The sequence below is a fragment of the Pseudoalteromonas sp. SR44-2 genome (genome assembly GCF_014163745.1).
In the GTDB taxonomy this organism is placed as follows: Bacteria; Pseudomonadota; Gammaproteobacteria; order Enterobacterales; family Alteromonadaceae; genus Pseudoalteromonas; species Pseudoalteromonas distincta.
On the sequence record NZ_JACJDW010000024.1, the window covers coordinates 1 to 57,671 of the forward strand.

The 57,671-nt window shown below is 37.6% G+C and carries 49 protein-coding genes; 19 read left to right on the forward strand and 30 right to left on the reverse strand.

What is annotated here, in order from left to right; all coding sequences use genetic code 11:
• Positions 1-584: 584 nt before the first annotated feature.
• Positions 585-1,016 (forward strand): hypothetical protein, encoded by a 432-nt coding sequence (locus tag H5115_RS14295; protein ID WP_002961558.1) that lies wholly within the window; start codon positions 585-587, stop codon positions 1,014-1,016.
• A gap of 12 nt (positions 1,017-1,028) precedes the next feature.
• Here H5115_RS14295 and icd read toward each other — a convergent pair whose 3' ends face one another.
• Positions 1,029-2,297 carry an NADP-dependent isocitrate dehydrogenase gene (icd, locus tag H5115_RS14300; protein WP_182755938.1) on the reverse strand — a complete coding sequence of 423 codons (1,269 nt, stop codon included), beginning with the start codon at positions 2,295-2,297 and terminating at the stop codon, positions 1,029-1,031.
• Positions 2,298-2,485: 188 nt separating this feature from the next.
• On the opposite strand from icd, the gene H5115_RS14305 reads away from it, so the two are divergent.
• Complete coding sequence (locus H5115_RS14305; protein ID WP_182755940.1) at positions 2,486-3,289, forward strand: hypothetical protein; 804 nt, start codon at positions 2,486-2,488, stop codon at positions 3,287-3,289.
• On the opposite strand, the gene H5115_RS14310 is transcribed toward H5115_RS14305, so the two are convergent.
• Complete coding sequence (locus tag H5115_RS14310; protein ID WP_182755942.1) at positions 3,286-3,837, reverse strand: hypothetical protein; 552 nt, start codon at positions 3,835-3,837, stop codon at positions 3,286-3,288. The two genes, H5115_RS14305 and H5115_RS14310, sit on opposite strands and share 4 nt — an antisense overlap.
• A 371-nt stretch (positions 3,838-4,208) precedes the next feature.
• On the opposite strand from H5115_RS14310, the gene H5115_RS14315 reads away from it, so the two are divergent.
• Both H5115_RS14315 and H5115_RS14320 read left to right on the forward strand, forming a co-directional pair.
• A complete protein-coding gene (locus H5115_RS14315; RefSeq protein ID WP_002961566.1) occupies positions 4,209-4,376 on the forward strand; it encodes a hypothetical protein in 168 nt (55 codons plus the stop codon).
• Between the two features lie 139 nt (positions 4,377-4,515).
• Positions 4,516-5,358, forward strand: coding sequence for a TIGR02285 family protein (locus H5115_RS14320; protein ID WP_182755944.1), 843 nt, complete (start codon positions 4,516-4,518; stop codon positions 5,356-5,358).
• Between the two features lie 84 nt (positions 5,359-5,442).
• Here H5115_RS14320 and H5115_RS14325 read toward each other — a convergent pair whose 3' ends face one another.
• The 5 genes from H5115_RS14325 to H5115_RS14345 form a co-directional block, all read right to left on the reverse strand.
• Entirely contained in the window at positions 5,443-6,024 is a 582-nt protein-coding gene (locus H5115_RS14325; protein ID WP_182755946.1) for a YceI family protein, read from the reverse strand.
• A gap of 1 nt (position 6,025) precedes the next feature.
• Positions 6,026-6,577, reverse strand: coding sequence for a cytochrome b (locus H5115_RS14330; protein WP_182755948.1), 552 nt, complete (start codon positions 6,575-6,577; stop codon positions 6,026-6,028).
• 145 nt (positions 6,578-6,722) lie between these two features.
• Positions 6,723-7,559 (reverse strand): ScpA family protein, encoded by an 837-nt coding sequence (locus H5115_RS14335; RefSeq protein ID WP_182755950.1) that lies wholly within the window; start codon positions 7,557-7,559, stop codon positions 6,723-6,725.
• A 6-nt stretch (positions 7,560-7,565) separates the two neighbouring features.
• Positions 7,566-8,186, reverse strand: a complete 621-nt coding sequence (locus H5115_RS14340) for an L-threonylcarbamoyladenylate synthase (RefSeq protein ID WP_002961576.1) — start codon at positions 8,184-8,186, stop codon at positions 7,566-7,568.
• Positions 8,183-9,037, reverse strand: coding sequence for an RNase RNM (locus tag H5115_RS14345; RefSeq protein ID WP_002961577.1), 855 nt, complete (start codon positions 9,035-9,037; stop codon positions 8,183-8,185). Before H5115_RS14345 ends, H5115_RS14340 begins: the two co-directional genes overlap by 4 nt.
• A 464-nt stretch (positions 9,038-9,501) precedes the next feature.
• On the opposite strand from H5115_RS14345, the gene H5115_RS14350 reads away from it, so the two are divergent.
• The 6 genes from H5115_RS14350 to trpA are packed head-to-tail and all read left to right on the forward strand — an operon-like array spanning position 9,502 to position 16,090.
• Positions 9,502-11,070, forward strand: coding sequence for an anthranilate synthase component 1 (locus H5115_RS14350; RefSeq protein ID WP_182755952.1), 1,569 nt, complete (start codon positions 9,502-9,504; stop codon positions 11,068-11,070).
• Position 11,071: 1 nt separating this feature from the next.
• Positions 11,072-11,674, forward strand: a complete 603-nt coding sequence (locus H5115_RS14355) for an aminodeoxychorismate/anthranilate synthase component II (RefSeq protein WP_008138352.1) — start codon at positions 11,072-11,074, stop codon at positions 11,672-11,674.
• Between the two features lie 11 nt (positions 11,675-11,685).
• A complete protein-coding gene (trpD, locus tag H5115_RS14360; RefSeq protein ID WP_182755954.1) occupies positions 11,686-12,723 on the forward strand; it encodes an anthranilate phosphoribosyltransferase in 1,038 nt (345 codons plus the stop codon).
• The gene (trpCF, locus tag H5115_RS14365; protein WP_182755956.1) at positions 12,716-14,080 is read left to right on the forward strand and encodes a bifunctional indole-3-glycerol-phosphate synthase TrpC/phosphoribosylanthranilate isomerase TrpF; all 1,365 of its coding nucleotides are present in this window, start codon (positions 12,716-12,718) and stop codon (positions 14,078-14,080) included. Before trpD ends, trpCF begins: the two co-directional genes overlap by 8 nt.
• Positions 14,081-14,087: 7 nt before the next feature.
• The gene (trpB, locus tag H5115_RS14370; RefSeq protein WP_002961582.1) at positions 14,088-15,272 is read left to right on the forward strand and encodes a tryptophan synthase subunit beta; all 1,185 of its coding nucleotides are present in this window, start codon (positions 14,088-14,090) and stop codon (positions 15,270-15,272) included.
• Positions 15,269-16,090 carry a tryptophan synthase subunit alpha gene (gene trpA, locus H5115_RS14375; protein WP_182755958.1) on the forward strand — a complete coding sequence of 274 codons (822 nt, stop codon included), beginning with the start codon at positions 15,269-15,271 and terminating at the stop codon, positions 16,088-16,090. The genes trpB and trpA overlap by 4 nt, the downstream gene beginning before the upstream one ends.
• A gap of 66 nt (positions 16,091-16,156) precedes the next feature.
• Here trpA and H5115_RS14380 read toward each other — a convergent pair whose 3' ends face one another.
• The gene (locus tag H5115_RS14380) at positions 16,157-16,735 is read right to left on the reverse strand and encodes a type 1 glutamine amidotransferase domain-containing protein (RefSeq protein ID WP_007582489.1); all 579 of its coding nucleotides are present in this window, start codon (positions 16,733-16,735) and stop codon (positions 16,157-16,159) included.
• A gap of 493 nt (positions 16,736-17,228) precedes the next feature.
• Positions 17,229-17,498, reverse strand: coding sequence for an HU family DNA-binding protein (locus tag H5115_RS14385; RefSeq protein ID WP_182681412.1), 270 nt, complete (start codon positions 17,496-17,498; stop codon positions 17,229-17,231).
• A gap of 191 nt (positions 17,499-17,689) precedes the next feature.
• Here H5115_RS14385 and H5115_RS14390 point away from each other — a divergent pair, with 191 nt between their 5' ends.
• Together H5115_RS14390 and H5115_RS14395 are read left to right on the forward strand one after the other, a co-directional pair.
• Positions 17,690-18,265, forward strand: coding sequence for an inner membrane-spanning protein YciB (locus H5115_RS14390; RefSeq protein ID WP_182755960.1), 576 nt, complete (start codon positions 17,690-17,692; stop codon positions 18,263-18,265).
• A gap of 65 nt (positions 18,266-18,330) precedes the next feature.
• Positions 18,331-18,972, forward strand: a complete 642-nt coding sequence (locus H5115_RS14395) for a CPBP family intramembrane glutamic endopeptidase (RefSeq protein ID WP_182674247.1) — start codon at positions 18,331-18,333, stop codon at positions 18,970-18,972.
• 133 nt (positions 18,973-19,105) lie between these two features.
• Here the strand turns inward: H5115_RS14395 and H5115_RS14400 are convergent, their stop codons facing one another.
• The 8 genes from H5115_RS14400 to H5115_RS14435 form a co-directional block, all read right to left on the reverse strand.
• Positions 19,106-20,986 carry a hypothetical protein gene (locus H5115_RS14400; protein WP_182755962.1) on the reverse strand — a complete coding sequence of 627 codons (1,881 nt, stop codon included), beginning with the start codon at positions 20,984-20,986 and terminating at the stop codon, positions 19,106-19,108.
• 9 nt (positions 20,987-20,995) lie between these two features.
• On the reverse strand, positions 20,996-22,087 hold the full coding sequence (locus H5115_RS14405) for a hypothetical protein (RefSeq protein ID WP_039489982.1): 1,092 nt from the start codon (positions 22,085-22,087) through the stop codon (positions 20,996-20,998).
• 62 nt (positions 22,088-22,149) lie between these two features.
• Positions 22,150-25,188 (reverse strand): hypothetical protein, encoded by a 3,039-nt coding sequence (locus tag H5115_RS14410; RefSeq protein ID WP_182755964.1) that lies wholly within the window; start codon positions 25,186-25,188, stop codon positions 22,150-22,152.
• A 501-nt stretch (positions 25,189-25,689) separates the two neighbouring features.
• Entirely contained in the window at positions 25,690-26,856 is a 1,167-nt protein-coding gene (gene prpF / locus H5115_RS14415; protein ID WP_182755966.1) for a 2-methylaconitate cis-trans isomerase PrpF, read from the reverse strand.
• 11 nt (positions 26,857-26,867) lie between these two features.
• Positions 26,868-29,477, reverse strand: coding sequence for a Fe/S-dependent 2-methylisocitrate dehydratase AcnD (gene acnD, locus H5115_RS14420; RefSeq protein WP_182755968.1), 2,610 nt, complete (start codon positions 29,475-29,477; stop codon positions 26,868-26,870).
• A 130-nt stretch (positions 29,478-29,607) separates the two neighbouring features.
• Positions 29,608-30,732 (reverse strand): 2-methylcitrate synthase, encoded by a 1,125-nt coding sequence (prpC, locus tag H5115_RS14425; RefSeq protein WP_182755970.1) that lies wholly within the window; start codon positions 30,730-30,732, stop codon positions 29,608-29,610.
• Between the two features lie 42 nt (positions 30,733-30,774).
• Positions 30,775-31,653 (reverse strand): methylisocitrate lyase, encoded by an 879-nt coding sequence (prpB, locus tag H5115_RS14430; RefSeq protein WP_138488929.1) that lies wholly within the window; start codon positions 31,651-31,653, stop codon positions 30,775-30,777.
• Positions 31,654-31,735: 82 nt separating this feature from the next.
• A complete protein-coding gene (locus H5115_RS14435; RefSeq protein ID WP_024590401.1) occupies positions 31,736-32,425 on the reverse strand; it encodes a GntR family transcriptional regulator in 690 nt (229 codons plus the stop codon).
• A 265-nt stretch (positions 32,426-32,690) separates the two neighbouring features.
• Here H5115_RS14435 and rsmF point away from each other — a divergent pair, with 265 nt between their 5' ends.
• Together rsmF and H5115_RS14445 are read left to right on the forward strand one after the other, a co-directional pair.
• Positions 32,691-34,142 (forward strand): 16S rRNA (cytosine(1407)-C(5))-methyltransferase RsmF, encoded by a 1,452-nt coding sequence (rsmF, locus tag H5115_RS14440; RefSeq protein ID WP_182755972.1) that lies wholly within the window; start codon positions 32,691-32,693, stop codon positions 34,140-34,142.
• A gap of 158 nt (positions 34,143-34,300) precedes the next feature.
• Complete coding sequence (locus tag H5115_RS14445) at positions 34,301-36,184, forward strand: acyltransferase family protein (RefSeq protein WP_182755974.1); 1,884 nt, start codon at positions 34,301-34,303, stop codon at positions 36,182-36,184.
• A 558-nt stretch (positions 36,185-36,742) separates the two neighbouring features.
• On the opposite strand, the gene H5115_RS14450 is transcribed toward H5115_RS14445, so the two are convergent.
• The 7 genes from H5115_RS14450 to H5115_RS14480 form a co-directional block, all read right to left on the reverse strand.
• A complete protein-coding gene (locus H5115_RS14450) occupies positions 36,743-37,720 on the reverse strand; it encodes an acyltransferase family protein (protein ID WP_182755976.1) in 978 nt (325 codons plus the stop codon).
• Between the two features lie 209 nt (positions 37,721-37,929).
• Entirely contained in the window at positions 37,930-38,631 is a 702-nt protein-coding gene (locus H5115_RS14455) for a VpsP family polysaccharide biosynthesis protein (RefSeq protein ID WP_182755977.1), read from the reverse strand.
• Positions 38,624-39,352, reverse strand: a complete 729-nt coding sequence (locus H5115_RS14460) for a tyrosine-protein phosphatase (RefSeq protein ID WP_182755979.1) — start codon at positions 39,350-39,352, stop codon at positions 38,624-38,626. Before H5115_RS14460 ends, H5115_RS14455 begins: the two co-directional genes overlap by 8 nt.
• 14 nt (positions 39,353-39,366) lie before the next feature.
• A complete protein-coding gene (locus H5115_RS14465; RefSeq protein WP_182755982.1) occupies positions 39,367-41,574 on the reverse strand; it encodes a polysaccharide biosynthesis tyrosine autokinase in 2,208 nt (735 codons plus the stop codon).
• Between the two features lie 22 nt (positions 41,575-41,596).
• Complete coding sequence (locus H5115_RS14470) at positions 41,597-42,115, reverse strand: polysaccharide biosynthesis/export family protein (RefSeq protein ID WP_182755983.1); 519 nt, start codon at positions 42,113-42,115, stop codon at positions 41,597-41,599.
• Positions 42,115-43,329, reverse strand: a complete 1,215-nt coding sequence (locus H5115_RS14475; protein ID WP_182755985.1) for an outer membrane beta-barrel protein — start codon at positions 43,327-43,329, stop codon at positions 42,115-42,117. Before H5115_RS14475 ends, H5115_RS14470 begins: the two co-directional genes overlap by 1 nt.
• Positions 43,313-44,716, reverse strand: a complete 1,404-nt coding sequence (locus H5115_RS14480; RefSeq protein WP_182755986.1) for an undecaprenyl-phosphate glucose phosphotransferase — start codon at positions 44,714-44,716, stop codon at positions 43,313-43,315. The genes H5115_RS14475 and H5115_RS14480 overlap by 17 nt, the downstream gene beginning before the upstream one ends.
• 221 nt (positions 44,717-44,937) lie before the next feature.
• Here H5115_RS14480 and H5115_RS14485 point away from each other — a divergent pair, with 221 nt between their 5' ends.
• Positions 44,938-45,993: an acyltransferase family protein gene (locus H5115_RS14485; RefSeq protein ID WP_182755988.1), complete on the forward strand. Its 1,056-nt coding sequence runs from the start codon at positions 44,938-44,940 to the stop codon at positions 45,991-45,993.
• Between the two features lie 330 nt (positions 45,994-46,323).
• Here the strand turns inward: H5115_RS14485 and H5115_RS14490 are convergent, their stop codons facing one another.
• The 6 genes from H5115_RS14490 to galU are packed head-to-tail and all read right to left on the reverse strand — an operon-like array spanning position 46,324 to position 52,275.
• Entirely contained in the window at positions 46,324-47,043 is a 720-nt protein-coding gene (locus tag H5115_RS14490) for a WecB/TagA/CpsF family glycosyltransferase (RefSeq protein WP_182755990.1), read from the reverse strand.
• A 7-nt stretch (positions 47,044-47,050) separates the two neighbouring features.
• Positions 47,051-47,854: a glycosyltransferase family 2 protein gene (locus tag H5115_RS14495; protein WP_182755992.1), complete on the reverse strand. Its 804-nt coding sequence runs from the start codon at positions 47,852-47,854 to the stop codon at positions 47,051-47,053.
• Between the two features lie 22 nt (positions 47,855-47,876).
• Positions 47,877-49,091, reverse strand: a complete 1,215-nt coding sequence (locus H5115_RS14500) for an EpsG family protein (protein ID WP_182755993.1) — start codon at positions 49,089-49,091, stop codon at positions 47,877-47,879.
• A 12-nt stretch (positions 49,092-49,103) separates the two neighbouring features.
• Positions 49,104-50,018, reverse strand: a complete 915-nt coding sequence (locus tag H5115_RS14505) for a glycosyltransferase family 2 protein (RefSeq protein ID WP_182755996.1) — start codon at positions 50,016-50,018, stop codon at positions 49,104-49,106.
• Positions 50,019-50,064: 46 nt separating this feature from the next.
• A complete protein-coding gene (locus H5115_RS14510; protein WP_182755998.1) occupies positions 50,065-51,342 on the reverse strand; it encodes a flippase in 1,278 nt (425 codons plus the stop codon).
• A 42-nt stretch (positions 51,343-51,384) separates the two neighbouring features.
• The gene (gene galU, locus H5115_RS14515; protein WP_182756000.1) at positions 51,385-52,275 is read right to left on the reverse strand and encodes a UTP--glucose-1-phosphate uridylyltransferase GalU; all 891 of its coding nucleotides are present in this window, start codon (positions 52,273-52,275) and stop codon (positions 51,385-51,387) included.
• A gap of 295 nt (positions 52,276-52,570) precedes the next feature.
• On the opposite strand from galU, the gene H5115_RS14520 reads away from it, so the two are divergent.
• The 4 genes from H5115_RS14520 to H5115_RS14535 all read left to right on the forward strand — a co-directional run bounded on the left by H5115_RS14520 (position 52,571) and on the right by H5115_RS14535 (position 57,204).
• Positions 52,571-53,269 carry a transglutaminase-like cysteine peptidase gene (locus tag H5115_RS14520; RefSeq protein ID WP_182756002.1) on the forward strand — a complete coding sequence of 233 codons (699 nt, stop codon included), beginning with the start codon at positions 52,571-52,573 and terminating at the stop codon, positions 53,267-53,269.
• A complete protein-coding gene (locus H5115_RS14525; RefSeq protein WP_182756004.1) occupies positions 53,253-55,256 on the forward strand; it encodes an EAL domain-containing protein in 2,004 nt (667 codons plus the stop codon). The genes H5115_RS14520 and H5115_RS14525 overlap by 17 nt, the downstream gene beginning before the upstream one ends.
• Positions 55,257-55,277: 21 nt before the next feature.
• Complete coding sequence (locus H5115_RS14530; RefSeq protein WP_182756007.1) at positions 55,278-55,787, forward strand: hypothetical protein; 510 nt, start codon at positions 55,278-55,280, stop codon at positions 55,785-55,787.
• A gap of 100 nt (positions 55,788-55,887) precedes the next feature.
• Positions 55,888-57,204: an O-antigen ligase gene (locus H5115_RS14535; RefSeq protein WP_182756008.1), complete on the forward strand. Its 1,317-nt coding sequence runs from the start codon at positions 55,888-55,890 to the stop codon at positions 57,202-57,204.
• Positions 57,205-57,671: the final 467 nt, after the last annotated feature.

Sequence of the window (57,671 nt, forward strand, 5' to 3'; positions counted from 1 at the left end):
AGTATGTTCGTTAATCATAATGTGCCCTCAAACAAGATTTGAAGATCTGATCATGAAATTGAGATTTAGTTCAAAAAAATCCCCGCTAATTTCTTAGCAGGGATTTGTGTATAAGAGACAGCTATCTTAGTGGCTATTCCCTACTTTATTAAAATTTAACATTACTATTGTTATTGCTACTGTAACGACTAAATAAAATAAATGCTCAAAATAAAAAAGCGCCGTGGTATTCAACTTTGGGAAAATACCATGGCGCTTTTGGAAATCGTCGATATAGGAGTCTACCTACAGTGTATGATTAGCAAGCTTAGTACCAACTTCATAAAACAATTAAAATTGAATAAAAACAATAAACTAAGCATCCACCTTAACTCATCAACTAATCCCCTTGTTCTAGTTTTGTGCACGTTTTTACCGCTCTGCACCAAATTAATTAGTATAATTTAGGTATGTTTTCTATTTTTTTATTTAGTTTTAGAACTTACTATTGATGAAATCAATGTCAGTTATTGAAAACAACAATTTCATTAATAATATACTTAGCGCTAGAGTGAAGTTAAGCCAACAAACTAAGAGTAATAATTATGACAACATCAAGCTTCACACAACAAGACGGGTTATTTATTGATGCTAACTTACATCAGTTTATTGAAGAGCAGTTATGCGCAAAAACTAACACCACTGAAACTTACCAAGCATTAGCTACTTTAGTTGATGAGTTTGGTTGTAAATGCCGTAAAACAAAGCACCAACCAAATGATGTATTAGAAGTGGATACATTGCTAAACGCATACCAACTTAAAAACCACCCACTTTGCCATGTTGATGCACAAACGACAGAAGCCGTTTTAGACGAATATTGCTGCCAGGTTCCTGCAATTATTGTTGTTGCGTTAATGGATACGCTCAGTGGTACGCAGTGCGATGAACCTCAAGCACATGAGATTTACCATCGTGCAGCGCAGTTAACCAACCGCCCTTGCATGCACAGAGTAAAAACTGCCTCAGCAGCTTAATAATGAATGTGTTTAAAAGTGCTCGATAACCTTCTTTGCAAAGCCAGTACAAGTTAAGGTTGTCGAGTTATGAATACTTGAGTTATCGCTCTGCTCTTGCGCTAAATCAAAGGTTACTTCACCACTTTTAAATGTTTGCTCTAACGCATTTTCTATCAGTAATGCGGCCTCGTCCCATCCCATAAATTTAAGCATTAATACCGCACTTAAAATACTACTGCTGGGGTTTGCTTTATTTTGCCCTGCTATACGTTCAAACGTGCCGTGTGTAGGCTCAAAAAATGCGACATCGTTATTTAAATTTGCAGCAGGCATTATGCCAACACCGCCAACTTGTGCGCTCAGCATATCCGCTAAAAAGTCACCATTTTGATTAGTCGTCACCACTACATCAAATTGCTCTGGGTGCATTAAACATTGCTGCAGCATGTTGTCGGCTATAACTTCTTTAATAATTAGAGGTGCTTGATTTACTCGCTCTATTTGCAGCCAACGCCCATTTTCATGTGCAGTGGCATTAAATTCGCTTTGTGCAAGTGCATACCCCCAACGCTTAAATGCCCCATCGGTAAATTTAAGTACATTGCCTTTATGCACTAGCGTTAATGATTCACTATCGTTTTTAAGTGCATAGTTAATGGCAAAGCGCATTAGTCGCTCAGAGCCTTCTTTAGATATATTTTTAATACCAATACCGCATTCTTGTGAAAACCTTAAGCGGGTTACGCCCATTTCCTCACATAAAAAATCGAGCATTTTTTCGCTTTCTACACTCCCTGCTTGCCACTCAATACCTGAGTACACGTCTTCGCTGCTATCACGAAGCACTGTTATGTTTGTTAAAAAAGGATTTTTTAAAGGAGAAGGAAGTGCACTAAAGCCTTTTATAGTGCGCATATTTACAAACAAATCCATTTCTTGCCTGAGTGCAACATTAAGCGATCTAAAGCCACCACCCAGTGGTGTGGTTAACGGCCCTTTTATGGCAATTTTGCAGGCACGTACCGCGTTAATTGTTTCTTGCGGGAACCAGTCACCGTCATAAAGCTTTGCGGCCTGCTCGCCATTATAAACTTGCATCCAATGAATTTTCCGCGCGTTTTTATAACAATGCTCAATTGCACTATCAACAACGTGGCGCATCACCGGCATAACATCCTGCCCCACGCCATCGCCATCAATAAAAGCAATGATAGGTTCTAACGGTATTTGCCAATGTCCTTGTGTATCAATAGTGATATTTTGGCCGTGCTCAGGAACTTGAATATGCTGATACGTCATGGCTAAAACCTAACTTAAAATAACGATTAATTGATTAAACCATGCTTAGCTAGAAGTGTCTGTATTTGTACTTTTATAGTTACTATCATTTTAAAAAATAAAGAATTAGGCGTTATTATTTATTCATTTAGTTGGTCTTGTATATTAAGCCTGGCGTATCAGTTATTAAATTACAGTGGAGCATTTTAATGAAATTCTTGTTTGTACTGCTACTATCAATCGGCTCTTTTAACTTATTAGCCGTTGAAGTAGTCATACACAACGTTAGCTCGCTCTCAAGTAATGCTCAAAACACAGTGTCTACATGGGTTAATCAAAGTGTTGAAAAAACACAAAATACACTGGGGCCTTTAAAACAAACCACATTGCCTATTTATTTAAAACCTCAATACTTTGCTTTTGAGCCTGTACCTTGGGCTACAGTTAAACGCAATAACCCCGATGGGATTGAACTACATATAGACCGCTACGCCAGTTTAAATGCATTCACTAAAGATTGGACGCTATACCATGAACTTTCGCATTTATATTTGCCGCTACTTCCCTACTCCGGTTTTTGGCTAAGCGAGGGTTTTGCCAGTTATATGCAAAACGTAATAATGCGTGACAGCGGTATAATCACCCAGCCACAGTTTGTACAACGTTTAAATGCAGGATTTGATCGTGCCCGCCTGCAAACCAAAACTAAAACACAGCCACTTAATAAGCTCTCTGCCGATATGTGGAAACAACGCGCCCAGCAACGTGTTTATTGGACGGGTGCGGCTTTTTTTGCACAGGCCGACCTTAAGCTACAAAAACAAGGTTTATCTGTCGCGGGTATAATAAAACAGTATCAAACATGCTGTAGACCCGCTCGTTCTAGTGCTAAAACCTTTATAAAAGAGTTAGATAAGTTATCCAGCAGCAGCATTTTTACAACGCTGTATGCAAAATATAATACCCGTACTGATTTTCCTGATATTAATAAAAAGCAGCTAAACACGCTTTAACGGCTGCTCTGTTTTATATAGCTACTATATTCAACCAGCCCTTGCGCATTAAAATTGGTTGAGTACTCGTTCATAAAACCATGCAAAAAATTGGTGTTATAGCACTTAACACTCGCTTTGGTGCTTAAAGCTTTAATAACTTCATCAACATTAAAGTGACTCTCACTTTCTGGGAATATGAATTCACAGGGTACATTTGCATCTAACGCTAAATAATTACGAATTTGCGACGGATAAAAGCCAATTAACTTTTTAAGGTGTGTATTGCCTGTTAATAACTGTGCCCGCCATGCTGCACTTGCCCCTGCGCTGAACGCAATACATGTGGTCGGCACTTTTAAACTCTCAAAGCATTCTAGAAGTTTGTCCGTGTATTTGTCATGGCCACACTGCTGTATAAAATTATTATAACTATCTTGTTCACTTTCAATAGCTTGAATCTTGTTATTGTATGGGTCAACAATCACTAAATTTGAACTAATTGCCTGTGATAACTTACTTAAAGCAGGGGTTAAACCATAAATATCACTCACTATTAGGTAATTCATACTTATCCTTTGGTAACTAAAAATGGGCTTTGTAAGCAGTTGATAAGGTTTATTATAAATATTTTTATAATAAACAGCTTGCACACAATTTATATATAAGTTACCTTCCCTCTCTGGTTTAAAGAAACCGCCGCGGTTAACCATTTACCCTGATCCAGTAAGCCCCGCAAAACGTATATTTGAAAGCTAAGTTATTGTACGGCGAGAACCCCTTGAATAATACCGAGATGATTTTTTACTATCATCGCAAAAGTGTCATAAAGATCGTCAACACTGTAATGAAGCTAAACACAACATCGTTAATTTATTGACTGCAATTTGCTATACAAATATAGCGCAGAATAAATAACAAGAATAAAGTGAGTTTTATTATGTCTTATAAATATAACGGGTCTATGATCCAAATAGCACATCCAGTGCAATCAATTTCAGTAAACAAACATCGTGTAATCTTCAGTGATACACAAGGTTTAAAAAATGCATTATTTCAAAAAGCGAGTGATGCACGCCAGTTTGTTAAGTGGCTAAAAGCTAACTAAGCAACATATAACTTTAATTGCCATTCTATTATTGCAATTATTGATAAGATATTATGCCAGCCTTATTGCTGGCATTTTACTTTTTAGCCCTTTATTGGTTACAATAGTTTTACAATAATAATTACTGGTAGCTGTTGTAATGCTCCGTATATTTTTAACTTTCTTACTTTTTTTCTGTCTGAGTTCAATAAGCAATGCTAGAACCATAAACTGGCTAGCGCACGATTTTGCACCCTATTATATTTTAAATGGTCAATATCAACACCAAGGCCGTGACGAAAGCATAATTTCTTTACTTGAAAAACAACTTCCTAATATCACCTTTAACCGCATGCTTATCCCCTCAGGTAAAGTAATTCAAGAGCTGTCAAATACTTCAAATAATGTTTGTGCGTTATCGCTTTATAAAAATGATTACAGAAAAAAGCATATTTATTTCACAGACGAAAGCTCGACAACGGGCCTCTCGCCTTCAATAGCAATGCATAAAAAGCTCGCCAAAGCGCTAAATATAGCGGAATCTAAAGAAGTATCACTACTCAATTTAATACAAGATAAAAAACTAACTCTTGGAGTTTCTATGAGCCGCTCTTACGGCCAAGAGATAGATACTTTAATAAACAGTACACCCAACATTGATTTAGTAATTAGACCCACTCGCGATAGCCTAGCGAGCCTTACATATATGCTTAACCTAAAACGAATTGATATTTTGTTGGGTTACCCTAGCGAGCATTACTATTTAGCTAAATCAATGCACTTTGAAGAAAACTTAACGCAGCGTCCATTAACCGAATCTCCAGCGCTCAGTTATGGCTTTATTGGTTGTACTAAAAACGAGCAAGGCGCAAAAGACATCGCTATTCTTAATGAGCAGCTTAAAGTTATTAAAAAAACGCAGGCTTATAACGATTTACTTATGCGCTGGTTGCCTGAGGATTTACGGCCGCTATTAAAGTCACGTATTAATAGCACAAAATAAACAAATTCAAAGTCGCTTAATTTGAGTTTCTGTTAAGCAAAAAAAACGCCACAGTAAGTGGCGTTTTTATATTCAATAACTGTATTACTTACGAACGCCTTCTATTGATAAAATAATATCAACATGAGTAGATGCAGGCCCTAAGTTGTAATCAATACCGTAGTCGGTAAGTTTAAGGCTGGTTTCGCCTTCAAAACCTACGCGGTATCCACCCCACGGATCTTTCCCTTCGCCCACTTTATCTATTTCAAAGGTAATAGTTTTAGTTACGCCATGCAGCGTAAATTCGCCAGTTACGTCAGCCTCTTCACCATCTTCATCAAATTTAATGCTGGTGCTTTTAAATGTCGCTTTTGGGTATTTATCCACATTTAAAAAATCTTTACCGTGTAAGTGCTTATCGCGCTCTGCTTGGTTAGAATCAAGGCTAGTGGTATCAATATTTACCATAATTTTTGATGCATCAGGATTTTTAGCATCGTAACTAAATGTGCCGTCAAAAGTATTAAAACGACCATATAACCAGCTGTAACCTAAGTGTTTAATTTTAAAGTTAACAGATGCGTGCCCGCCTTTTGTATCAATTACATAATCAGCTGCATTAGCGGCTGTTGCCGATAACATCATTGCAGCCGAAACGGCTGTGCTTACTAATAATTTTTTCATTTTAATCATCCTTTAATGGTTTGATCATTCTGATTAAGGTTTTATCTTTATCGATAAAGTGATGTTTTAACGCCCCTAGTGCATGCAATACTGCAAACCCGATTAATGTGCACGCGCCATAATAATGTACTTTTCCTGCAATATCGGCTTGGTCATCAAATGCAAAATCAAGTGCTGATACGTTAAATAAGGTAAACACTTCTATTGGACGCCCGTCTGCAGTTGATATTAAATACCCTGAAACAGCTATAACGGCCAAAATAATATACATAGCAATATGCGCAGTATGTGCTAATTGGTTCATGCCTTTACTTTCACCTAATGGTTTAGGTTGTGTAGATAAAGCACGCCATAAAATTCTAAATAAAAATACGGCCACAAGCGTAATACCAATACTTTTATGTAAATCGAGCGAGCCTTTATACCAGCTATCGTAATAAGTAAGCTCAACCATATATAAACCTAAACCAAACAGGCCAAAAATAGTCAGCGCCATGAGCCAATGTAAAATAATGGCGACAAGTCCGTAAGATGAAGGTGTATTTTTAAACATGTGTAAAGTCCTATAATGCTATGACGTTACAATATAGTGCATAGCCGTAAATGAAAATAGCATTTACAAACACTTTACGTGCGTATACGCACAGAACTTTGATAATTAAAGACAGTTTTAGAAGTTGAGGATTAAACAGATAAGTTTATAGGGTGGATCGCTCGCTCAAGCTGACATAAATTAAGCTCTCTGGGCTTACTTGCAAACAGGTAACAAGTCCTTCTTTAATGAGCTCTAGCATGGCTATAAAACTAACCACAACACCACTACGCCCTTCATCAGGCGTAAAAAGCGCATTAAATACCACTGCTGAATTTGCTTTCGATAGCTGTTGTAATATTTGGCTCATTCTCTCTCGGGTTGAGAGTACTTCAGCAGTAATTTGATGATGTTCAAACGTTTTTGCTCGCGCCATAACATCACTCAACGCCAGCATTAAGTCTTTAAGTTCAATATCAGGGAGGTTTTGACTTATGTCTTCATTTATTGGCATAGCGGCATGCGCTATAAAAATATCACGCCCAACACGGGGGATATCATCGAGGTTTTCGGCGGCTTTTTTAAATAACTCATATTCTTGCAGGCGTTTAACAAGCTCAGCGCGAGGGTCTTCTTCCTCTTCAAGCTCTTCGTGAACAGGGAGTAATAAACGCGACTTAATTTGTGCAAGTAACGCAGCCATTACTAAATATTCACCGGCAAGTTCGAGTTGAAACTCGGTCATCATTTCAACGTAACTTACATACTGCTCTGTAATACTAAAAATAGAAAGATCGAGCACATCAAGCTTATGCTTTTTAATTAAATAAAGCAGTAAATCGAGCGGGCCTTCAAAGGTTTCTAATATTATTTCGAGCGCATCGGGCGGAATATATAAGTCTTCTGGTTTATCTACAACCGCTTTACCATGCAAAAAAGCCAGTGGCAGCTTTTGCTGCACTGGCTTTTCACTACTTTTTGTATCAGCAGTACTTTCGCTCACTTGTTATTACTCAAACGGGCTTGTATCACCACAGCCAACACGCAATATTTTAACTTCATCTTCCGACAAGTCGATTACTGTGGTTGCTTGCTCGGCTAAATGGCCACCGTGAATAATTAAATCAACGTGTTTATCTAATCGCTCTAATATTTCATCCGGATCTGATTCAGTAAACTGCTGCCCGGGTAAAATTAAAGAACACGACATTAATGGCTCGCCAAGTTCCGCAAGTAACGCACAAGCAATTGGGTGTTCAATTACACGCATGCCAATGGTTTTTTTCTTGTCGTTTAATAAACGCTTAGGGACTTCTTTTGTGCCTTTAAAAATAAAGGTATAAGGCCCTGGCGTATTATTTTTAATTAATCTAAATAGCTGGTTATCTACACGTGCATAAGTAGATAGCTCCGATAAATCACGGCAGACTAGCGTAAAATTATCGTTTTTTTCAATACCACGAATACGCTCTATGCGCTCTTTGGCTTGCTTATTACCAATGTTACAGCCAATGGCATAGCCCGAATCTGTTGGGTAAACAACAACACCGCCTTGTTTAATAATATCAACGGCTTGACTAATCAATCTTGGTTGCGGGTTATCAGGATGAATATGGAATAATTGACTCATGTTAATGCCCCTTCTTGTCCTTCCCAAACTTGCCAAACACCTTGGCAGTCTTTCGGTAAGTATAAATTTTTGCCAAGCTCTAAATAGCTTGTCGGAAAATGAAAATCAGACCCTTGCGAGCAAAGTAGTTCGTACTCACGGCTGAGTTCACCTAAAAATTGACGTTCGCTTGGCGCCTGTTGAGGTTGTGCAACTTCCATTGCGTCTCCTCCTACACTTTTAAATTCTACTAATAATTTGCGTAGCCACTTGTTTGACATTTGATAGCTACTTGGGTGCGCAAGTACAGCAACACCACCAGCAGCATGTATTGCCTCTACAGCGGTTTGCATGGTGCACCAGCAACTAGGTACATAGCCTGTTTTGCCACGCCCTAAGTACTTTTTAAAAACACCCGGGAAATTTTTAGCTACACCGCGCTCAATAAGAGCGCGTGCAAAATGTGCGCGCGTAATTTGCGCATCCTTTGCCAGCTCTTTAGCTTGCTCGTAAATGCCATCAAAGCCATTTTTTGCAAGGCGTGCGCCAATTTCTAGTGCACGCTCTTCTCGCTTTTGCTGCTGAGCCGATAATAAAGAGGTAAGGTCAATATTATTAATATCAATATTTAAACCTACAATATGAATTTCGAAGCTTTCCCATTTGGTAGACACTTCGGTACCCGTTATTAATGAAAGCGGTAAGTTTTCTGCTTCAATAAATTGCTGAGCAGGCTTAATAGCCGCCACAGTGTCATGATCGGTAATAGCAAACACATCAATATTTTTATCAACAGCGCGATGCAATAATTCTTCAACCGTTAAACGCCCGTCTGAATGTGTAGTATGGCTATGTAAATCGTATTTTATCAAAAGAAAACTGCTTAAAATTAAGGGTTACTGGTGTTTATGTAAGTATAACAACTTTTTTGACTAAATTGTTTTAAATAAACACTTGACACAAAAGCATAAGATACGTTTTACTGTAGCCACTTTCAGACACATTAAGAATTAACAATAATGATCAATTCAAACTTAAACACTATTTGGTGGTGGCACTCGTAATTATCGGGTGATGAATTGTCGTGTCTAGCAAAAATTCAAAACCCGCAACTATGCGGGTTTTTTTATAACTAAATTTTACGAAACGTATACGTTAAAAATATTTAATAAATTTTGAGGCAGAAAAACATGAATAACGGTCTTACTCTTACACATCGTTGGTGGTGGCGCCTGATATAGCGGGACGGTAATGATCTGTTTGTAATTTAGATATCGTTATTCAAACCCCGCATTGCAAAAGCACTGCGGGGTTTAATTTTTTGAGGGAATGAGGTTTGATTTTTAGTCATATAACTACCACACCAGGCGAAGTAACAAGCATTACGCAAGTACGCGACTATATTAGTAGCCCTCTTGCATTATACGCGGCACTTGATAAGCCTAACTCACTACTGCTTGAATCGGCTGAGATTGATTCTAAAGATAGTGTAAAAAGTTTAATTTTAGTTGATAGCGCCCTGCGCATTGTATGTAAGGGTAAAACGGTAACTGTTAGCGCACAATCAAATAACGGCAAGCAATTATTAAGCTACTTACAAGCAAATGTTAAGAGCTGTGATTCACAATTAAACGACACAACGCTTACACTTAACTACCAAGACACCAGCAGCGATATAGACGAAGCAAGTAAGCTTGTTGCCGATAACGCTTTCAGCGCTCTTCGTACCTGTATTAACAGTATTCAAAGCACCACCGAAAATCCGTTTTCGGTATTTTTAGGCGGTGTGTTTGCCTACGACATGGTGGCAAACTTTGAGCAATTAAGTGATGTACCTGATGGCGAAAACACCTGCCCAGATTACGTATTTTATTTAGCTGAAACGTTAGTTGTTATTGATCATCAAAAGCAAACAACTGAGCTCATTGGTAATGTATTTAACGGCCCAGACGTACACGCTAACTGTTTTGAAGTAGGTAAAGAGCTTGAGCGCTTAAATACGCTGTGCGATAACGCAGCAGAATTTAGTGCGGATATGCAAAGTGGCGAATGTGAAGTAAACGTTGATATAAGCGACGAAACGTATTGCGAGCAAGTTGTTAAGCTTAAAAAGAATATTGTTGATGGTGATATTTTTCAGGTTGTGCCGTCGCGTACATTTTCACTACCTTGCCCTGATTCTTTACATGCGTATAGCCAGCTTAAAAAGCAAAACCCAAGCCCTTACATGTTTTATATGCGCGATGAAGACTTTGCATTATTTGGCGCGTCTCCTGAGTCGGCCCTTAAGTACGACGTAAGTAATCAGCAAGTAGAAGTTTACCCAATTGCTGGTACTCGAGCGCGTGGCAAGTTTGCTAACGGGCAAATAAATCCAGACTTAGACAGCCGCATTGAGCTGGAACTAAGAAACGATCAAAAAGAGCGCGCCGAGCATTTAATGCTTGTTGATTTAGCGCGTAACGACGTCGCCCGCATTAGTGTTGCAGGTACTCGTTTTGCTAAAGAGTTATTAAAAGTAGACCGCTATTCACAGGTAATGCATTTAGTTTCACGCGTTGTTGGCACATTAAAACCAGAACTTGATGCACTGCACGCTTATCAAGCGTGTATGAACATGGGCACGCTTGTTGGTGCACCAAAGGTTCGTGCTGCTGAGCTTGTTCGTCAAACTGAAGGTAAGCGCCGTGGCAGTTATGGCGGCGCTGTAGGTTACTTAACCGGTGATGGCGCAATGGATAGCTGTATTGTTATTCGCTCTGCTTTTGTTAAAAATAACATAGCCTACGTGCAAGCAGGTGCAGGTGTAGTGTTTGACTCAGATCCTATTTCAGAAGCAAACGAAACTCGCGCTAAAGCACAAGCGGTTATCACCGCCATAAAATCTACCTATAAGGCGGTATAAAATGAGTAAAACGAATCCTATTAAAATCTATTTTTTAGATAACTTTGACTCATTTACATATAACCTTGTTGATGAGCTTACGATGCTTGGCTGCGAACTGGTTGTTTACAGAAACAACATTAGCGCTGAGGTTATTTTTAATAAAATGCGCCAAGAGCAAGGACAAGTACTATTAGTACTTTCGCCTGGCCCTGGCACACCAAGCGATGCGGGCTGTTTAATGGAGCTTATTGAGCTCTCTAAAGGCCACTTCCCAATGTTAGGCATTTGTTTAGGCCAACAAGCGTTAACACAAAGTTACGGTGGAGTAATCGGTCACGCGGGTGAAACCGTACATGGTAAGTCTTCAATTATTAATTTAGGCGAACATCCTGTATTTGATGGTATGGGCAATACAATGCCTGTAGCACGTTACCATTCGTTAATGGCAACAAAAGTGCCTGATAATATAAAGGTTATTGCCCAGTACGAAGATATCCCTATGGCTATTTATCATCATGATGACAATGCATTGGGTTATCAGTTTCATCCAGAATCAATACTAACGCCAAACGGCGCAATGCTACTTCAGCAAAGTGTCGCTTACTTAACACGCGCTAAATAAAAGAGGACATTATGAGTACACAACCAGAACAACCCATAAATGTTCAACACGCTATTGAACAACTAATTACAGGGCAATCATTAAGCTACGCAGACGCCAAAGCACTGTTTGATGAAATAATGCAAGGTAACATGAGCGAGATTGAGCTAACCGCCCTACTAATAAGCCTTAAAATTAAAGGCGAAGTAAGCGATGAAATAGCAGGTGCTGCAGCCTCAATGCGCGAAAACGCAGTTGCTTTTACTACCAGCAGTACACAACTTGCTGATAGCTGTGGCACTGGCGGCGATGGCTCAAACACAATTAATATAAGCACAACAGCAGCCATAGTTGCCGCTGCTGCCGGCATTAACATGGTAAAACATGGTAATCGCAGTGTATCGAGTAATTCAGGCTCTGCCGACTTACTAAAAGCGTTGGGCATTAATATAGATATGAGCCCAGAGCAGGCAGCAAAATGCCTTGAGCAAACCAATTTTACCTTTTTGTTTGCACCGCACTATCACAGTGGCGTACGCCATGCGATGGGCGTGCGTACAGCGCTTAAAACACGCACTATTTTTAATATTTTAGGCCCGCTTGCTAACCCAGCAGCACCTGATGTGCAATTGTTAGGTGTGTACAACGAAGCGTTATGTATGCCAATGGCACAAACACTTAAAACCCTTGGCACAAAGCGCGCTATGATTGTTCACGGCTCGGGCACTGACGAAATAGCTCTACACGGCCCAACAACGGTAGTTGAGCTGAATAATGGCAAGCTTACACAGTACACGCTAAACCCAAGCAACTTTGACCTTGCAAACTATTCACTTGAACAACTCGCTGGTGAAGGCCCACAATACAACGCAAATGCTAGCCTTGCCATCTTACACGGCAAAGGAACAGATGCACATAATGCTGCCATTGTGGTTAACGTAGCTGCCCTTTTATACCTAACAGGTAAAGCAGAAACGTTAAAAGAAGGGGCAAAGCAAGCACAAACATTATTAAGTTCAGGGCAAGCCATGAACACACTAAATGCAATTATTGAGGTAAGTAATGGCTAATGTATTAGACAAAATTGTTGCTGATAAAAAATTAGAACTAATTGAGCGTAAATCAGCACGCCCGCTTGAAAGCTTTAAGCACCTTGCAGTGCCTACAAGCCGTAGCTTTTACAAAGCATTAGCCGCCCCAGGCACACAGTTTATTTTAGAATGTAAAAAAGCATCGCCTTCAAAAGGGCTAATTAGAGAGCCATTTGATTTAACCGAAATCACCTCAGTTTATAAAAAATACGCTACCTGCATAAGCGTGTTAACTGATGCTAAATATTTTCAAGGCAGTTTTGATTACCTCGAATTTGTGCGCAGCCAAGTAGAACAACCACTTATCTGTAAAGACTTTTTTATAGATGAGTACCAAGTATATATGGCGCGTATTTATGGCGGTGACGCTATATTATTAATGCTTTCAGTACTCGATGACGAGAGCTATAAGGCACTGCACGCTGTTGCCGATTCTCTGAATATGTCGGTACTCACCGAAGTAAGTAATGAAGAAGAAGTACACCGTGCACTTGCGCTTGATGCACAAATTATTGGTATTAATAACCGTGATTTACGCGATTTAAGCACCGATTTAGCCACTACCGAAAAGCTACGTAAGCTTATTCCGGCTGATAAAGTGGTTATTTCGGAATCGGGTATTTACACCCATCAAGACGTAAAACGTTTAGCTCCATTATGCGATGGTTTTTTAATTGGCAGCTCACTTATGGGCGAGCGTGATTTAGAGCAAGCATGTCGCCGTGTTATTTTAGGTGACAATAAAGTATGTGGTTTAACACGTACCAAAGATGCACAAGCGGCATATCAAAACGGTGCTATTTACGGTGGTTTAATTTTTCATCCTAAATCGCCACGCTATGTTGATTTAGATTGCGCAAAAGAGCTAAGCCAAAGTGCCCCGCTTAATTTTGTGGGTGTGTTTGTAGATGCCCCAATTGACCAAGTTGCTCAATACGCAAGTGTGCTAAAATTGGCGGCAGTTCAATTACATGGTCAAGAAAGTGACGATTACATCGCTCAGTTGCGTACACAGTTACCTACCGGCTGCGAGATTTGGAAAGCCCAAGCAATAAAAGATGCATTGCCAACGCCTGTAAATGGCGTTGACCGACACCTTTACGATACACACAGCGATACACAAGCTGGCGGTACAGGTAAAGCATTTGATTGGTCGGTGCTTCATGATGCAAGCACTCCGTTTATGCTTGCTGGAGGCTTAAATCCAGACAATATTAAAGATGCGCTTTTTAAAGGTGCCTTAGGCCTTGATTTAAACTCAGGCGTTGAAGAATCTGCGGGTAAAAAGTGCCCTAACAAATTACATAATGCTTTTACAAGCATCAGAAATTATTGAGGTTAAAATGCAAAATCCAGCTTATTTTGGCGAGTTTGGCGGTATGTTTGTACCCGAGTTACTTGTCCCTGCGCTTAAGCAGTTAGAAAACGAATTTAACAAAGCACAAAAAGATCCTGAGTTTCAGGCTGAGCTAAGTAAATTATTAAACGAGTATGCGGGTCGTCCTACCCCACTTACTTTAACGCGCAATTTAGTTAAAAACCCAAAAGTAAAACTGTATCTAAAGCGTGAAGACTTATTACACGGCGGCGCACATAAAACCAACCAAGTACTTGGCCAAGCGTTACTTACTAAGCGCATGGGTAAAAAACAAGTAATTGCTGAAACAGGTGCCGGTCAACACGGCGTTGCAACAGCGCTTGCATGTGCATTACTGGGTTTAAAATGTCGAATTTATATGGGCGCAAAAGACGTTGAACGTCAGCAACCAAACGTATTTAGAATGAAGTTAATGGGCGCAGAGGTTATTCCGGTAACAGCGGGTTCTGGCACATTAAAAGATGCAGTAAATGAAGCCCTGCGTGACTGGTCAGCTAATTATCAAGACGCGCACTACTTACTAGGCACAGCAGCGGGTCCTCACCCATTCCCAACAATTGTACGTGAGTATCAAAAAGTTATTGGTGAAGAAGCTAAACAACAAGTACTTAAAGCCGAAGGTCGTTTACCTGACGCTGTAATTGCCTGTGTTGGTGGTGGTTCAAACGCAATTGGTATGTTCACCGACTTTATTGACGAGCCAGGCGTTAAATTAATTGGTGTTGAGCCTGCAGGTAAAGGGCTTGATACAAATGAGCACGGTGCAACAATTTGTAAAGGCACTAAAGGTATATTACACGGTACTTACACGTACATTATGCAAAACGACGATGGCCAAATTGAAGAGTCTTACTCTGTATCAGCGGGTCTTGATTATCCTGCGGTTGGTCCTCAGCATGCATTTTTACACGAAACCGGTCGAGCGCAATACGTGGGTATCACTGATACAGAAGCGCTTGATGCGTTTCAATCACTTGCTAAAAACGAAGGGATTATTCCGGCGCTTGAATCAAGCCATGCGCTTGCTTATGCACTTAAGTATGCAGAAGAGCAAACCGAGGAAAGCGTTTTAGTTATTAATTTAAGTGGTCGTGGCGATAAAGATTTAGCACACGTTCACAATGTACTATCTGAAAGAGGTCAGCTATGAGCCAAGTAAAAACGGATCGTTACGGCAAAATGTTTGCAGCGCTTAACGAGAAAAAACAAGGTGCGTTTGTCCCATTTGTAACAATTGGCGACCCAGGTAAAGAGCAAAGTGTTGCGATTATTAAAAGCCTAATTGACGGCGGCGCTGATGCACTTGAGCTTGGTATTCCGTTTTCTGATCCGATTGCGGATGGTCCTGTAATTCAAAAAGCTAATATTCGCGCACTTGATGTGCACATTAACACGCAAGATTGCTTTGATGTTATTAAAGAGATACGCGAGTATAACGCCGATATTCCAATTGGATTATTGCTTTACTCAAACCTTGTTTTTAAGCGCGGCATAGAAGCATTTTATAAAGATGCAAAAGTGGTAGGTGTAGACTCTATTTTAGTGGCTGACGTGCCTCTGCATGAATCTAAAATATTTAGAAAGTCAGCAATGGATAACGGTGTAGACCCAATTTTTATAGCAACACCTAATGCGGATGATGACACACTTCGCCAATGCGCCTCTTACGGTCGTGGTTATACGTATTTACTATCGCGCGCTGGTGTTACCGGCACCGATACTAAGGCACAAATGCCTGCTGGTAATATTGTTACTAAATTAAAAGAATACCATGCAGCCCCTGCTCTTTTAGGGTTTGGTATTTCAACACCAGATGATGTAAAAGCGGCACTTAATGCAGGCGCAGCAGGTGCTATTTCAGGCTCTGCTGTAGTTAAAATTATTGAAGCTAACCTTAACAATTTAGACGCAATGACAATGCAGTTAAAAGCATTTGTTAGTGAAATGAAAGCTGCAACCGCATTATAAAAAGTGTAAATTTACGCATTAAAAAAAGGGCATTTAAAATGCCCTTTTTTAATTTTTAAAAGCAAATTAGTGAGCTTGGTGTTTACCCTCTAAAATCTCTTCAATAAATTTAGCATTAAATGCTTCTAAATCTGCTGGGCTTCGGCTTGTTACTAAACCTTTATCTACACATACTTCTTGATCGACCCAATTAGCACCTGCATTAATTAAATCGCTTTTAATACTGGGAAAGGAAGTAATGGTACGGTCGCGCAATTTATTAATTTCAGCTAACAACCACGGCGCATGGCAAATAGCAGCAACGGGTTTGTTTTTTTCTGCGCCAAAAAAGCCATCAATAAATGCTTTAGCATCTTTATCTTGGCGTAAACTGTCTGGATTAAATAAACCACCAGGAAGCATAAGCGCGTCATAATCAGCAGGATCCGCGTTTGTAACTAGTTTATCTACTGTTACTTTATCGCCCCACTTGTCTTCATCCCAGCCAGTAATTTGGCCTTCTTTAATTGATACTATTTCGATGTTTGCACCAGCATCAAGTAATGCGCTGCGTGGAGATAAAAGCTCACTTTGCTCAAATCCATCAGTGGCTAAAATTGCGATTTTTTTGCCTTGTAAACGTGTGCTTGTTTGTAATGTACTCATTGAGATCTCCTTATTTTCTTAAAAGGTATATTTAAAATACACATTCAAAAAAGCACGATGCGTGCCGACAACAAGCAATTGAAAATAAAGGATTTAATTTAAGTAGAATTTATAATGCCATGTAAATTATTTAGAGATTATGAATAATGTACATTGAGGAGATATAAACACGGCTTTGATACTCGGTGATTTAAATACAGAAGCTTCGCTTCTCGCGTGAGCAAGCTCAACGCCTACAACTAACGCTCAGCATTATGTTTATTTTTGTAGACGCACAACTTGTTGGCGTTTAAAAACGCAGTTTTTATGATAGGTGGTTAAGTAATTAGAAGCTGCGCTTCTCGCGTGAGCAAGCTCAACGCCTACAACTAACGCTCGGCATTATGTTTATTTTGTAGACGCACAACTTGTTGGCGTGATGGGCAAAGCCCATAATTTTATGTTTAATAACTCCACGTAAAACTCAGTCAACGACCAAGCTAAGTAATGCTATTTAAAGCAGATCTTTTAACGCCTTAGCAGGTTTAAAAACCGCTTTATTTGCGCCTTCTATTTCAATTGCAGCCCCTGTTTGTGGGTTACGCCCAGTACGCGCTGGGTAATAACTTAGCGCAAAGGTACCAAAGCCATTAATTTGAACTTGATCGCCCTCAGAAAGCGATTTAGTAATGACTTTTTGCAAGCTTGAAAGTGCCGCTTGAGAATCTTTTTTTGTTAATTCACTTTTTTGTGAAATGGCAGCAACGAGTTCTGCTTTATTCATTTTAGGCTCCTAAATACACGCCAAATCAGTGTTGGTTAAGCGTGGGAATATGATGATATAAAAAATACCAAACCAAATTGGTAATAAAGCCACGCAGGCTAAGGGTTACAGGGCAACAAGTCAACCTTGTAGTTGCTAAGCTTTATGTGGTAAAAAGCCTTTGACTCTTTTTTGTATAATTTAGGTAGTATATGCACGCATTAATTGAATACATTCCACTCATACTGTTTTTTGCAGTGTTTAAACTCGTCGATATTTATTGGGCTACCGGTTTATTAATGGCCACTACGCTTATTCAAGTTGCTTATAGCTACTTTAAACATGGCAATGTGCCTACTCGTCATTGGATATTTTTTGGCATTGCTGCCGTGTTCGGTACGTTAACGCTGGTACTTCATGATGAGCAATACATTAAATGGAAAGCAACACTCATATATGCAGGTTTAAGTTTAACGTTACTTGTTAGCCGTTATGTACTTAATAAAAATCTCGTTAAAAAAGCGCTTAGCTCAATCCTCGAAAACGCTAATGATACAAAGCAAGCCATTGTTGTCCCAGAACCATTATGGGATAAGCTTAATTTAATGTGGGTTGTAATTACTTCTGGCATCGCAGCACTAAACATTTATATTGCATATAATTTTTCGCTCGACTTTTGGGTTAACTTTAAAGTATTTGGTTTAATGGGTATTACCTTTGTAAGTATTTTTGCCACCATTATTGCCTTGTACAAATACCTCCCTGATGAAGAAGAACCTGCAAAGTAAGCCCCTCGTCATAAAAGTGTCGTCTTAGCTTGTTAGCTTATTAAAAAAAGCAATTTGAGACGACCTTGAACGCTAATCAATACCGCTGGTTTGAATTTACCCTCATTTTTATATTGCTGCCCTTGTTGGGTTTTGGATTACGCGAGCATTTAGCTAATTGGCTTATCCCTGCGCTTATTATACTTATGAGTGTGTGTTGTATGTTGCTACTAGGCGATCCCCATTTTAAACGGTTTAGACTCACAAGCCTTGGGCAATTTTCTGCTGTTAAAAGGCGTGTGTTTAGCTTCTTTTTTTTAGGTGCGCTGTTCTCAGGCATGTTTTACGGGATTATTCATCAAGGCAACTGGTTTACCCTTCCCCGTAACTCATTTAATGGTTGGCTTTTACTATTGGTGCTGTATCCAATACTGTCGGTTATTCCTCAAGAATTAATATTCCGAACGTATTTTTTTCATCGTTATAAACGCATCATGCCAAAAAAAGCAGTGCGTATTGTAGTCAGTGCGAGTGTATTTGCGCTGGCGCATATTGTGTATGCCAATTGGATTGCAGTAGCCCTAGCCTTTTTGGGCGGTTTACTGTTTGCGTATACCTACGCACAAAGCCGCTCAACGGTCGTGTGTGTTATTGAACACAGCTTATGGGGGCTATGGATGTTTACACTCGGGATTGGCAGCTACCTCGATTCAGGCGCATTTAACTAATATAACAAACATTAAAAAATCCGATATCAGAAACTAATATCGGATTCTGAATAGCTATAAAAACACTTCACTCATCGCAAAAAGCGCTGAGCTGTAAGGCATATGCTGAGTTTTTAATTATTTAATCTAATGGTTAAAATAACGACTCAAACTCACCATTTGGAAATAAAACACCAGGAATACCACGTACCGCAGTAACATCAGCTAGTTTAGTATCACCAAAATATAAACCGCCACTGTAATTACGGCCCTTTTGCTTTACATCTAACCAACGTCCATTTTCGCCTTTCGCTATTAGATTAATGTTGCCACTAACATCACGAATACGTAAATCTAACGCGCGATTTTGTATGCTAACAAATATATCTGTAGAGGTAAGTTCTGATAGGTTTTCCACATCGCCTACGTACGCAAATTTAAAATCGCTTGCACCACTCAATGGAAAATCTAATTCAAAAGTAAATGCTAAATCGTCATTATCTTCACCAACAAAAGGCGAAGCCTCTACTGCTGTGATATGAAATGCAGTGTTTTGAATGTCGCTTACGTAATCACCATTAAAATCAAAAGTAGATAACGTGGTTGACTCCTCACCTAGTGAATTAACAAAACGGTTTAAATTTACTGATAAATCACCTTCGAGTTTACCCGCTGCTTTATTGATAATTACGTTGGTGGTTACCTGTGTAATACCCGTATCGGCTTCTGGGTTTAATTCACTTTGAGCATCTATGCCATCAAACTCAATCAGCAACTCACTTACATCCACACTTAATACCGTAGTACCATTTGTGACCGTTGCGCTCATTACACCTTCGATTTTATTACCTAATACACCACTTACTCTGAAAGTTGGAATTGATAAATCAATGGTTATAGGTAACTCATCATATGTGCCAGTAATAGCCCAAGTATAAGGTGATTGGTTGTAATTAATATCTAAATCACGAAGCTTATATTGCCCTGATGGTGTAGAGCCATCAGCTAGTGGTGAATAATTTGTGATAACTTCGTTTAAAGCATTACTAAGTGCATCAAGGGTTCTTTGTGTATCTTCATCAAACGCACCTTCAAGCTCAGTAAATTTTGCGTCTAATTCATCTGAATAGCTTTTTTCTTGAAGTCTTGCAACACCAATTATATTTCGCGTATCAACAAGTAACTCTCTTGAGTGTAAGCTTTGCACTTCTGCTGAGCGAGCCTGCCAATTTGCAAATGTAGTTACACTTGCAATCGTTTGCTTAACTTGACCAGCTACATTTTTCAGCAAAGCATTACCTTGGTCGCTAAATAAGTTGTCTGTAACATACTGCGCTGCTAAGTCGCTGTAATCTTGCCAAGCTTGCTGGTCAGTCTCCAAATTAGTAAATGTATTAAAAGCACTTTCAACACTAAACGAACTATCAGCAACACCAGCTAAAATTGCCGCGTAGGTGAAGGCATTTGTTACCATTTCTGCTTCAACACTTGCATTTAAATTACTGTGCGTTAAATGATAAAAAGGCGTGGCTGATAAACTCGCCTGTGTAGCACTAAAGCCTTCTTCTGTAATTGCTTTGCTCAATGGTGATAAATAAACCTTATTTACACCCGGTGCACTAAATGCATCCGCTTTGTAATTAAGAGTAACGGCTGTCAATTCTTGGTAATCGATTAACCGGTTTGCGTTTAAGTCATTTACATCACCACGCACAGTTCTGCCACAACCTGTAAATCGCGGACAAGGTAGAGTGGTATCGCTAGGTATAAACTCAAAACTATTAAAAGTAAGTGGAGTTACACTTACACTCGCAGTATTGATATTTTCGACTTCAATTGATTCTTGCACCACCCCATCGCTATCTAAAACATTAAGCGTGCCCTGTGGTGATTGCCAATTAGATACATAAAAACTCACAGAAGAAGATGTAGCAATTTCACTCACTGCAACCGATTCTGAACTGTCACTGTCTGATGAAGAACCACAACCTGCCAATGCAATAGCGACCCCTAAAGGTATAATTTGTTTTAACATCTTCATTCCTTAAAACTTAATGTTCACGTACCAATTCACATTCGCATAATAGGCTTTATCTAAATCTAGGCTATCAGTTTGTAAATTAAGACCAAAATATTCGTTTTCTATACCAACTAAAAATGCTTCGCTTTTTGTTTCGTAGCCTGCTTGTACTCGCCAATGATCCCAAAAGTGAATACGGCCTTTTAATTGGCTAAACGTGTCTTTATCGTAACGTTTTAAAGTTAACTGAGTCGAAAATCGGTCGTTTATTCTGTAATCGGCAAATGCTTGTAATCGCATTTCCATTTCGAAATCATGAGATACCGTATTTCCAAATGCAGATGTTTTTAATGAAACTGTTGGCTGAGTAATAATATCGCCGTTGTCATCTTCGCTAAATGGAATTTCAGTAGTTTGACCCTTTACAGAGCCACTGTCTTCGTACTGAGTTTTATACAGCAAATCTTTTACGCTAAAACCAACTTTAAGCTCATCATTTACTTGCCAATCGGCAAAAATATCTAGGCTATAGCCTAGCCCTTCAGGCTTTTGTGAAGGTGTAAATTCTTTAAATAAAATATCTTTTGAAAAGTTGTAATCGACAGTTACAGCACCTTCAACTTCATCACTAAAAATCTCACCATTTACAGTGGCATCTTGATAGTGTGAGCTGGCAAAAACAGAAAGCTTAGGTGTTATTGTTAATGCATTTTTATCTAAAAATTTAAAATCATAAGATACGAATACACCATTAGACGTTGCTTGTTTAGCATCGAGGTAATAGGTATAAAATCTATCTTCAAACTCTAAATCATTCTTTTCGGTATGAGTATATTTAGCTGTATCAGGATCAAAGTTAAGAACATAGTCATAACGACTTTGTAAACCCACTTTAAAATTACCGTAGCCAACACCCACTTCAAAAATATTATAGGTAAATGCACTGTCACCCGATTTTAATGGTGCATCAAAATCATCTACAAAGGCTTGTACTGGTTGTGCTTCAGTATAAATTTCTGCGTCAAAATGAGTAAATATTTGAAATTGGTTATCTGCGGAAGCAAGAGGAGAAATAAAAGCTGTTGAAAATCCTAACAAGAGAATTTTTTTTTTCATAATTTAATCGCTTTCTATAAAAAAAGGGAAAAGCGCTGCTTTCCCCTTTTATAGTTTAAATATTACTTAGATGAATCAATTAAATCAACATCAGTGTAAGGCACTACATCACCATCGATGTAAGTGATAGATACACCGTTAGTAACTTTAGAAGCAGTACCAAATGACATCATTTCGCCATTGTACATAGCTTTAACATCACCAGTGTAACCTGTAGATTCCGTACCAGTTAGAGATAATGTGTAACCCATTGCTGCGTCACCTTTAACCATAACTTCTAATGTACTTTCATCTTCATCACCACTACTGTCAACCATACCCATTACTTTAAAGTCTAAGTCGCCAGACATACCTTCAAGTGTAATACTTGAAGAATCTGATTCTTCAGTTGCAGTAAGGTTTAGCATACCAGTGAAACCAGAATCACCGTCCATAATTTCAACGTGGTTCCAAGCTTCAGTGTTAACGATTTCAGCGTCATCAACTGTGTCAGCATTTACTGCACCATCAAATGTGAATATTAAACATGAATCAATTTGCGTAGGATCAATAATCGTACCGTCAGCAAACAGTTCACACTCTTCTAGAGCTGCAGTACGACTTTCACCCGTAACAAGTGACACAGTTGCGTCATTTTCACCCATTAATGTAGCGCCCCAAGCAACAACTAATTGCTCGCCTTGGTAAGAAGCTGAAGCACTGATCATTTCACCGGTAGTTTCGTTCTCTAATTCTAAAACTAACGCATCTAAGTCATAGTTATATGACCAATCAGGTTGACGAGTAGAAGTACCTTCACCTGAGTTACCCATTTCAGCTAGTTCATCAATTACGTCAGCAAGAACGTCTGCTGCATCGATAACCGCTTGACCGCCAGTATTAGTAAGCACAGTCATAGTCGATAATGACTCTGATGTAGCTTTAACAGAAGTTAGTACTTCAAGTTTAGCAACCGCCGCTTCAGCAACAAGTTGTAGGTTATAAGCTGTTACAAATTGCTCGCTAGCTAGTTCACCTTGAGCTACAGCAGCTGTTTGCATAGCTGTAAGCGCATCAATCATTGCTTGTGCGCCTTCGCCTTCAAGGTCTAGGTAAGCATTAGAAGCAACAAGTGCTTGCTCAATAGCAATTTCAAGTGCATCAACAGCAGCAGCAAAATCAGACGCAGCAGTAACAGCAGTCATAGCAAGCTCAAGAGCTTCAGTTGCGTTTGCGGCTGTATCTACCATTGCACCTTCTGCGTTAGCAAGTGCGCTTGTAGAAGCTGCTTCAGCTGTGTCTGCTGCTGATTTTTTCTCATCAGCAACGTCTGCAGTGTTTTCAGCAACTAGTTTTGCAGCAGCAAGAGCAATATCAAACGTTTCAATCGCTTCTTCTGCTTCCGCTACTAGTGCAGCTAATGCAGCGTCGTATGCAACGGTGTCAGTTACAGCAACACCTGCATCTGTTTGTAAAGACGTTGCAGAATCAAGAATCTGTTGGTAATCAGAGCTTTGAGTAACTAACGCTTTTGCAGCAGTTACATAACCTTGTGATTTAACAAAAATAGAACCCGCTTTAGCTGTTAAACCAGCAGTAGCAGCTTCATTTTTCAGTAATGTTACAGCGCTTACAAATGCAGCTGCGTTATCAGCTGTAAGAGCATCGCCACCCATTGCTTGAACATCAGCAAGTGAACTTTGAGCTGTTTCAATATCCATTTCTAATGCAGTAAGTGCAGTCTGTGAAGCTGTAACTTCTACTGTTAAAGCAGCTGCTAGAGCTGTATAAAAATCATCTCCAACTGTACACTCTGCACCAGTACAACCAATTACTTCTAGTGCTTTTTTAACTTTTACTGCAGCGGCTGCAAGGCCGGCATCAGTTGCTGCACCATTTTTAACAGCTTTGTCTTTAGCTGCTTTTGCTTTTTTAGCAATACCTACTGAATTAGCGGCAAACGCATCAATTTGTGCTTGTGTTGCATTAGGGTTGTTAGCAGAGAATGCCGCTTTTAAAGCGTTTTCAATTGCAGTTTCATCACCCGTTGCTACAGCAACAAAAATGTTTGCAGTATTTGTAATTGCTGTTTGTAACATTGTAGCTATTGCAGCAATGCCAGCGTCAGTATTACCTTTAAACTGGCCTGATTTAATACCAGCTTTAATGCTGCTCATTACATCACCAATTGAAGGTAAACCTTGAATTGAAGAAGAAAGCTGTGCAATTGCTAAAATACCGTCAGTAAGTTCTTCTTCGCCATCAACATTACTTAAATCTACAGCGCCGCCGTTAGATAAATCGCCAATAATAGCAGAAAGTAAAAGTGCTGCGTCTTGACCCATCACTTGTACAACAGTGTTTAAGCTAGCTGTAGCAATAGCGTCTTCATCTACACTTGAACCTGAGTCAAGAAGAAGACCCGCCACTAACGATGTTAAAAAAGTAACATTAGCTTTATAAGAACCTATAACATTATCGTCGCCAGCTGCACCGCTCGCTCCAGATGTATCTGCTTCAACAGCTGGAATAAACTTAACAACTGAAAGCTCTAGGTCAGTTTTGTACCATTCGCCAAACTCAATATCAGTATCGCCATCATTTTCGTCGTCAACTTCTGGCGCTTCATCGTAAGTGCCACAACCTACGTAAGCATCACAACGTAAAAAGCTATCATCGCCTTCTTCAGACGTTTTAACAGTAATGTAAACAGGTCCAGTAAAATCATCATCTAGGTAGATGCTGTAACGACCGTTTTCATCAGTTAGCACTTCAGGGTTAGCGGCAATTTTACTTGCTTCTACCGCTGCATCTGCAGCATCTTGTGATAGTGCTTCTTCAGAAAAAGACTCAGCCTCTGCTGAAGCAGCTGAGCGAAATGCAACAGGAACGCTTTGACCAGATGCATCTAAAGTCATTACAGTTACTACTGCACTTTTCATTGAACCTTTAACTGCTTTACCTGTTACTTCAATATTAAATTGTGCATCGCCCGTTGCAGTAAAAGATTCTACAGGTGCAACAGGAATATTTCTGTCGTTATCAGAACCACATGCTGTTAAGCCTAATGTAAGTGCAACTGAAGCTGCAATAGGTGTAAATTTGATCGTACGCTTTACCATTTATTTCTCCTTGATAGCCTGGAATGAGTATCAGAAATTAGTTTAGTTGATAGTGGTTTATGTAAGCTTTTATATTCAAAAAGCATCAAAAAAGTACACAATCATAACCTTTGTTACTAGAACATTAAAAATACCATTAAGCTATATAGTTATGCTACATATTTATACGTTTTATAGAAGTATTTATCTTTATTCTATGAGCTACTTCTTTATCAGCATCTCTATTATTCAATAACCTATAGACACTCATAAAGAACCAGCACATATTGATACAATATATTCACTTTATTAAATGAATATTACATACAATCTAGTTTGTTAATTATATTCTTCAAGTAAATGCGATGGATGAGAGTTAAAAAAGACGATAATTCTAAAAATTAATGAAAAAGGATTATTTCTAACGAGTGTGAGTAGGTTTTACTTTAGCTAAGCAAACGTTTATAAAATTTGTTTGCTTAACTAAAATAAATGTTTAGTTGCGCTTAACTTCACCAGTGATTAGTAAGGGACTCTTACAACCCCTTCCATTAATACACGTGCACTTCGGCTCATACTTGCTTTGGTAACTAGCCAGTTGCCAGCATTATTTTTAGCCTCAGCACCTACTTTTAGCGTGCCCGACGGGTGACCAAAGTTAACTTCACTCAATACGCCGCCACCAGCGGCTATATTAACAAGTGTGCCTTCAATAGCCGCAGCCGTACCAATAGCTACAGCGGCTGTACCCATCATGGCATGATGCAGTTTACCCATCGACATTGCGCGTACTAATAAGTTGATATTAGCAGCCTCAATCATTTTACCGCTAGACGCTTTGTAATCTAAAGGCGCTGCAACAAACGCAACCTTTGGCGTATGTTGGCGAGCCTGTGCTTCACTAATATTTGTGATTAAGCCCATTCTAACGGCACCATAAGCACGAATGGTTTCAAGCTTTTTAAGCGCTGCAACATCGTTATTTATATCGTCTTGCAGCTCTGTGCCGGTATAACCAATATCAGCGGCGTTAATAAATACAGTAGGAATACCTGCATTTATCATCGTGGCTTTTAAAGTACCAACACCTGGTACTTCTAAGTCATCAACTACGTTGCCTGTTGGAAATAACGCGCCATCGCCATCAGCCGGGTCTATAAATTCAAGTTTTACTTCAGCTGCAGCAAAAGTAACGCCATCGAGCTCAAAGTCGCCGGTTTCTTGCACTTCGCCATTGGTCATAGGGACATGCACTAATATGCTTTTTTTAATATTAGCCTGCCACACACGCACAATAGCAACACCATTATTAGGTACTCTGCTTTTATCGACCAAACCATTACTAATAGCAAAAGCCCCCACTGCTGACGTTAAGTTACCGCAGTTACCGCTCCAATCTACAAAAGGTTTATCTATAGCCACTTGACCAAACAAATAATCAACATCGTGGTTGGCTTGCTCACTTTTACTTAGGATTACGGTTTTACTGGTGCTTGATGTAGCGCCGCCCATTCCATCCGTTTGCTTAGCATACGGATCGGGGCTGCCAATAACACGCAGTAATAAATTATCGCGCGCCTCGCCTGCTACTTGAGCAGGCTTTGGCAAATCAGTTAAATTAAAAAACACTCCTTTACTGGTGCCGCCACGCATATAGGTTGCAGGCACTTTAATTTGCGGTTTAAACATAATGCTTGCCCTTATGCAGATTTCGTTGCTTCTAAAAAGTCTTGAGCAAAGCGTTGTAACACACCACCAGCTGCGTAAATAGAAAGCTCTTCTTGGGTATCTATACGGCACTTCATAGGCACAGTAAGCACTTCACCGTCTTTACGGGTAATGCTTAAATTAACGGTGGCGCCTGGTTTTAAATCACCCGTTACATTGTACGTTTCACTGCCATCCAGCTTTAGAGTTTTACGCGTTGTGCCTGCTTTAAACTCAAGCGGTAAAACCCCCATACCAATCAAGTTAGTACGGTGAATACGCTCAAAGCCCTCTGCTGCGATTACTTCAACGCCTGCAAGTCTTACGCCTTTTGCAGCCCAATCGCGCGACGAACCTTGACCGTAATCGGCACCGGCTACAATAATAAGCGGTTGTTTACGCTCCATATAGGCTTCGATTGCTTCCCACATACGTGTGTTAGTGCCTTGTGGCTCTAAGCGTGCATACGAACCTTGCTTAACGTCGCCGTTTTCGTCAAGCACCATTTCGTTTAGCAGCTTTGGGTTTGCAAAGGTTGCACGCTGCGCTGTTAAATGATCGCCCCGGTGCGTTGCGTACGAATTGTAGTCTTCCTCTGGCACATTCATTTTGGTCAGGTATTCGCCAGCAGCACTACTTGCCATAATTGCGTTTGATGGCGATAAATGATCCGTTGTAATGTTATCGCCAAGTACTGCAAGCGCGCGCATACCGGTCATAGTGCGCTCACCCGCAAGTGCACCCTCCCAATAAGGAGGGCGACGAATGTAGGTGCTTTCTGGGCGCCAGTCGTAAAGTGGGTCGTTATCTTCACCGTAATCTACGGTTAAATTAAACATCGGCTCGTATACTTTTCTAAATTGCTCAGGCTTAACACTTTGCTTAATAACCGCATCAATCTCTTCGTCAGATGGCCATAAATCTTTAAGCGTAATATCGTTGCCTTGTTGATCTTGCCCAAGTATCCCTTTTTCAATATCAAAGCGAATAGTACCTGCAATAGCGTACGCAACAACTAAAGGAGGTGACGCTAAAAATGCTTGCTTAGCATAAGGATGAATGCGTCCATCAAAGTTACGATTACCTGAAAGTACAGCCGTTGCGTATAAATCACGTTCAATTACTTCTTTTTGAATCACAGGGTCAAGCGCCCCGCTCATACCGTTACACGTTGTACACGCAAAACCAACAATGCCAAAGCCAAGTTGCTCAAGCTCTGTTAGAAGGTTTGCATCTTCAAGGTATGATTGCACCGCTTTTGAGCCTGGTGCTAATGAGGTTTTAACCCAAGGTTTGCGCATTAAACCCTTAGCATTAGCGTTACGGGCAAGGAGTGCAGCGGCAATTACATTGCGTGGATTACTAGTATTAGTACAGCTAGTAATAGCGGCAATAATACATGCGCCGTCTGGCATTAAGCCTTCTTCATTTTCAACAACGCCCGAAATACCTTCTTTAGCTAAATCGCTTGTCGATACACGGCGGTGTGGATTAGATGGACCCGCAATATTGCGCCCCACGCTTGATAAATCAAACTTAAGTACACGTTCGTATTTTGCGGCTTTTAAGCTATCGCTCCAAAGGCCTGCTGTTTTTGCGTAGTTTTCTACAAGGGCAATTTGTTCTTCTTCGCGACCTGTTAAACGCAAATAATCTATTGTTTTATCGTCGATATAAAACATGGCTGCAGTTGCGCCAAATTCAGGTGTCATGTTTGAAATGGTCGCTCTGTCGCCAAGTGTAAGCGCGTCTGCACCTTCACCGTAAAACTCTAAATAAGTAGATACAACACGTTGCTCACGTAAAAATTCAGTAATGGCTAGTACAATATCGGTTGCGGTAATACCTGGTTGGCGCTTGCCTGTTAGCTCAACACCAACAATATCAGGCAAGCGAATATAAGAAGCACGGCCAAGCATAACGCTTTCAGCTTCAAGCCCGCCTACACCCACAGCAATAACACCCAGCGCATCAACATGAGGCGTGTGGCTGTCGGTACCAACTAAGGTATCTGGGAATGCAATGCCATTTCGGTTTTGAATAACCGGCGACATTTTTTCAAGATTAATTTGATGCATAATGCCGTTACCCGGTGGAATAACATCAATATTTTTAAAGGCAGTTTTAGTCCAGTTTATAAAGTGGAAACGGTCATCATTTCGTCTGTCTTCGATGGCGCGGTTTTTTTCAAATGCGTCAGGATCAAAACCGGCATGCTCTACCGCTAGTGAATGATCCACTATTAACTGCGTAGGTACTACCGGATTCACTTTAGCCGGATCGCCGCCTTTGGCTGCAATTGCATCACGCAAACCTGCTAAATCAACAAGCGCTGTTTGGCCTAAAATATCGTGGCACACTACGCGCGCCGGATACCACGGAAAATCTAAATCTTGCTTGCGTTCAATTAACTGGTTAAGTGCATCGGTTAACATGGCAGGGTCGCATCGGCGTACTAGGTTTTCGGCAAATACACGCGATGTATAAGGTAGCGTGGCGTATGCACCTGGCTTAATTGCATCTACGGCTTCTTGCGTATCGTAATAGTCGACGTTTGAGCCAGGTAAAGGTTTACGGTATTGGGTGTTATTAATTATGGTCATGGTAAGGGTTCGCTAATTTGGTGACGGTGTTTGCTCACAGCTAGCGTGTTTAATAAAAAGTTTGAGAAAAACTACTCGCTAATGGCTATGTGCAATAAAAAAGTGAGCACATGCGTGCTCACCCATTTTTTTAACGTGACTCTATTGGTGTGTAACTGCGTGCGTCAGGCCCTGTGTAATCGGCACTTGGGCGAATAATACGGTTGTTAGCGCGCTGCTCTTTTACATGTGCTGTCCAGCCCGTAACACGGCTCATTACAAATATTGGCGTAAATAACTTAGTCGGAATATCCATAAAGTGATAAGCAGATGCATGAAAAAAATCGGCATTACAAAACAGCTTTTTCTCGCGCCACATAATCTCTTCACAACGAACAGACACAGGATAAAGCACCGTGTCGCCTACTTCACTAGCTAGTTTTTCAGACCATTTTTTAATAATTACATTACGCGGATCAGACTCGCGATAAATCGCGTGACCAAAGCCCATAATTTTGTCTTTACGTTCAAGCATGCCCATTACTTCTTGCTCAGCGTGTTCAGCGCTTGTAAAACCTTGAATCATATCCATTGCCGCTTCGTTAGCACCACCATGTAATGGACCACGCAGCGTACCAATCGCACCTGTTACACAAGAGTGAATATCAGAAAGCGTTGATGCACACACACGCCCTGTAAAAGTAGAGGCGTTAAACTCGTGCTCTGCGTATAAAATTAGTGATACATTCATTACCTGTGCAAACAATTCACTAGGTGCTTTGTCGTGTAATAAATTTAAAAAATGTGCGCCAACTGAGTCGTCATCAGTTTGTGTTTCAATGCGTACGCCATCGTGTGTAAAGCGGTACCAGTAACAAATAATACTTGGGAACACAGCAACCATACGGTCGATTGCATCATTAGCTTGGCTAAAATCAAGCTCCATTTCAAGGTTACCCAACATTGAGCAACCCGTGCGCATTACATCCATTGGGTGTGCGTCTTTAGGAATATTTTCAAGCACGGTTTTAAGCGCATCAGGTAAGCCGCGTAAACTTTTTAGTTTTGCTTTATATTCTGCCAATTCGCTTGTGGTTGGTAACTCACCACGTGATAGTAAAAAAGACACTTCTTCAAACTGCGCTTTTTCGGCAAGTTCGCTAATATCGTAACCACAATACGTTAAGCCAGAACCACTTTGTCCAACAGTACACAATGCTGTTTGACCAGCCACTTGTCCGCGTAAACCCGCGCCGCCTAATGCTTTATCTACCATGATCTTCTCCTATCTTAAATTTGTGTGTGATTTTAATAATTTTTATTTGTCAGATTTTGATGAAAAAAGGTTATCGAGTGTGTTCTCGTACGTGTGGTAATCTAAAAAGTCGTAAAGCTCAGAGCGCGTTTGCATATTTTCAATTTGGCTTTGTTGCGAGCCTTCATTTAAAATTGCTGAATACACGTTTAATGCTGCTTTGTTCATGGCTCTAAATGCACTTAGTGGGTAAAGCACCATTTCAACACCTACATCGCTTAACTGCTCTTTTGTGTAAATAGGTGTTTGGCCAAACTCAGTAATGTTTGCCAAAATTGGAACGTTGATCGCTTTTGCAAATGCTTGGTAATCAGCAAGGTCGTGTACGGCTTCTGCAAAAATAGCGTCAGCACCGGCTTCAACACAGGCAGCTGCACGGTCTATCGCAGCGTTTAAACCTTCTTTTTGAAATGCATCGGTACGAGCCATAATATAAAAATCGCTATCGGTTTTTGCATCAACCGCCGCTTTAATGCGGTCAACCATTTCACCTTGGCTTACAATTTCTTTATTAGGACGATGCCCGCAACGCTTTTGCGCTACTTGGTCTTCAATATGAAAACCCGCCGCACCCGCTTTAGTCATTTCTTTTACTGTGCGTGCAATGTTAAACGCCCCACCCCAACCGGTATCGGCATCAACAAGTAGTGGTAAATCGCTAGCACCGGTAATACGGCGAATATCTTCAAGCACGTTATCAAGGCTCGTCATACCCAAATCAGGCATACCGAACGAGGCGTTTGCAACACCGGCACCTGAGAGGTAAATAGCTTGGTGACCCATTTTTTCAGCCATCATCGCTGTGTAGGCGTTAATAGTACCTACCACTTGTAACGGGCGGTTATTGGCAATAGCGTGTTTAAATTTTAATCCTGCTGACATTACTTTTTCCTCACTTTGAACGGTTGCTACGTGGAGTAACTTATAGTTTTAATCTGTAATTGTGACTGTTTAACTGCTCTACTTAACTTTTAGCCGTTAATAAATCAAATTTGGTTTGAATATTTGCTTGCGATGCACTGATGTGCCGCTTCATGAGCATTTCGGCCAGTTCACCGTCGTGGTTTTCAATGGCGTTAATAATCGCTAAATGCTCATCAAATGCTTTTGATACACGCGGCCCTACCATGCCCATTTGAACACGGTACATGCGTATTAATTGATAAAGCTCATTACACAGTAGATGAATTAAATGCGCGTTTTTACTGCCTTGAATAATACGGTAATGAAAATCTAAATCGCCGGCTTCTTGATAGTAAGATTCGCCCTCTTTAACACGTTGTGTTTGTAGGTGCTGATTAAGTAATTGCTTTAAGCCTTTTACTTCTTCGGGTTCCATATTGTCGGCAGCAAGCCTACATGCTAAACCTTCAAGTGAACTGCGAACTTGATAAACTTCAATCAAACGCTCAGCAGTAAGGGCAACTACTCGGCAACCTACGTTGGCTTTACGCTCAACAAGGTAGCAACTTTCTAGGCGATTTAACGCCTCTCTAAGCGTTGCACGGCTTACACCATAACGTTTGGCAAGCTCAGGCTCTGATATTTTACTGCCTTGAACTATACTGCCTTCAACAATCTCACGGCGCATATCTACAAATACTTGATCTGATGCGGTAGTTATAGGCGCTTCGTTTAAAAATGTGTGTGTCATAAGTTATTTTTTAGATTGTCGACAATTAATGTGGTTACTATGGGCTTATTAAAAAATCATGTCAACCCTTAAACCTATCAAAATGGCTAAAAAACACGCTCATTGTCGACACTATTAACCTAAAGTCGCATAGAAATGGTTTTAAAATGGACTAAAACAATGAAGTGTCGACAGGACAATAAAACAGATGTTACGTCTTTAAGCGCTGAAAATACCTAATATAAATGCTATTATCGCGCTTTATTTTTATAGTATGAGCTAACGCGTGAACGCCAACACTTTTATTCCTGAGCACTTTATTGATGACGTAAAAACCTATTTACCAGCGCATCTAAACTTAGATGACTTTTTAAATGCGTGTCGCAGGCCGCTCAGAAAATCTATCCGCGTTAATACATTAAAAATTAGCATCGAAGAATTTGTAAAACGTGCCAATGAAAAAAATTGGCTGCTAACCCCCATCCCTTGGTGCAGTGAAGGCTTTTGGTTAGAGCGCCCAAGCGATGAAGAGCAAAACCTAGCCCTTGGTAATACCGACTTACATCTAAGCGGGGCTATGTACGTACAAGAAGCAAGTTCAATGCTGCCCCCTATGGCATTAAAGCAAAGTATTGAACTCGCTAACTCGCAAAGTAACACCGTGCTTGATATGGCATCAGCACCAGGCTCTAAAACATCGCAACTGGCAGCGCTTATGGGTAACCAAGGCGTACTTGTTGCAAACGAGCTATCGTCGTCTCGTTTAAAAGTGCTTAGCGCAACGCTCAAACGTATGGGGGTTGGTAACTGTGCGCTCTCGCATTTTGATGGCGTTATATTTGGCAACTATATGTTTGAATGCTTTGATAGCATATTGTTAGACGCGCCCTGCTCTGGCGAAGGCACGGTACGTAAAGACGCCGACGCACTAAAAAATTGGTCCATAGAATCAAACATACAAATTGCCCAAGTCCAAAAGGACTTAATTAAAAGCGCTTTTTATGCACTAAAACCAGGTGGCACATTAGTGTATTCAACCTGCACACTCACCCCACTCGAAAACCAACAAGTGTGCGATTATTTACTCAGTGAATTTAGCGACTATATAGCGCCTGAGTCACTCAGTGATTTATTTGAAGGTGCGAGCAAAGCAACCACAAGTGAAGGTTATTTGCATGTATGGCCGCAAACATTCGACAGCGAAGGCTTTTTTATTGCTCAATTTAAAAAACACGCAAGTTGCAATAACCCAAATCAAACAGTTAAGAAAGGTGCATTCCCATTTAACGAGTTTGATAAAAAGCAAAGTGCCGCGTTTATGCAATCACTTAAAAAGCATTTTGGGTTAACTAACCTGCCTGGCAGCTTAATGCAACGCGACAAAGAACTGTGGTTATTTCCTGAAGGGTTTGAAGCCGTGCAAAACAAAATTAAGTACGCACGTTTAGGTATTCAAATTGGCATTATTCATAAAAATGGCGTACGGCTAACGCACGAATTTGCAACCGTATTTGGAAATGAGTGTAAAACTAATATTTACGCGTTAAATAACGAGCAAGCAAATGATTATTTTCAAGGTAAAGATATACGCTTAGCTGAAGCCACTCAGACAATAGGTGAAGTAGTATTAACACTGTGTGGCTGCCCTATTGGGCTGGGTAAATGGCAAAAAAATAAGATTAAAAACTCACTGCCACGAGATCTAGTGCAGAATACGCAGTTAATAAGCTGGGGTTAATCGATATACTTTACAATATATTGACCATATAATAGTAAAGCATTTAAATGAACTTTGTACATAGCTGGGCTAATACATAAAATTAATGATGATTAATTTACTAGCGTTATTACTAAGCCTCATTTACAAAGAATCTATATCAATTAAGGAGTAATAGTTTGCAGTTCAGGGAAGATATTAATGGCTTAAGGGCCATAGCAGTTATTGCTGTTGTTTTATTTCATTTTAACTCATCTTGGATGCCTGGTGGATTTGCAGGTGTAGATGTATTTTTTGTTATCTCTGGTTTTTTAATGACAGGGATAATATTTGAAGGATTAGAACAAGAAAACTTTTCTATTTTAAGGTTCTACGTGGCACGCGCAAATAGAATTATTCCTGCGCTTGCTCTTCTGTGTATTATATTATTAATTTTTGGTTGGTTCTTCTTATCCCCTACTGAGTACAAAGCTCTAGGCAAACATGCAGTTAGCAGCGTAGGGTTCATATCTAATATCATTTACTGGTTAGAATCGGGCTATTTTGACTCCTCATCACATGAAAAATGGCTTCTTCATACTTGGTCTCTCTCTGTTGAATGGCAGTTTTATATTATTTACCCAATTCTTTTAATACTTTCAAGCAAAGTATTATCACTCAAAATGACCAAAAAGATGCTTTTATTAGGCACTGTAGTAGGCTTTGTTTTCTGTGTATTAGTTACTTACAAATGGCCTAATGCATCATATTATTTATTTCCATCTCGGGCTTGGGAAATGATGATTGGTGGAGTGGCTTATCTATATCCTAGTAGGTTTGGGGACAAACAAAATAAAGTTTTAGAAATCATTGGTGTTTTATTCATTTTAGGCTCATATTTCTTTGTTACAAAGGAAACACCGTGGCCGGGCTATCTGGCAATGTTCCCAGTGATAGGAGCTTTTCTAATAATACAAGCGAATTCAAAAAATAGCTTTATCACTGGAAACTTAATTTTTCAAAAGATAGGAACTTGGTCTTATTCAATATACCTTTGGCATTGGCCATTAGTAGTAGCTATCGCTTACTTTTCATTAAGTAAAAACTTCATGTATATAGGTATTATTTCATCTATCTTTTTAGGTTACTTGAGTAATAAATATATTGAAAAAATAAAGTTTCTTAATGATTTTAATACACCAATATCTTACCTAAGATCTAAACCAATTATTATCGCAATTTCAACAGTTTCGTTAGGGCTAATCGTTTATAGTACGAATGGATTCATTAAACTTTCTCCAATTGAATATCAAAATTTAATTAACTCTTCTACGCCAAGCCCTTACAGAAGTATGTGCCATATAAGTGAATATAGGGCTCCTGAAAAATCTTGCGAGTATTTTGGCTCTAAAATTACTTGGGCAACTTTTGGAGATAGCCACTCAACAGAAATTGCATATGCAATGGCCTTAAGATTAAAAGAAAGAAATATTGGTTTAAAGCATTTTAGTTTTTCTGGCTGCAAACCATCGTATAAAGAAACTGAAAGCTTTAGTGTATGCGCTAAATGGTACAATCAATCAGTAAGTTATATTATTGAAAGCAAAAAAATTAAGAATGTAATTTTCAACCATAGATTTACAAATATGCTTTTCGGTGGAACAGCTGAACATTACCCTGTAATAGATGAGCCCATAGTAACGAATGAAACTATCCGTTTAACAAAACATATGGATGAACTAATTTTAAAGCTTGCTGAAAGTAAAGATAATATTTATATATTCTTACCGATCCCTGAGCTGAATAAAAATATTTTTAAGTTAATTAATAATGCCACAAAGAGCAACGCAAGCCTTAATGATATAGCTAGCACTGATATCAATTGGTACAATAAAAGAAATAAATATATCATCAATCACTTTAATTCAGCTGAATTCCCTAATAACGTACACTTATTAAATCCCGCAGATGCTTTTTGTAATAACGAAAAATGTTTCGCGGTGAGGAATGGAATACCACTATACTTTGATGATAATCATCCCTCAGTTTTAGGTGCTATCGAACTAGTTAAGCTCATTAAATAAACAAACTTACTTTTTAGCTATCACTAGTATAAAAATTTCACACTAAGAATAGTTGCGTCAATAATAGATATGCTGATAGTCACATATGCTGAGACTCATATTATATTGTTTAAAACATCATCCTAAGTCGGCATAGAGTCTAAGCACCGTAGTACCGTAGTGTTGGTTTAAATGCATTGTTGGCGAGCACTTCAGCTAGTTAAAGTATCAAAGCTCCCATCAAAAAACTAACGCTACGAGACACTAAGCTACCAGCTTTCTCTTCTAGATTCATACAACCTATAACTTATGGAAATGGAAACGAAATGTGGAACATTTACTCATAAATAGAATACTCAGGTGCAAATCATATTTTTGCCATCCCTACCGGAGTTGGTAAAAAGGAGATGTTGAACAATTAAAAGGACACATAAGACGCTACTTACCAAAAGGGGCCGATATAAAGCTAGTTTTTCATTCTAGAATTAAGAAAATCGAAAAATTAATTACCACGAGATTTAGTTCAAAATACGCAATTAATGAGTTGGGGTTAAAGTCGTACCTGTAGCTAACTATGATCTACAGGTCTCTTTTTATTCCCTTACCTAAGAAGACTAAGTTAGTAAAATAATTCTTTTCTAAGATTTTTTCTGTCAAAATTGGCAGTAGTAGACCAGTAGCCAATGCTACAGAAAATATTATTTCTACATCATATACATTCAATTTATGTAAAATAATTCTAGTTCCAGCTGTAAAAAAAACGTGGAAAAGATATATTGAATAGGAATATGAACCTATCCAAGCCAGAGGCTTAAATCTAATGCCAACTACTAGCAATATTAAACAACCCAAACAGCCCAGTATTAAGCTAGAAAGTGAACGCTGCTCAAAATAAGGGACTATTCCTTTAAATATTAGAGTAATTATAAAAATTAGAATCAATAAAAGACCTAACCTCCAAACATCAGAAATATTAACGGAAAAATCAAATCGTACGAGTGACATACCAAACAGGAAATATGGCAATAAATAGATAAAACCAGAAAAAGAAAAGTAATCAGAATTCACCGGTGATATATAAAGCACTATAGAAAAAATAAACACACATATAAATTTATCAAACCTATCAAAAATCTTCAATTTTTCGCATATTAGAACAAAAATAAAAACTATAAATAAAGACTCAATAAACCAATAATGTGCTACTGGCTTAATGTGCAAGGTCAACCAATCAATTTCATTACTATTAGCCCCTGGTGTGAACGCCTGTAATAGAGCAAAAATAGTGCCTACCGATAACATCGGAAATAACAAACGTCTTACTTTTTTATATATAAAACTTGTACCACCAGAGCTAAAAGGCCAAAAAGCATAAACTAAACCTGATAGAAATGTAAATAAAGGCATTCTAATAAATACCAAAGTGTCATTAATATTCCTTAAAGTCCCTTCTGATAGTTTAAGTCCAGTTTCGGCGTTAAACCCTATAACATGGTATGCAATTAAAAGTACACATGCTAGACCTCTTAAGGTATCTATTTTCAAACGTTCGTACATTGTAGCGAATCCCTTTAAACTACTTTTGATAATTAAAACCATAGAAATTTAGGTAGAAAAATCCAAACATAATGCTCAATTTTATTTTTGATCTATACTTAGAGTACTTTCTTCTTCTCCCTATAAGATTCAGAAAGTTTTTTAGTTAACGCTAGGCTCATTTTAGAGTCACTTTATAGCCCAGAGGTTTTATCAGCCTTTGGGCATTTTTATTCGCAGTTTCTTCTATAAACAGTACTAAGTCTTACGTTTTCAAACGCCTTACCAAATTGTAAAGATAAACAAAGAATTGGCAAAGCATCAACTTGCTTAGCAACATCAAAAACTTGATAGAATTTATAACCATATTTAACGGCTAAATTTAGTTCAGCAACATACAATGCTTTATACTTTGGAGGGAGTTGCTGCCAGTTCATTAACGCTATTTGAATAATACCAAGCTGCACATCAAGCTTGTACGGCCCGAATTTTTTAGCCTGCTGAATATACTCATATACGCGCTCTGTCGGCCCTTCTTGATAACTAACTACTTGTGCCAGTGCAATCCACGTTTCTGACCATGTTTGCCTTAACTCTAATGATTTTAACAGCTCTTTTTCTGCTTGTTGGTAAACCAAAAGCTTATTGTTATTTTGCTCGCTAGTTACAGCTAAATTGAGCATTTTTACATAAGCACTTAACTGCCAGTAATGAGACTGTGAAGGGTCTTGACTTGTTGCATATGTAATTGCCCTATCTGCAAGCTCTAGCTCTTTGAGAGTAATTGTACTTTCAGGCTGCTTTAAAATATTAAGTGCATTAAAATACCATGTATTTGCACGCATACTTTGTAAGCTTTGATAACCTATAACTAATGTAGCAACTGCAAGTATGGCAATTTGTGTGAGGCGGTTTGTATTTAAATTACTCATTAAACAACGACTCTGTTAGACGCTTAGGGTTGGTAAAAAACAAATTATGTGCATCATTTTTACCTATCAACTCGCTCACTATTTGCTTAGCTTTACTCAAAATAGGCGGCCTGCGCTTAACTGAATGGGCATCAGATGCAACATAGGTTATTAAACCGTTTTTGAGCATATCTATACTAATACTTTTTGCAGTTTCGCCCCATGCACCTTCAATGCTTGAAGCCGTTAATTGAAACTCACACCCTAATTGTTTTAAACGCTCAATATAAAAAGGATTAGCTTGAATATCACGATTACGCTCAGGGTGAGGAATAATTACTTTTATATTTTGTTTAGCTAGCCAATTTATAAACTTATCGTAGCCTTGGGGTACATGAGAGTGTGGTAGCTCCAATAGTAAATAATTTACTGAATTAAGCATACCAATAAACGGGAGTTTATTACTAAGCACTAAACTCATTAGCTCTACATCAAGCCTAACTTCAGCAGCCACAGCTAGTTTAATAGCAATATTATTTACTAATGCCTGTGCTTTTAAATTAGCGAGCTCGCTATACAATTGCGAGGCTGAGTTATTAAATCGCCCAATATGTATATGTGGCGTGGCAACCATATGGGTTATTCCATCATTTTGTGCAATATTCAATAGTGCTAAAGATTCATTTAAATCTTTAGCACCATCATCAATGTCTGGCAAAATATGGGAATGAATATCAATCATAGATTTGCATTTAACTATGCATTAGGTTGTTCAGGTTTTTGCGAGTAATCGTAATAATCGTAATAACCATGGCTATGCTCGTCTTTACTTTTACTCATATCTACTTGGTTAAGCACAATACCTGCAACATGAGCTTTAGATTCAAACAAGCGCTCAATACCCGCCTTAATATGTTTAATTCGCGTAATATCTGACTTAACAACATAAATTACCGAGTCTGTACTTTGCGCAACAACTAACGCATCACTCACAGCTTGTGTTGGTGGTGTATCTATAATTATATGGTTATATTCAGCTTTCAAGCCATCAATTACTTCACTAAAGCGCGCATTAGATAAAAGCTCTAATGGGTTACTAGGTATTTGGCCACTTGGCATTATTGCTACGCCTGACTGCACATCAAGATGTACACACTCACTTAATTGCTCCGTGCCTACAATTAAATTACTTAACCCTGGGTGAAATACCGGAATATCAAAGCGCTTTGCAATACTTGGCTTGCGTAGGTCAGCATCAATTAATAATACTTTTCCCATTTGTGCAAGCGACATAGCTAAATTAGCTGAGGTTGTGGTTTTACCTTCACCCGGTGAGCTTGATGTAACTGCAATTACTTTATGGTCGCGCTCTAACTGTGTTAATAACAAGCTAGTTCTGAACGTACGTACCGACTCTGCAAAACGCCTGTAATTATCATTAAGATAGGCGTGAATCGGAAAAACACTATTTTTAGGTATTTTAACATGCGGTAATAAGCCAATCATACGTTGAGCAAGCTTATTTTCAACATCATTTTTTGTTTTAACCGTGTCGTTAAGTGCGTCAAATATAAAGCTCATAATTACTGCAAAACCAAAGCTAGCGATAAAAGCTAAAATAATAATAAGCTTTTTATTTGGTTTTGCTGGTTTGTTTGGGGCATAGGCACGGTCGGTAAAACGTGCAGCTGCAGAGCTAAAATCGCTTGTTACTTCGGTTTCTTTTGAGCGAGATAAAAACGTATTAAATATATTTCGATTAGTCTCAACTTCGCGTTGTAGTTGGTTATATTGGGTTTCTTTACGGGTAATATCTTGATATTCAGCACGTATTTTAACTAAGTCACGTTCAAGTGCACCAACAGTACGAGTTATACGGTTTAGCTCTTTTTCAATGCCAGTAATAAGACCCTTAATTTGCTTATTTAAATTATTTTTTACAGTAGCAAGCTCAGCTTTAGCTGAGATAATTTTCGGGTGTCTAGGCCCATATACTTCGCCTAAATCACTTAATTTACGCTCAACTAAAATAACCTCACGTTTCACGTCTTGTATTACTTTATGCGAAGTAATCTCAGGCATACTACCCAAAAGTTCTAAGTTATTATTACCGTATTCAGTAATAACTCGGTTGATACTCTCGAGGTTGTTTTTTTCGTTACGTGCTACAATTAATTGCTGAGAAATTTGCTCAAGCTCTTGTGTAGCGAGCCCCGCTATACCTTCAATATCAACTAATTTTTGTTTCTCTCGATAAGCTTGTAAGCGTACTTCTGAGTCATCAAGCTGAATTCGCAGTTGCGATAAACGTGTATTTAACCAACTAGAAGCTTGTTGGGTAATGCCCATTTTTGCACGCATCTGGCTTTCTATATAAACTTCACCTACTGTATTAGCCACAAGTGCAGCTAGTTTAGGATCGCTTGATTCAAAACTAACCTTTACCAGTTGGGTTTTGCGAATTGGGGTAATTGATAAGTTAGCCTTAAAGGTCGAAAGAAGGCGAAGCATTTCAAATTCAGCCTTATCACTTTCTGATAAAATCTCAGAGTCTTTTTTATTCAAAAAGGGGAAAAGCTCTTTTATTACTCTTTTAAGCTCACTTAAAGCAGATGGCTTAGCGATGAAGTCTGTATGCGATTTCAAATTAAGCTTATTAATCACCTCTCGGGCAATACTATCGGACTTAATCACCTCAAACTGCGTAAGATAGTATTCTTTTTGATTAGAATCTAGGCCGTATACTTCTTGGAAGCTGACTGCTTTTGCCTGTTCTGCTTCTATAAGTAATGTGGCCGTTGCTATATATTTAGGAACTAACGTGAGTGAAACCATGATAGCTAATAAAGTAGCAACAATGGCAAAACCCAAAATGCGCCATTTGGCAAATTTAATTACATTAATGTAAGAATTTAACTCGATTACTTCTTCATTATAGTTTAAATTTTGATTTTTTTGGTTCATTAATAACTGCCTTGTAAACTGCTTAAAACAAGCGTTGTTCTATTTTTATGGTATCGCCCGCTGCAATTTGGCTATTTAGACTACCTTTTAGTTGCTGCTGTTTGGTTTGCTCTTTAAATATGTATATTTTATCAATCGAGGCACGCTCAGTTAAACCACCTGCAAGTGCTATAGCTTGGTTTACCGTCATAGCAGGTTGATAAGGGTAGGCACCAGGTTCTTTAACTTCACCATGAATATAAAAAGGTCTATATTCAACAACTTGAACGTATACATTGGGGTTTATTAAATAATCAGGTTTTAAACCTTCTGTAATAACTTGCTCAACCTCAGAGGTATTTAAGCCAGCAAGTTTTACTTTACCTAAAAATGGGTAATTTACCTCACCACTATTACCTAAAAGTGCAGTAACTTCTAAATCGGGTTGACCAAATACTTTTATTTCAACCTTATCGCCAGCACCTAAAATATAACTTTGTGCTGTTTGTGCAAAACAAACGCTGCTTAAAACTAGCAGCGTTAAACTAAAAATAAACTTCATTAGTTAGCCTTTAGAGCAAAGGTGAAATTAACACCCACTATCACACGGTCAAACTCTATTGCACTTTGAGTAGAATCTTTATCAATAAAGTCAACATAAGTAGATACCATCCCGAAATTACTTGCAACGTAATTCAGACCTAAACGAGCACTTTTTGATTTATCTTTACGGCCAATATCACCCGTATATTGTTCGTTAGTGTAATTAATACCAGCAAGTGAGCTTAAATAATCGCTCCAGCTATGTTTCCAATTAACTCCATATGTGCTTTCTTTTATGTAATCGCCTTGCACTAACGGATCTTTAGCTGCGCGGCTTGTTGTAAATTGCACGGTAGAATAACTAAGTGGTTGCCAGCTTACACCCGCCTCCCAACTTAAACCGCTAAAGTTTTCACGCTCACTCGAGTCAAAGTCTTTATTTTGGTAACCTAGTTTAAATGAGCCTGAAGTAAGTGCAGTTGCTTCCCACTCCATACCAAGTAGTATTTTCACATCATCACTATCGCGTGAAATACCATTAGCTTGTAAAAAATCATAACGGTAATTTTCTTGCTTAACTTCTAAAAATGTACGTGTAGATGCTTGGGTATTATAGTAACCAGTTACACCAATTAACGATTTGTCATAATCACGATATTGCGATACTTCTCTAAAGTTTTGGTATTTCTTACTAAAAAAGCCAGCTTTTAAAGCAACTTGAGCTTTTGAGCTTTGTGCACCGTATTCGTAGCGCACTAAAACATTTTGTTGCTGATACTTTACAAGCTCATTTACTGCATCACCTAAGCCCTCGGTTAAGCCACTACCACGTGGCTCGTAAAGCCAATCGGCATCACCGTTAATATCTAAACGATGTTGACTGGTAAACTCCTTATGTACACCGGCACCAATATTAACTTGGGTAAAATTATCGGCAGTATCTTTATTATGTAAAGAGCTGCTCGTACCTAAATCAAGCTTGTAACTATCTGTGCCATCTTCAATCGCTGCCTTTATATTAGGAGCAATAGTCCAGATCAAACGCGACTCTTCGTTATCGGGTGTACTGAAAAAGTTATTATTACTACTAATGCCTGTTTGTAAGGTAGGCGTAATTTCTGCCCCATCTTTAGTTATAAGGCTACCAGGCTTTAAATTTGCAGCTACGGGAGCTGCAAACCCAACACTTAACATAGCAAAAATAGGGGCTAGTGTTTTAGTATGCATTTGCATTCTTAAATCCTTTAAAAATTGTCATAAAAATAATTTTTATATCAAACCATAACGACCAGTGTTTAATATAATGTAAATCAAATTCTACACGTTTTTCCATTTTATCAAGCGTGTCGGTTTCACCGCGCCAGCCGTTAATTTGCGCCCAACCTGTAATTCCTGGCTTAGCTTTATGGCGTAACATGTAAAATTCTACCTTTTTACGGTATTCCTCATTATGGGCAACCGCATGCGGGCGTGGACCTACAATAGACATATCACCTTTTAAAACATTTACAAATTGTGGTAACTCATCAAGGCTAGTACGGCGTAAAAAACCACCCAGCGGTGTAATACGCGTATCATTCTTTGTAGCTTGTGTAACCACTGCACTGTTTTCTGTAACACTCATTGAGCGAAACTTCCAAACCTTAATTTTACGGCCATCTAATCCATACCTATCCTGTTTAAATATTACAGGACCTTTAGAAGTAAATTTAACAGCAAGAGCAATTGCAATTAAAATAGGAGATATAAGCATTAAAATAATAGATGCTACTATTATATCCTCAGTGCGTTTTATAAACTCACGTGCGCCTATAAATGGCGATTCAAATACACTTAATGTATCAACATCACCAACATGTTCAATACGTGCATGTATTAAGTTAGATATTAAAAAGTCTGGAATAATATGCACATCAACCGTTGTATCACCCAGTTGACGCAAAATATCAGCAATGCGTTTATCTGCCTTCATAGGTAAAGCAATATATAAAACGCTAATTTCACCATCACGGGCAGCATCTACTGCATTTTGAATTCGCCCCGCTACATCATATTTAGTAGAATTCTCAAACAGGCGTTCTGGTTGGCGGTCGTCGTAAAAACCTAAGAAATTAAAGCCAAGCTCATCATTTTTAGTTATTTCATTATACAAATTGACCGCTGATTCTGTTGCTCCAACAATTGCGACGTTGCGCAAATTCAAACCTAATTTACGACGATGGCGCTTGTATAAATGCACTACAAAGCGCCATGCGTATAAGTAGGTAATACTTAACAAAAACCATAAGCTCAATCCAATTCGGGAGAGTGACTCAGTAAACTTAAAAGCAAACGATATAAGAAACAAGACGATAAACGCAGAAAATAAAGCTCCCCAAGCACACAATACCATGGTTCTAAATTTACCAGCCCGCCAAGAGCGATAAGCAGAAAATATTTCAGCGAAATACAAAAAACTTAAAGCAACACTTAAAGACGATATCATATAAGAGGGAGTAAGCTCGAAATTATAAAATAAAGCAGAACATTGGAAGGCTAGGAATAGTGAGAAAATATCAAACAAGCGATAAAAACTCGCATCAGAAGACCCATTTGACTTAAACGTCCTTGAGGAAGTCATACTATAAAATCCTTATTTATAAAGTAGAGGCTTTAAAAACGTACTTAAACAAAACTATTTATATAATAATATATGACCACTGTAAACTCAACTAATTCCTTAAAATAACTACATAAACACCACCAAACAAATGGAAACTTAATTAAACAAATAAAAACAACAAAACACACTTTTTTGAGATAAACTTTATAAAGGAAATCAATTTTATACAAGGAAGATGTATGAAAAAAAATCTACAAACACGCTACCATGGTCTAGATTTTTGCCGCTCAACATTTATGATTCTTGGTATTTTCTATCATGTAGGCCTTATTTACTCTACTGATAATGATTGGAGAGTATTATCGACAGAAACCTCCTCATTAATAACTAAAATAACTAATTACCTCCACCTATTCAGAATGGAAGCGTTTTATTTAATTTCAGGATTTTTCTTTATTTTAGCCTTAACAAAAAATAAAAATAACTTTCTCGCTGATAGATTAAAAAGAGTTCTTATACCCTTGTTATTTTGTGGCTTATTCATAAATCCTATTATGAACTTTTTTAGTTACAACTTTTCATTTTCAAACAACTTTAAATATATTCTTTATGGAGAATGGTTAGGACACCTTTGGTTCCTAGGTAATCTGTCTTTGTACTTCATGATTAGCTACCTATTTAGAAACACAATTAAAAAGGCTAAAAATTTAAATTTTTTAATGATAGGGTTAACAGCAGTGCCAATTTTTTCGTGCGCAGGGTTATTCATAAGTAAATTCATTTACAAAGGTAACTTTCTATTTTTTTCAATAGATAAATTACTTTATTTTTTTTGTTATTTCCTACTGGGTTGCATCGCTTATCAAAATATTAATTCTTTTATAAAGGCCCTTAACTACAAAACTGTAATACTTTGCACTTTAAGCATTCTTATTTTATTAAATTTACGAGACTATTACTTTCACCTTGACAGCATCGGAAATAAAGTAATTACAAAGTACATTTCAACATTGCTCACTATTTCAGCAATAGCCTTTTTTTATAGAATTGGAAGCAGAGAGTCATTATTAATGGGGAACATATCAAGAGCTAGTTATACAATTTATTTACTCCATCAACCATTGATCATTGTTTTATATGCATTTATATTTTCTAAAACACCATACCCTGCGTGGTTTGAATATTCTCTAATAGTAACTCTCACTTATTTTCCTATTTATTATTTTCATATTCGGTTTGTTGAGAGAATCGATAAAGTGAAATTTTTATTAAATGGTTTCTCAGGAAAAAAATGAATATGTTAAAACTAAGATTAACCTATCATAAACTTAACCATTGAAACTATTAAACATAAATACAACACTAGATTTACAAGCCTAAGCTAGCATAAAACTTTAAACCACTGTTACTTTTTACATAACAACTTTCCTAACTATAATTTTATGTAAAAGAGAAGCATCAAAGTTACGACTAATAAAGAATAATATATAGAAACTATACTAAATAATAAGCTCACTCAATCTTTGAATATTGAAATTATGAAAGTAAGCCTTTGGCCTTTACAAGCAGAAAAATCTCAAACACTTATTCATAATCTAAAGCAATCATACATATTAAGAATAGTTCTATTTTAGTTTTGAAATAAAAACATTCTTAAAAAAGAGCGGTATACCAATTACATATCGACTGAACAATCTTTTAGGCTCATTGACAAGCCTGTAAAACCATTCCAGACCTAATTGCTGAAACATTTTTGGACAACGTCGTACTTTTCCCGCTTGAAAGTCTAATATCGCTCCGCCACAGATTATTATTGTCTTGCTGACAGCTATTGCTTTAAGCATTGATGCTAATATCTCTTGCTTTGGCATCCCCATTGCGAGGACGATCACATCTAACCCGTTTGTTTTATTTTTTAAGTAATGCTCTTTATAAGTAGGTAAATCTTGAAAGCCATCGAGACAATGGACAAAACTATCATTAAACAAACTTTGAGCCCCCTTTTCGAGCCAGGGACTGCTCGTACCATATGCAAAAAATGTTGGTTTATTTTCTAATTTCAACAATCGGTCAATCAACGAAGGGATGAAATCTGTACCGTTCAAATTAAGCTTTGGAGATATTTTATTATATCTACAAGCTAACTCGATACCTTTACCATCTCTTAATAAATAATCTAAATTAAAAAAAGAGTCTCCAATCTCTTTTTTTTGAAGTATTAAATTATATCCATGTTGATTTAAAAAACCTACTGACACGGCCTTTTTCGTTTTACTTAATTCGTCTAACATTACATCCAATTCGTTTTCATCGGCTAATGTCATAACTTTTAGGATAGGATCCATAAGACCTCTAGGAAGTAACTTTAAAATCAGAAAATTTTATCTTTCTATTAAATAAAAAAACAATACCAATTAAAAATTTTCTAGCAAAATGATAAAAAAGGCTTTTATTTTTAAACTTATGCTTTTTTAGTATTCCAAATGAACCTTTAAAATATTTATATCTAAACTCAGGTAAAGGATTGCGATGTCCTATAAGAGGAGAATTAACAAAGTAAGGGTTATTCGATTCCAAACTAGCTCTAATTGCAAAATCCAGATCTTCACCACCGTTATTCTTTGCGCCTACTCCATAATCTTCATCAAAAAAAACAACCTTGCTAAATACTTCAGACTTATAAATAGTCGTATTAGATGAAGCGTAACGAATTAAATTTGATGTATTGTGCTGATTAGGAAGGAAATCAATCAATGCAGGTGTTGAAGAAAAGTCAGTATAAAAAAGATCAACGCTATACTCTTTCTCAATATTAACAAAATTATTCCAAAAACCATCTGGATACCAACAGTCATCATCTGGGAAGGATATAAAATCAAATTCTTCTAAAGTATAAGACTCTTTCACCATACCGATCAGCAAGTTTCTAGCTTTAGATAATGAAATTATACTAGAGCTTCTTTCAATAACTAATTTATAGTTAACAGCTAAAGTCATAAATTCACTCTCATCAAAATCTACATTATCAACATCTTGAAGTAATATATAATGAGTAAAAAAAACTGAGTCCACCTTGTTTAGTGATATTATTAATCTTCGTAAATCTTTAAAATTTTCCACACTACAAATACATGTTGTTAACAAAAGAGTTTTCATTAAGCACCCAAAAAATAAAAAATTAAATTTTTATGATAAAATAATTATGAAAAAGACCATCAAAGTCAAAATCAGATATATATATTCTTACCCATAAAAATGAAACAAAAAATAAAAATGAAACTGAAAATAGGAGTAACTTCAACTTAGTATACCTGAGTATAAAAGAAAAAATATAGACTACACCTATCCATCTAAAGTAATCAAAATATGCATAATACCGAAGTTGTAAAAAGCTAGTTAGATGCATAAATGATATTAAAACAATCATACCTATATAATACGGCCATAAATTATCTAGATAAGACTTGCTTCTATATTTATAACAAAAAAAAGATAAGATTATTATGATTACATCTAAAAATTTGAATAATAAACCAGACCCTCTGTCATCTAACTCCTCATAATTCGTAAAGGTTGCAAAATACACAGATATATATAATAGAGAAACAACTGATGATGCTAAAAAAATGTATATAATTTTAATTTTTTCATTTCTAAGTGGCAACCTTTCAATATTAAAAACTACAAAATATATAGCGCAAACAATAACAGCTGCATTGTGTGTTAAGCAAGCAACAACCCCAAAAATAAAAGCCCAACGAAGTTGTTTATTATACAAAAAAAATAAAGTTAATATTAGAAAAGAACCTGAACAATAATGCCTTATCATATTAAACATGTTTGTAAACTTCATTGAGTAGAAAATAAAAAAAACTAACGTCAATGCGATCAAAACCTCACTCGCACGCGAGATGCTCAACACTCTGTATATCACGATACAAGCAGGCAAATATATGAAAAAGGTCAAAAAATAGGTGTAAAAAGTAAAATTACCATCTGTTAGTTTTGAAAAAAAATATGAGAAGCTGTGATAAACAGGCTCAGTAATCTTAGGCTGAACCAAAAAACCATCATTTATAAAAATCAAATAATCTTCGTTGAATATACTTGAAAACCCATATTCATAATTATTAAATGAGAACCACTGCGTCGAGTACCAACCTAGATCATTTCCGACTCCCAAAAAATCACCAAATGCCCACACTTCTTTGTGAAGGTTCATATTACAAAACAATAGTAAAAAACTAATATAAAATACGTGTATCCATTCTTTTTTCTTACTAATTACATAAGCAAATACACTCAAAAAACCGATGTAGAATGGAAGAATAATTGCAACAAAAAAAGCAAAGAAGATAAACAATGATTCTTTTTTAAAAATAATACTTTTCAAAATATTTTCTTCTTACTTACTATAATACTGGTATTTTATTAAAAACTTTATTAAAAGCTTAAATGAATCAACATAATCAATTTTAGAATTTGAATAGAAAAAAATCTTTGTTAACAAAAACTTTAATAAAGACAAACTTCTTCCAGACTCAAGCCACTTTCTATAAAACTCGATCGTATTCCAGCGATAATACAAATCTCTAACATCTTTTTTATCTAAGACCAACTTACCACTCAGCTTTCTTTCTAATTCACACCTCAGTTCAACCCCTCTTATAGGGCGAGTGCCATTAGTTATCGTGCCTCCTTCATGTATTGTATGAACAAAAGTGGCCCTGTTATAAACACATACTTTTAGATCATTGATGTATGCATTTAACATTAGAGTATGATCTTGTAAGTAAGGGGTTATTAAGAAGCCACCAATTTTTTGAATAGACGACTTTTTTATCATTATCATGGAAGTATATGAGCTCCCATGTAATAAAAATTCTTTTGCATTCTCACCTATAAATTTTTCTTCACCGGTTTCAATAAAAACATTTTTTTCCTTTACTTTCATATCACTACCACATATATCAAAGTTAGGTCGTTCTTTTTTAAAGTAATTTAATTTTGCAATTAGTTCACCCGGTAAAAAATAATCATCATCATCAAGAAAAGTAATATATCTACCACTTGCTTCTTCTATTCCGACATTCCTAGCAAGTGAAGCACCGGAGTTATCTTTAAGCGGAAGGTACTTAATTAAACCTGCTTTAATATACCCCTCTAAAGCTTTTTGTGTTTCGATTTGCTGCTTACTGCCTATTCCATTATCGTCAACAACAATAACTTCAAAATCACAATCAATAATTGCACTATCAATCGCAATTTTAATTTTATTAGCCCTACCGTAAGTTGGAATAATTATCGATAATTCAATCACTTTATACCTCTTTAAACTAGTCATTAAAAACTTTTTATATATAAAGCTATGTAAGCCAAGTCTTAAGTTTTGTTAATTTGTGAACTTCAAAACTCATTAACAAATTCCAAATAACTAAACTAATAGAAACGGAAAGTGCAGCTCCAACAGAGCCATAAATAGGGACTAATGTAAAAAGCAGTATCATGTTAATTACTAATGTTATAAACAATGATTTTAATGAATTTCTTTCATTACCTGTCATATTTAACACCAAACCTACAGACCCCAGAAAAATATTTATTATTTGCCCTACACATAAGATGCATAATATTTGATAGGCCGGCTTAAAGCTTTCCCCAAAAAAGATCGTTATCAACCATTCACCAAAAACAATTAATAACAACGCAATAGGAATAGAAAAGCAAACATTAAGTCGTACAGATTTTTTTAGTAACTCTTGAGCCTCAGCAATATTATTTTTCCGGTAGCTTTTTGCTATTTTAGGTCCTAATATACTATTCACAGCGGTCATGCCCAATGTAACTAATGTAATCCCCTGAAGAGCCACTTTAAAAAAACCAACTGTTTCCTTTTCCTTAAAATATCCCAATACCACATTAGCCAGTTCAGAATTCATAGTGCTAATAAAAAACATTAGAGAGAAGGGAAGTAATGCGCGATTCCACTTTTTAAAACTATAATTAGGTTCAACTTTAAAAATTTCCCTTGGCGTATTTTTATGAATTAAATATAGCCCCAGCAACATCGTTAATACTGATGTAAAAATTTGCACTTTAATCAATAGCAACGCTGTAAAAGCTGTATTAAAAAGAATAAAAAATGTATAAATAAATATAGCCATGAAAGGCATTAATATAAATTCAGGAAGTAGTCCTAGTATAGGTTTACTCAAACCATTTAATATAGCTCCTTGCTTCGATGAAAAGCTTTTTATAGGAATTAATAACATAGCAAACCAAAGTAAATGAGCCGTAGTTTCCGTAACAAGCTCAAATAATAGTGCAAGCAAAACAGCCAACATCATAAGTGATGAAATCAAAACTACAAAGCCTGAAGACCACCTAAATAATCCCTTTAAATCAGCCCAATTTTCTTCTACTTCTATGTGTGCTACCTCTCTTATTAAGAGCTGTGGTAGACCAGCAATTACTGGAATAGTAACGATAGCTATAATAGATAAAATATATGTATATAGACCATATTCTTCAGGGCCTAAATAACGTGCTAATATAAGTCCCGCAAGCACAGACAACCCTCTACTGACTATTTGTAGCGAAGCAGTACTTAAAAACTTTTTTCCAATAGTAGATGAATTTTTCAATATTAACCTGCAACTAACTTAAATAAATACTTGGCTGATGAATTAAGATAATAAAGCCTTAACTTCCCGACTAAATTCTTCACCCATATGACTTGATCGCATTGCATATTCTACATTGGCAAGCATATAACCTAATTTAGAACCACAATCATGCGACTTCCCTTTTAGGTGGTAGGCTTCAAGCGTTTCTAGGTGGCGCAATTGTAATAAGGCATCAGTAAGTTGTATTTCACCGCCAGCTCCAGGAGGGGTGTATTCTAGTAAATCCCAAATTGCTGTAGATACAACATAACGCCCTGTAATGGCTAAGTTACTTGGGGCCTCATCGTTATTTGGTTTTTCGACCATGTTTTTAATTGCAGCATTTTCGCCTGCATTTATTTTTTTACCAGCTATATCAACTACACCATACTGATGCACTTGCTCTTGCGGTACGGGCTCTACCATTACTTGGTTGTAGCCCGTTTTGTCGAATCGGTCGATCATTTGGCTTAAGTTGTCGGTTTTTGAATTTGATTTGTATTTATCAATAATTACGTCGGGTAGCATTACTGCAAATGGGTTATTACCAACAATTGGGCGCGCTGCTAAAACAGCATGGCCTAAGCCAAGTGGTGCTGATTGGCGAACCGAAATTACGGTTACATCTTTTGGCACTATTGAGCGAACCTCTTCTAGCAGGCTACGCTTTACACGTGCTTCTAGTGTGGCTTCTAGCTCAAAGCTTGTATCAAAATGGTTTTCAATTGAGTTTTTTGAAGCATGTGTAACAAGCACAATTTCTTTAATACCAGCTGCTACAGCTTCGTTAACTACGTATTGAATTAAAGGTTTATCTACCAGAGGAAGCATTTCTTTAGGGATGGCTTTTGTGGCTGGTAACATACGCGTACCAAGACCAGCTACAGGTAATACTGCTTTTAAAACTTTCACTTTAATTCCTTTCATTATTTTTGTTAAACAACAAAAAAAGGAATTACTAAGCTAAAATCCCTTTTTAAGCGCTTCACATGCCGTGTGAGCTTGCTATTATACACAACACAATAATGCACTCAATAATTAAAGAGTACTTTTTGATTGTTTTTTTGTTAATTTTATGTTGCACCAAAAGTAAGCTGTATTGCACCACTTTAGTGACTGGTACTTTTTGATTACCCATCCTTTTAAAACTACCAATACTATACTAGGCTTGTTTAGTTATTAGGGAACACAGACTTAAGGAACATTTGTGCGTTTAGGGTTTTACATTTTATTATTAGTGTCTTTTTTTGTATGCGCACAAAATACGCTTTTGTATTTACGCAATAGCGATATAATTGCGCGCGCTCAAAAACAGTATGGTGATGAAGGGTATAAACGTATTAAAAATTGGCTAAGTTTTATAGATGAGTCAGCTGATAAAAGTGAATGGCAAAAAATCCATTTAGTGAATGACTTTTTTAATAAGCACATTAAATACAAAACCGATGATGAGCTTTGGCACCAAAAAGATTATTGGGCTACTCCACTTGAGAGTTTAGGCGTTGGTATGGGTGATTGTGAAGACTACGTAATTGCCAAATACTTTACACTAATAGCACTTGGCGTACCCGAAGATAAAATACGTTTAATGTATGTACGTCAAAAAACAGTTAATCAACCTCACATGGTGCTTATATATATTGAAACTCCTAATCAAATCCCCTTTGTTTTAGGTAATTTTAATACTAAACTGCTGCCCGCTAATAAACGCCGTGATTTAACACCTATCTATAGTTTTAATGGCCAAGGTTTATGGTTAGCAAAATCAAAAGGGTTAGGTAATAAAGTAAAAAATAGCCGTGGTGTTTCTGCCTGGAACACCATGTTAGAGCGAATTGAACAAGGTGAGCTTGCTCCCATTAAAAGTAACATTAAAGGAACTACCAGTTATGTCTCGACTTTTTAAAAACGGATTGAGTCTTAAAACCCAAGTTTACGGTTTAATAATCGTTATTTCGGTTGTTTCATTTGTGGTTAGGATAGTTACGGATGTTGAAACCACCCGCGATTACTTACAAACACAAATGGGTAGCCACGCGCAAGATACAGCAACAAGCTTAGGGCTTTCAATATCGCCCTACCTTGAAGAAGATAGCTTAATGATTGCCCAAACCATGGCGACCGCTATTTTCGACTCCGGTTATTACAAACAAATAAAATTTACCAACGCCGATAATAAAATAGTTTTTGACCTAACAAGCCCAAAACGCGTTGAATCTGTACCTAATTGGTTTATTACAGCAGTAAAGCTTAAAGCCCCTACTATGCAATCAGAATTAAACAATGGCTGGATTATGGCTGGAGTGCTTAAAGTAACAAGCCATGTTGGGCAATCGTATTTAACGCTATGGGAACATACTAAACGCAGCTTTTATGGTTCTTTATTATTATTGGTAGCGTCGCTTGCAGTAGCATATTTAATACTACGTGCAGTGTTTAAACCTTTAAAAGCAGTAGAAAACCAAGCACACTTGGTTACGCGTAAACGCTTTACATTAAACGATGAAATACCAGTTGCACGCGAGCTACGTACAGTAACTAAAGCCATTAACAATATGGTAATGAACTTGCAAAGCACCTTTGACTCTTTAACAAAGCAAACACAAGCACTTACCGATGAAGTATATGTAGACTCACTCACAGGGCTAGGTAACCGCCGTTCGTTTGAGAACCACTTTAACTCAGTGGTTGACACCATTACTAGCGATACTCCAATCACTGCAATGATGGTCACTCTCCCCTCACTTGCTAATATTAACCAAACTGTAAGTTACCAAGATGGTGATGAGCACGTACATGATGTAAGCGTTACTTTGCAAAATGTGTTTGGTGCTTTAACTAATTCTAAAATATTTAGACTTAACGGTAGTACTTTTATTGCTTTAGTCCCATTCGATATACAATTTTTAAATAGAACACGCCTCGATATAAATGATGCTTTTAGTAAAAAGAAAAACAGCTTACACGTGAATGGTTTTGCTAACTTAGCATTAGTAAATGTTGATAAAGGCTCATCTATCGGGGGTGTACTTTCAGCCCTTGATACCGGCTGCACCATTGGCGATTCGGCTGTAAATAAAGTAGATAAAGATACTTTATTTAGTGTTAAAGAGTGGCGTTCGCTTATTCAGTCAATTATTGCTACTGGTGAAGTTAGTTTTTCGGTGCAGCCAGTTAAACGCACTAACTCACAAAACAAGCAGTGCTACTTTGAGGTGTTTGCTCATTTTACGCATGAAGGCGAAAAGGTTAATAATGGCCATTTATTTGCTATGGCCGAAAAGCTTAACTTAACCGAAGAGTTAGACAAAAAAATAATTCGTAACTTTGTAAACGTTAAAGAGCAACACCCAGACGATACATTTGCGTTAAATATTAGTAAGGCTTCGTTGTATTCAACTGACTTTATTGAATGGCTTACTCTTTATGCACACACTAAACCAATTATTAAAACAAACTTGATTTTTGAATTGCATGAAATTAGCTTACTTTACAACGTACATGTTGCCTCTTTACATATAGATACAATAAAAGATATTGGCATAAATGTGTGTATTGAACACTTTGGTACTAGTTTAACCTCGTTTAGATACTTACAAGGGTTAGACATTGAATATATAAAAATAGATGGTAGCTATATTCAAGACTTATTAGATAACACTCAAAGCCAATTTTTTATTCAAACAGTTAATAATATTTGTCATGGCTTTGGTATTAAAGTTTTAGCTTGTTTGATTGAAAAACCTGAAACTTTAAAGGTACTTGAAAGTTTAGGTTGCGATGGCGTGCAGGGTAATTTAATAATGCCGCCAACCAAAATAATAAAAACTAGTGATAATGGCGTAAATAAAGAGTTTACTTTTTGCACCGATGCGCTAAAATTTTGTAATTAATACTCTACCAAGGGACAAGAGATGAAATCATTCATATTAGCCGGCTTAATAGCAGGTGCATCTTCACTTACAGTTTTACCAAGTTATGCACAAACGGATACTGATGCAGTAGTACAAACTGAAGGCATGACTAATTTAGTCAACGTTTTAAATAGCGCAACCACAGAAACAGCTCCAGATCAGCTAAAGGCAGATTTAGTAGCAGCTATTAACGGCGTTTGTACAAATTGTACTGCTGCTCAAGTTGATTCTATGATGGATGTAGTTGTTGATGCTGTGGGTGCCGATAGCCCACTTATTACTGATTTTTTAGCTGCTCTTGTAGCTGCTGGCGTTGACAGCGATACTGTTACACTTGCTGCTATTACAGCTGGCGTTGATGCCACTGTTGCCTCTGAAGCAACAGCAGCTGGCCCAGGTGGCGCACCAGCTCCTTCTGCTCCGGTAATTGTTACTTTACCAACAACTGCAGTACCGCAAGGTGCAGGCGGCACAGGTGGCGATGCAGGTATATCTGAAGTCGGTAACTAACCGTTAATAAAATAATAAAAACGCAGCCTTTTGGCTGCGTTTTACTTTATATGGCTTATTTTTTTAGCCCTTCTTTTAGGCTCTTAGTTTAGAGAACCCTGTGAATCGTTTTATATTTTTTTTACTCTGTGCAACTTTATTTTTGCTGCCCTTACCATTAGGTAGTTACCGCCCTTGGGCAATTTTAGCAATGGGGATATTAATTAGTGCTACCTTTTTCACCCATTTAGTTTACAGCAGTATTAATAACAAGCACCCTTTATACCCACCTTTATATTCTTGGCCCTTATTTACTGTACTCGGTATAGTTGCGGGCGTATGCGCAGTACAAATGTTTACCGTAAGCGTTGACCCGTTTCAGACTAAACAAATGCTAATTAAAACAAGTTTTATGATTTTGTTTTGTTGGCTTGTATTTATTTATTGCAATAGCGAAAAGCGTATTAAAAATTTAATATATGCAATTATAAGTGCTGGCGTGTTTCAGGCTTTATACGCTACTTATTTAAATTTGTCGCCAGATATAATTAGCCCACTATTTGGTTATAAACATACCGACCGTGCTATTGGTACCTTTACCTACTCAAACTTTTTAGCAAATTTTTTAGCTTTATGTTTATGTTTGGGCATTGGTGTTTTAGTTAGCGAATTAAAGCGCTCTACTAGCGATTACAAACAAACATTAAAACAAACGCTTCGGGCGTGGACTGAAATACTTTTAAGCTCAAAAATAATTTTACGTATTTCGTTAATTATTATTATTGTTGCGTTAATTTTAACCCGTAGCCGTATGGGTAACTCTGCATTTTTTATTGCATTAATGGTTGTTAGCTTACTCGCATTTTTTATTTACAGGCAAAAACCTAAAGCGTTTAAACTACTTATCGTTAGTTTTTTTATAATCGATTTAATTATTATCGGCGCTATATTTGATGTAGAAAAAGTTAAACAGCGTATAAGCGAAACCAGTATTTCATCAGAAACCCGAGACGAAGTTGTACGTGATTCAATACCCCTCATTTTAGATAAGCCTTTGTTGGGCTCTGGTGGTGGTACATTTTATACTGCGTTTCCGGCGTATCAGTCTGAGCCTTATTCAGGTTACTACGATAACGCCCATAACGATTACGTGCAGTTTGCAGTAGAGCTTGGTATACCCACTACAGCCGCACTGGGCTCACTTATACTTTATTGTTTATGGTTATGTATAGCAGCTATGAGAAAGCGTAAAACAGCGTTGTTTCAGGGCGTTGCTTTTGGCTGTGCCATTGCAATTATAGATATGCTGCTGCATTCGTTGGTAGATTACTCTTTACAAGCGGGTGCAAACTCTATGTTGTTTATGACTATTCTATGCTTGGCGATATTAAGTAGTAAATTACCTGCGTCTAAACGAAGTCGTAAAGAGCATGGTTAAATACAAAGCCAAGTAATTACCTAATATAGAGTGGTTAGAAGCTGCGCTTCTCACGCGAGCAATTTCAGCGTCTACCGCCAAGGTTAAATTTACGGTTAACTTATTAGCGTGACAAGCAAAGCCTTTAATAAGTAATTTATGCACTAAGAGGTTAAGAGGCGCTGCGCTTTTAGAGGAAGTAATAAAGCAGAAACTATACCCTGATTGGCATTCTGTTTTCTCATTTACTTCTCTTTCATTTCTCTTTGTGCAAATAGATCTTTAGCTGGTTTTTACTGTAACAGCAGCGCATGTAATTAGTGATTTTTCACTAAGAGGTTAAGAGGCGCTACGCTTTTAGAGGTAGTAATAAAGCAGAAACTATACCCTGATTGGCATTCTGTTTTCTCATTTACACCTCTTTCGCTTCTCTTTGTGAAAATAGATCTTTAATTGATTTATTGGTGAATAGACTAAATAATTTAAGC

Excerpts from the sequence above, each read along its gene's own strand:
- H5115_RS14340 (WP_002961576.1), bottom strand. The coding sequence starts at position 8,186 with ATGAGTCAATTATTCCATATTCATCCTGATAACCCGCAACCAAGATTG.
- trpCF (WP_182755956.1), top strand. The coding sequence starts at position 12,716 with ATGGCTAATGTATTAGACAAAATTGTTGCTGATAAAAAATTAGAACTA.
- H5115_RS14485 (WP_182755988.1), top strand. The coding sequence starts at position 44,938 with ATGAAAAAAAATCTACAAACACGCTACCATGGTCTAGATTTTTGCCGC.
- prpB (WP_138488929.1), bottom strand. The coding sequence starts at position 31,653 with ATGTCAGCAGGATTAAAATTTAAACACGCTATTGCCAATAACCGCCCG.
- prpF (WP_182755966.1), bottom strand. The coding sequence starts at position 26,856 with ATGTTTAAACCGCAAATTAAAGTGCCTGCAACCTATATGCGTGGCGGC.
- H5115_RS14470 (WP_182755983.1), bottom strand. The coding sequence starts at position 42,115 with ATGAAGTTTATTTTTAGTTTAACGCTGCTAGTTTTAAGCAGCGTTTGT.
- icd (WP_182755938.1), bottom strand. The coding sequence starts at position 2,297 with ATGACGTATCAGCATATTCAAGTTCCTGAGCACGGCCAAAATATCACT.
- H5115_RS14295 (WP_002961558.1), top strand. The coding sequence starts at position 585 with ATGACAACATCAAGCTTCACACAACAAGACGGGTTATTTATTGATGCT.
- H5115_RS14380 (WP_007582489.1), bottom strand. The coding sequence starts at position 16,735 with ATGAGTACATTACAAACAAGCACACGTTTACAAGGCAAAAAAATCGCA.
- H5115_RS14410 (WP_182755964.1), bottom strand. The coding sequence starts at position 25,188 with ATGGTAAAGCGTACGATCAAATTTACACCTATTGCAGCTTCAGTTGCA.
- trpB (WP_002961582.1), top strand. The coding sequence starts at position 14,088 with ATGCAAAATCCAGCTTATTTTGGCGAGTTTGGCGGTATGTTTGTACCC.
- H5115_RS14405 (WP_039489982.1), bottom strand. The coding sequence starts at position 22,087 with ATGAAAAAAAAAATTCTCTTGTTAGGATTTTCAACAGCTTTTATTTCT.
- H5115_RS14330 (WP_182755948.1), bottom strand. The coding sequence starts at position 6,577 with ATGTTTAAAAATACACCTTCATCTTACGGACTTGTCGCCATTATTTTA.
- H5115_RS14325 (WP_182755946.1), bottom strand. The coding sequence starts at position 6,024 with ATGAAAAAATTATTAGTAAGCACAGCCGTTTCGGCTGCAATGATGTTA.
- H5115_RS14400 (WP_182755962.1), bottom strand. The coding sequence starts at position 20,986 with ATGTTAAAACAAATTATACCTTTAGGGGTCGCTATTGCATTGGCAGGT.
- H5115_RS14385 (WP_182681412.1), bottom strand. The coding sequence starts at position 17,498 with ATGAATAAAGCAGAACTCGTTGCTGCCATTTCACAAAAAAGTGAATTA.
- H5115_RS14305 (WP_182755940.1), top strand. The coding sequence starts at position 2,486 with ATGAAATTCTTGTTTGTACTGCTACTATCAATCGGCTCTTTTAACTTA.
- H5115_RS14475 (WP_182755985.1), bottom strand. The coding sequence starts at position 43,329 with ATGCAAATGCATACTAAAACACTAGCCCCTATTTTTGCTATGTTAAGT.
- H5115_RS14455 (WP_182755977.1), bottom strand. The coding sequence starts at position 38,631 with ATGAGTAATTTAAATACAAACCGCCTCACACAAATTGCCATACTTGCA.
- H5115_RS14525 (WP_182756004.1), top strand. The coding sequence starts at position 53,253 with ATGTCTCGACTTTTTAAAAACGGATTGAGTCTTAAAACCCAAGTTTAC.
- H5115_RS14450 (WP_182755976.1), bottom strand. The coding sequence starts at position 37,720 with ATGTACGAACGTTTGAAAATAGATACCTTAAGAGGTCTAGCATGTGTA.
- H5115_RS14315 (WP_002961566.1), top strand. The coding sequence starts at position 4,209 with ATGTCTTATAAATATAACGGGTCTATGATCCAAATAGCACATCCAGTG.
- H5115_RS14310 (WP_182755942.1), bottom strand. The coding sequence starts at position 3,837 with ATGAATTACCTAATAGTGAGTGATATTTATGGTTTAACCCCTGCTTTA.
- trpA (WP_182755958.1), top strand. The coding sequence starts at position 15,269 with ATGAGCCAAGTAAAAACGGATCGTTACGGCAAAATGTTTGCAGCGCTT.
- trpD (WP_182755954.1), top strand. The coding sequence starts at position 11,686 with ATGAGTACACAACCAGAACAACCCATAAATGTTCAACACGCTATTGAA.
- H5115_RS14530 (WP_182756007.1), top strand. The coding sequence starts at position 55,278 with ATGAAATCATTCATATTAGCCGGCTTAATAGCAGGTGCATCTTCACTT.
- H5115_RS14495 (WP_182755992.1), bottom strand. The coding sequence starts at position 47,854 with ATGAAAACTCTTTTGTTAACAACATGTATTTGTAGTGTGGAAAATTTT.
- H5115_RS14355 (WP_008138352.1), top strand. The coding sequence starts at position 11,072 with ATGAGTAAAACGAATCCTATTAAAATCTATTTTTTAGATAACTTTGAC.
- H5115_RS14460 (WP_182755979.1), bottom strand. The coding sequence starts at position 39,352 with ATGATTGATATTCATTCCCATATTTTGCCAGACATTGATGATGGTGCT.
- acnD (WP_182755968.1), bottom strand. The coding sequence starts at position 29,477 with ATGACCATAATTAATAACACCCAATACCGTAAACCTTTACCTGGCTCA.
- H5115_RS14435 (WP_024590401.1), bottom strand. The coding sequence starts at position 32,425 with ATGACACACACATTTTTAAACGAAGCGCCTATAACTACCGCATCAGAT.
- H5115_RS14390 (WP_182755960.1), top strand. The coding sequence starts at position 17,690 with ATGCACGCATTAATTGAATACATTCCACTCATACTGTTTTTTGCAGTG.
- prpC (WP_182755970.1), bottom strand. The coding sequence starts at position 30,732 with ATGGTAGATAAAGCATTAGGCGGCGCGGGTTTACGCGGACAAGTGGCT.
- H5115_RS14320 (WP_182755944.1), top strand. The coding sequence starts at position 4,516 with ATGCTCCGTATATTTTTAACTTTCTTACTTTTTTTCTGTCTGAGTTCA.
- H5115_RS14480 (WP_182755986.1), bottom strand. The coding sequence starts at position 44,716 with ATGACTTCCTCAAGGACGTTTAAGTCAAATGGGTCTTCTGATGCGAGT.
- H5115_RS14490 (WP_182755990.1), bottom strand. The coding sequence starts at position 47,043 with ATGGATCCTATCCTAAAAGTTATGACATTAGCCGATGAAAACGAATTG.
- H5115_RS14465 (WP_182755982.1), bottom strand. The coding sequence starts at position 41,574 with ATGAACCAAAAAAATCAAAATTTAAACTATAATGAAGAAGTAATCGAG.